43 protein-coding genes and 1 pseudogene (2 of these 44 running past the window's edge) are annotated in these 57671 nt (G+C 57.2%); 26 read left to right on the forward strand and 18 right to left on the reverse strand.

From position 1 onward, the window contains the following. Positions 1-1673 carry the 3' portion of a replication restart helicase PriA gene (gene priA, locus ACN19L_RS07280; RefSeq protein WP_426492854.1) on the forward strand. It extends 874 nt beyond the left edge of the window, so the window shows 1673 of its 2547 coding nt (coding positions 875-2547); the start codon falls outside the window, past its left edge; it ends in the stop codon at positions 1671-1673. A 26-nt stretch (positions 1674-1699) separates the two neighbouring features. On the opposite strand, the gene ACN19L_RS07285 is transcribed toward priA, so the two are convergent. Further along, positions 1700-2122, reverse strand: coding sequence for a hypothetical protein (locus ACN19L_RS07285; RefSeq protein WP_426492855.1), 423 nt, complete (start codon positions 2120-2122; stop codon positions 1700-1702). A 475-nt stretch (positions 2123-2597) separates the two neighbouring features. Further along, positions 2598-3167, reverse strand: coding sequence for a hypothetical protein (locus tag ACN19L_RS07290; RefSeq protein ID WP_426492856.1), 570 nt, complete (start codon positions 3165-3167; stop codon positions 2598-2600). A gap of 369 nt (positions 3168-3536) precedes the next feature. Here ACN19L_RS07290 and ACN19L_RS07295 point away from each other — a divergent pair, with 369 nt between their 5' ends. The 3 genes from ACN19L_RS07295 (at position 3537) to ACN19L_RS07305 (ending at position 5983) form a co-directional block, all read left to right on the forward strand. Next, a complete protein-coding gene (locus ACN19L_RS07295; RefSeq protein WP_426492857.1) occupies positions 3537-4313 on the forward strand; it encodes a class I SAM-dependent methyltransferase in 777 nt (258 codons plus the stop codon). 39 nt (positions 4314-4352) lie between these two features. Next, on the forward strand, positions 4353-5588 hold the full coding sequence (locus ACN19L_RS07300) for an S-adenosylmethionine:tRNA ribosyltransferase-isomerase (protein WP_426492858.1): 1236 nt from the start codon (positions 4353-4355) through the stop codon (positions 5586-5588). A gap of 74 nt (positions 5589-5662) precedes the next feature. Further along, positions 5663-5983 carry a hypothetical protein gene (locus ACN19L_RS07305; protein WP_426492859.1) on the forward strand — a complete coding sequence of 107 codons (321 nt, stop codon included), beginning with the start codon at positions 5663-5665 and terminating at the stop codon, positions 5981-5983. Positions 5984-6059: 76 nt separating this feature from the next. Here the strand turns inward: ACN19L_RS07305 and ACN19L_RS07310 are convergent, their stop codons facing one another. Then, the gene (locus ACN19L_RS07310) at positions 6060-8675 is read right to left on the reverse strand and encodes a M14 family metallopeptidase (protein ID WP_426492860.1); all 2616 of its coding nucleotides are present in this window, start codon (positions 8673-8675) and stop codon (positions 6060-6062) included. A 193-nt stretch (positions 8676-8868) separates the two neighbouring features. Between ACN19L_RS07310 and ACN19L_RS07315 the strand changes: the two genes are divergently transcribed. Next, positions 8869-10806, forward strand: a complete 1938-nt coding sequence (locus ACN19L_RS07315; protein WP_426492861.1) for a CocE/NonD family hydrolase — start codon at positions 8869-8871, stop codon at positions 10804-10806. Between the two features lie 96 nt (positions 10807-10902). Here the strand turns inward: ACN19L_RS07315 and ACN19L_RS07320 are convergent, their stop codons facing one another. Beyond that, positions 10903-11163: a hypothetical protein gene (locus tag ACN19L_RS07320; protein ID WP_426492862.1), complete on the reverse strand. Its 261-nt coding sequence runs from the start codon at positions 11161-11163 to the stop codon at positions 10903-10905. A 157-nt stretch (positions 11164-11320) separates the two neighbouring features. Here ACN19L_RS07320 and ACN19L_RS07325 point away from each other — a divergent pair, with 157 nt between their 5' ends. Next, positions 11321-11803, forward strand: coding sequence for a hypothetical protein (locus ACN19L_RS07325; protein WP_426492863.1), 483 nt, complete (start codon positions 11321-11323; stop codon positions 11801-11803). A 51-nt stretch (positions 11804-11854) separates the two neighbouring features. Here the strand turns inward: ACN19L_RS07325 and ACN19L_RS07330 are convergent, their stop codons facing one another. Beyond that, positions 11855-13216, reverse strand: a complete 1362-nt coding sequence (locus tag ACN19L_RS07330) for a RagB/SusD family nutrient uptake outer membrane protein (protein WP_426492864.1) — start codon at positions 13214-13216, stop codon at positions 11855-11857. A gap of 23 nt (positions 13217-13239) precedes the next feature. Continuing rightward, on the reverse strand, positions 13240-16290 hold the full coding sequence (locus ACN19L_RS07335; RefSeq protein WP_426492865.1) for a SusC/RagA family TonB-linked outer membrane protein: 3051 nt from the start codon (positions 16288-16290) through the stop codon (positions 13240-13242). A gap of 296 nt (positions 16291-16586) precedes the next feature. On the opposite strand from ACN19L_RS07335, the gene ACN19L_RS07340 reads away from it, so the two are divergent. Beyond that, positions 16587-17762, forward strand: coding sequence for a ribonuclease D (locus ACN19L_RS07340; RefSeq protein ID WP_426492866.1), 1176 nt, complete (start codon positions 16587-16589; stop codon positions 17760-17762). A gap of 166 nt (positions 17763-17928) precedes the next feature. Here the strand turns inward: ACN19L_RS07340 and ACN19L_RS07345 are convergent, their stop codons facing one another. Together ACN19L_RS07345 and dtd are read right to left on the reverse strand one after the other, a co-directional pair. Continuing rightward, positions 17929-18255: a nucleotide pyrophosphohydrolase gene (locus ACN19L_RS07345; RefSeq protein WP_426492867.1), complete on the reverse strand. Its 327-nt coding sequence runs from the start codon at positions 18253-18255 to the stop codon at positions 17929-17931. Positions 18256-18301: 46 nt separating this feature from the next. Beyond that, positions 18302-18748 (reverse strand): D-aminoacyl-tRNA deacylase, encoded by a 447-nt coding sequence (gene dtd, locus ACN19L_RS07350; RefSeq protein WP_426492868.1) that lies wholly within the window; start codon positions 18746-18748, stop codon positions 18302-18304. Positions 18749-18886: 138 nt separating this feature from the next. Between dtd and ACN19L_RS07355 the strand changes: the two genes are divergently transcribed. Further along, positions 18887-20374 carry a hypothetical protein gene (locus ACN19L_RS07355; protein ID WP_426492869.1) on the forward strand — a complete coding sequence of 496 codons (1488 nt, stop codon included), beginning with the start codon at positions 18887-18889 and terminating at the stop codon, positions 20372-20374. Positions 20375-20382: 8 nt separating this feature from the next. Here the strand turns inward: ACN19L_RS07355 and mltG are convergent, their stop codons facing one another. Continuing rightward, positions 20383-21417 (reverse strand): endolytic transglycosylase MltG, encoded by a 1035-nt coding sequence (gene mltG / locus ACN19L_RS07360; RefSeq protein WP_426492870.1) that lies wholly within the window; start codon positions 21415-21417, stop codon positions 20383-20385. 195 nt (positions 21418-21612) lie between these two features. Continuing rightward, the gene (locus tag ACN19L_RS07365) at positions 21613-23094 is read right to left on the reverse strand and encodes a helix-turn-helix domain-containing protein (protein ID WP_226269806.1); all 1482 of its coding nucleotides are present in this window, start codon (positions 23092-23094) and stop codon (positions 21613-21615) included. Positions 23095-23327: 233 nt separating this feature from the next. Between ACN19L_RS07365 and aceB the strand changes: the two genes are divergently transcribed. After that, a complete protein-coding gene (gene aceB / locus ACN19L_RS07370) occupies positions 23328-24959 on the forward strand; it encodes a malate synthase A (RefSeq protein ID WP_426492871.1) in 1632 nt (543 codons plus the stop codon). A 253-nt stretch (positions 24960-25212) separates the two neighbouring features. Next, positions 25213-26499, forward strand: a complete 1287-nt coding sequence (gene aceA / locus ACN19L_RS07375; RefSeq protein ID WP_426492872.1) for an isocitrate lyase — start codon at positions 25213-25215, stop codon at positions 26497-26499. A gap of 257 nt (positions 26500-26756) precedes the next feature. On the opposite strand, the gene ACN19L_RS07380 is transcribed toward aceA, so the two are convergent. Together ACN19L_RS07380 and gcvT are read right to left on the reverse strand one after the other, a co-directional pair. Beyond that, on the reverse strand, positions 26757-27479 hold the full coding sequence (locus ACN19L_RS07380) for a 2-phosphosulfolactate phosphatase (protein ID WP_426492873.1): 723 nt from the start codon (positions 27477-27479) through the stop codon (positions 26757-26759). A gap of 148 nt (positions 27480-27627) precedes the next feature. Next, complete coding sequence (gene gcvT, locus ACN19L_RS07385) at positions 27628-28734, reverse strand: glycine cleavage system aminomethyltransferase GcvT (protein WP_426492874.1); 1107 nt, start codon at positions 28732-28734, stop codon at positions 27628-27630. Positions 28735-28928: 194 nt separating this feature from the next. Between gcvT and ACN19L_RS07390 the strand changes: the two genes are divergently transcribed. From ACN19L_RS07390 to ACN19L_RS07400, 3 genes are read left to right on the forward strand one after another with little or no spacing between them, the layout of a single operon-like run. Beyond that, positions 28929-29297, forward strand: coding sequence for a CZB domain-containing protein (locus ACN19L_RS07390; protein WP_426492875.1), 369 nt, complete (start codon positions 28929-28931; stop codon positions 29295-29297). Between the two features lie 22 nt (positions 29298-29319). Further along, positions 29320-30861: a sensor histidine kinase gene (locus tag ACN19L_RS07395; RefSeq protein ID WP_426492876.1), complete on the forward strand. Its 1542-nt coding sequence runs from the start codon at positions 29320-29322 to the stop codon at positions 30859-30861. A 50-nt stretch (positions 30862-30911) separates the two neighbouring features. After that, positions 30912-31355 carry a response regulator gene (locus ACN19L_RS07400; protein ID WP_426492877.1) on the forward strand — a complete coding sequence of 148 codons (444 nt, stop codon included), beginning with the start codon at positions 30912-30914 and terminating at the stop codon, positions 31353-31355. A gap of 124 nt (positions 31356-31479) precedes the next feature. Here ACN19L_RS07400 and ACN19L_RS07405 read toward each other — a convergent pair whose 3' ends face one another. Continuing rightward, positions 31480-32055, reverse strand: a complete 576-nt coding sequence (locus ACN19L_RS07405; protein WP_426492878.1) for a ribonuclease HII — start codon at positions 32053-32055, stop codon at positions 31480-31482. 142 nt (positions 32056-32197) lie between these two features. Continuing rightward, positions 32198-32440, reverse strand: a complete 243-nt coding sequence (locus tag ACN19L_RS07410) for a hypothetical protein (protein WP_426492879.1) — start codon at positions 32438-32440, stop codon at positions 32198-32200. A 455-nt stretch (positions 32441-32895) separates the two neighbouring features. On the opposite strand from ACN19L_RS07410, the gene ACN19L_RS07415 reads away from it, so the two are divergent. The 8 genes from ACN19L_RS07415 to prfB all read left to right on the forward strand — a co-directional run bounded on the left by ACN19L_RS07415 (position 32896) and on the right by prfB (position 41602). Next, positions 32896-33468 carry an NUDIX domain-containing protein gene (locus tag ACN19L_RS07415; protein WP_426492880.1) on the forward strand — a complete coding sequence of 191 codons (573 nt, stop codon included), beginning with the start codon at positions 32896-32898 and terminating at the stop codon, positions 33466-33468. 102 nt (positions 33469-33570) lie between these two features. Next, positions 33571-34383: a lysophospholipid acyltransferase family protein gene (locus ACN19L_RS07420; protein ID WP_426492881.1), complete on the forward strand. Its 813-nt coding sequence runs from the start codon at positions 33571-33573 to the stop codon at positions 34381-34383. Between the two features lie 49 nt (positions 34384-34432). Beyond that, the gene (gene gatC, locus ACN19L_RS07425) at positions 34433-34720 is read left to right on the forward strand and encodes an Asp-tRNA(Asn)/Glu-tRNA(Gln) amidotransferase subunit GatC (protein WP_426492882.1); all 288 of its coding nucleotides are present in this window, start codon (positions 34433-34435) and stop codon (positions 34718-34720) included. Between the two features lie 6 nt (positions 34721-34726). After that, positions 34727-37780, forward strand: coding sequence for a hypothetical protein (locus ACN19L_RS07430; RefSeq protein WP_426492883.1), 3054 nt, complete (start codon positions 34727-34729; stop codon positions 37778-37780). Between the two features lie 17 nt (positions 37781-37797). Then, positions 37798-38517 carry an ABC transporter ATP-binding protein gene (locus ACN19L_RS07435; protein WP_426492884.1) on the forward strand — a complete coding sequence of 240 codons (720 nt, stop codon included), beginning with the start codon at positions 37798-37800 and terminating at the stop codon, positions 38515-38517. 69 nt (positions 38518-38586) lie between these two features. Next, complete coding sequence (locus ACN19L_RS07440; RefSeq protein WP_426492885.1) at positions 38587-39135, forward strand: cob(I)yrinic acid a,c-diamide adenosyltransferase; 549 nt, start codon at positions 38587-38589, stop codon at positions 39133-39135. A gap of 167 nt (positions 39136-39302) precedes the next feature. Then, the gene (locus tag ACN19L_RS07445; protein WP_426492886.1) at positions 39303-40367 is read left to right on the forward strand and encodes a branched-chain amino acid aminotransferase; all 1065 of its coding nucleotides are present in this window, start codon (positions 39303-39305) and stop codon (positions 40365-40367) included. 157 nt (positions 40368-40524) lie between these two features. Beyond that, positions 40525-41602, forward strand: a protein-coding gene (gene prfB, locus ACN19L_RS07450; protein WP_426492887.1) for a peptide chain release factor 2 whose coding sequence is annotated in 2 segments (ribosomal slippage) — positions 40525-40584 and positions 40586-41602 — 1077 coding nt in all. Because the reading frame shifts where the segments join, the coding sequence is not laid out codon by codon here. A gap of 71 nt (positions 41603-41673) precedes the next feature. On the opposite strand, the gene ACN19L_RS07455 is transcribed toward prfB, so the two are convergent. Next, a complete protein-coding gene (locus ACN19L_RS07455; protein WP_426492888.1) occupies positions 41674-43077 on the reverse strand; it encodes a RagB/SusD family nutrient uptake outer membrane protein in 1404 nt (467 codons plus the stop codon). 35 nt (positions 43078-43112) lie between these two features. After that, positions 43113-46157, reverse strand: coding sequence for a SusC/RagA family TonB-linked outer membrane protein (locus ACN19L_RS07460; protein WP_426492889.1), 3045 nt, complete (start codon positions 46155-46157; stop codon positions 43113-43115). Positions 46158-46570: 413 nt separating this feature from the next. On the opposite strand from ACN19L_RS07460, the gene ACN19L_RS07465 reads away from it, so the two are divergent. The 3 genes from ACN19L_RS07465 (at position 46571) to ACN19L_RS07475 (ending at position 52664) form a co-directional block, all read left to right on the forward strand. Then, complete coding sequence (locus tag ACN19L_RS07465) at positions 46571-49687, forward strand: SusC/RagA family TonB-linked outer membrane protein (RefSeq protein WP_426492890.1); 3117 nt, start codon at positions 46571-46573, stop codon at positions 49685-49687. 109 nt (positions 49688-49796) lie between these two features. After that, positions 49797-51203, forward strand: a complete 1407-nt coding sequence (locus tag ACN19L_RS07470; RefSeq protein WP_426492891.1) for a SusD/RagB family nutrient-binding outer membrane lipoprotein — start codon at positions 49797-49799, stop codon at positions 51201-51203. A gap of 90 nt (positions 51204-51293) precedes the next feature. Continuing rightward, the gene (locus ACN19L_RS07475; RefSeq protein ID WP_426492892.1) at positions 51294-52664 is read left to right on the forward strand and encodes a c-type cytochrome; all 1371 of its coding nucleotides are present in this window, start codon (positions 51294-51296) and stop codon (positions 52662-52664) included. On the opposite strand, the pseudogene ACN19L_RS07480 reads toward ACN19L_RS07475, so the two are convergent. Both ACN19L_RS07480 and ACN19L_RS07485 read right to left on the reverse strand, forming a co-directional pair. Then, a pseudogene (locus ACN19L_RS07480) lies at positions 52584-52850 on the reverse strand (IS3 family transposase); the annotation flags it as partial. The gene ACN19L_RS07475 and the pseudogene ACN19L_RS07480 sit on opposite strands and share 81 nt — an antisense overlap. A gap of 62 nt (positions 52851-52912) precedes the next feature. Then, positions 52913-53065, reverse strand: a complete 153-nt coding sequence (locus ACN19L_RS07485) for a hypothetical protein (RefSeq protein ID WP_426492893.1) — start codon at positions 53063-53065, stop codon at positions 52913-52915. Positions 53066-53856: 791 nt separating this feature from the next. Here ACN19L_RS07485 and ACN19L_RS07490 point away from each other — a divergent pair. Both ACN19L_RS07490 and ACN19L_RS07495 read left to right on the forward strand, forming a co-directional pair. Further along, positions 53857-57096: a SusC/RagA family TonB-linked outer membrane protein gene (locus ACN19L_RS07490; RefSeq protein WP_426492894.1), complete on the forward strand. Its 3240-nt coding sequence runs from the start codon at positions 53857-53859 to the stop codon at positions 57094-57096. Positions 57097-57118: 22 nt separating this feature from the next. Then, on the forward strand, positions 57119-57671 hold the beginning of the coding sequence (locus ACN19L_RS07495) for a RagB/SusD family nutrient uptake outer membrane protein (protein WP_426492895.1). Its footprint extends 836 nt past the window's final position; 553 of the gene's 1389 nt are visible here — the first part of the coding sequence; it begins with the start codon at positions 57119-57121; the stop codon falls past the right edge of the window.

Below are 57671 nucleotides of genomic sequence, written 5' to 3' on the forward strand. Positions count from 1 at the left end.
TTGTGTCGCGCTTTCCGCTGGATGAGGACGACGCCGAGGCCAAAATTCATTTCACCCTGAGCGAAGCTCAACGGGAAGCTCGGGAAGATATCATGCGCCAGTTTCAGGACAAGGACATTGTGTTGCTACATGGCGTAACGGGCGCGGGTAAAACGGAAATCTACATCGACCTGATCAAGCAAGCCCTGGACGGGGGCGGGCAGGTGCTGTACCTGTTGCCCGAAATTGCCCTCACTGCCCAGATTGTAACCCGATTAATGCGGGTATTCGGCTCCCGGCTCGGCGTATATCACTCCAAATTTTCCGATAATGAGCGGGTGGAAGTATGGAATGGGGTGCTGTCGGGACGGTTTCAGGTGGTGGTAGGCGTACGCTCCGCCGTATTTTTGCCCTTCGATAGCCTGGCCCTAACCATTGTGGACGAGGAGCACGAATCCAGCTACAAGCAGTACGACCCGGCTCCGCGCTACAATGCCCGCGAGGTGGCCCTGATGATGGCCAATTTTCAGGGAGCCAAAACCCTGCTGGGCTCGGCTACACCCGCCGTGGAAACCTATTACCAGACGCGCACCGGCCGCTACGGCTTGGTTTCGCTTACCAAGCGGTTTGGGGAAGCCGGCCTGCCGGAAGTGGAGCTGGTGGATACCCGCAAAAGCCGGGAGCAGAAAACTATGCTCAACCACTTCACGCCCGAGCTGATGCAGGCTATGGAGAGCAAGCTGGCCCAGCAGGAGCAGGTGATTCTATTTCAGAACCGGCGCGGGTACGCCCCCTTCATCAACTGCCTCGACTGCGGCTGGATACCCAAGTGCCAGAGCTGCGCCGTGAGCCTGAGCTACCACAAACACAGCCACGAGCTGCGCTGCCACTACTGTGGCTACCACGAGCGGATGTACACGCAGTGCCCGGCCTGCGGCTCCCGCAACGTGAAAACTGTGGGCTTCGGCACCGAAAAGCTGGAAGACGACCTGAAGGTGATGCTGCCTGAAGCCAATGTGCAGCGCATGGACCTGGATACCACCCGGGCCAAAAACGCCTATCAACAGATTATTTCCGATTTTGAGAAGCAGAATACCAACGTGCTGGTGGGCACCCAGATGGTGACCAAGGGCCTGGACTTCGCCAACGTGAGTCTGGTGGGCATTATCAACGCCGACAGCATCATTCACTACCCCGATTTCCGGGCGCACGAGCGGGCGTTCCAGATGTTTGTGCAGGTAAGCGGGCGGGCCGGCCGTAAAGGCAAGAAGGGCCGCGTGATTATCCAGACCGGTGACCCGGAACAGGTGATTTTCGACAAGGTAATTCGCAACGATTACCTGGAATTTTACGAGTATGAAATCCTGCAGCGGCGCGAGCATGGCTACCCGCCCTTCATGCGCATCATCCGGCTCACGGTAAAGCACATGGATGCGGTGGTGGGCGAGCGGGCCGCTATTCTGCTCACGCAGGAGCTGGTAGACCGGCTGGGCCGGGAGGCTGTACTGGGGCCGGAAGCCCCCTATATCTTCCGCATCCGCAATTTTTACCTGCAGGAAATCACCATCAAGCTCAGCCGAGAGCACACCGTGCTGCGCGCCGCCAAAGCCGATATTCTGGAAGCTATGAACCTAGTGCGCGACCAAAAGGAGTTCAAGCAGGTGCGCCTGGCCGCCGATGTGGACCCGATGTAGCAGTTATAATAGCTGAGTCTACCGCTCTACAAAGAAACAACCAAGGCAATAAGTCCTGATAGTGCAAGAATAAAGCCCGGGAGGCCTAAGAAGAATAGAGCAAACCCACTTAGCAAGTAGGCGACTGTTAATAATACGGCACCTACCAGTAGTAAAAAAGCTCCTATCCGGAAGAGACGCCCTTTCTTTTTCGAGCCAGACTCCGCTGCCATGGGCTCACTACTTTCCGGATGTTTAGCAGCTCGCCGCGCCTTTCTGCGCGCCTGCCGACGGAGGCGTAAGCGGCCATTCTCACCTTGGTAGAGCAGCAAGGCTATACCTACTGGGAACAGTGCCAGCGCAACCAGCAGCAAAGCAAGACTTCCCCATGATGAGGAAGATGATGAGTCGTTATTGAAAGCCACGAAGGTGCCGATGAGCGCTGATATGCTGAGGGCACCGCCAATCACATTAACAGTGGTTGTTTCCGGATCTGGCCCTGGTGCCGATGAAGCTATGCGTGCTATGGTAGTATCGGGGGCAGCAGCTAACGGCTGGAGCGGCGCACTCGCGGACCTAACCGGCTTTACACGTCTGGTGGATGGTAGCCAACGACTGCGCTCTGGTGCGGGAATAGTAGCCGAAGCATCAGCCAGCAGTTGTGTGGGGGCAGTTTTTTGAATAGCCACAGATTTAGGCAAGGAAACTGGTCGTTGGCCGTACTCCTGTACTGCCGGTAAATAGGCCGAAATCCGAGTGCTTTGGCAGGCGCTCATCCACAGGCTGCATAGTATCACAATTACTAGTCGGATTGTATTCATCTAAGCAAGCAGTGCTGTATAAAATCTAGTAGACAGTTCTAATGATTCAGCAATGTAGAGTTTCCGTCATAAAAAACGCCCTGATGTGTATCAGGGCGTTTTTTGTGTAAAGACTTAGAGCCGACTATACCTCGTCGAGCAGGCCCAATACAATGAATACAATACCGATGATGGCAATAACGGTACCCAGAATCGGGATAAGCAGGCCAACCAGAATACCAATCAACAGCAAGATGATACCCAGCTTAATGTTGCGGCTAATAGCGTTGGCATCTTCCTGTGAAGCAGCTTCTGACTTCTTGCTAACCTGAGCTTTGGCCGCCAGCTTATCGGCTTTCTTGGCCAATTTGGCTACCAGTGCCTTCTGCGCCAGGTTCAGCTTGGGGGCTTTGGCTACCGGAGCTTCTACTGTTGCAACAGCCGGGGCGGCGGCTGGCTTGGCTACCGGAGCCACCGCTACTGCCTTTTCGGCGGGCATCACAACGGGAGCCGCTTTAGGTGCGGGAGCAGGTGCAACGACCTCGGCAGTGGCTGGAGTTGTAGCGGGAGCCACCGTTACGGCGCGCTGGGTGCCGTGGTAGGCCGACGACGTTTTGGGCAGCATGGCGTACTCGGCGCGGTTGCAGCTGGTGAGGGCCACAGCAACGGCGGCAACGGCCGTGAGCTTGTGCAGGATTCCGGACAGGTGTTTCATAGGGTGAAATGGGTTAGGTGAACAGAATGAAACCGAGGCTTCTACGGACGAATGTAGAAGAAAGGCGGTAAAAAAATGTCTTTTCGCTATGTATAGCTGGCTTTCTGCTATTTACACTCGCGCTAGGAGCCTGATCTGAAATATCTTGGGGTAGCTACTGGTCAACCAGCCGCGTCTGCCGCCCGACCTGCTAGGCTTTACCAAAGTTCATTCAGTGAAGCACCGTATTCGTTAGGGACAGCGGCACTGGAACACTTTTCGCCTCCCTTGCACAGGCCGTAACGCAGACATTGATAGGGAACTTAACAGTCACCGAACGCTTCGACTGGATGAGATGTTAGCCTCGCATCGTTACTTTGTGCTGTGTCTATGCCCTTTTCACGTAAATCTGCGTTGTGGCTGAGTGCCGCCGGACTTTTAAGCGGAGCCTTTGCCTGCACCCAGCCGCTGACGGAAAGTACGGCGGCCCAACTCACCGAACAACGCCGCCTGGCTACTCCGGACAGCAGCGGCTACGAGCGGCGCGCCCCCCAGGACCTGAATGGTATCGGCAAGTATTACCTGGGCCGACAGATTGCCCACGTAATGGGCCATGAGGGCGCCAGCTGGCTGGAGCGCGCCGACCGTCAGCAGGAAGAAGGCACTGATATTCTGTTACGGGAACTGCGCCTGAAGCCGACCGATGTGGTAGCCGATATTGGAGCGGGTACTGGCTTCTTTACTTTCCGCATCAGTCCGCTGGTGCCCCAGGGCAAGGTGCTGGCCGTGGATATTCAGCCCGAAATGCTTACCGCCCTGCGCGACACCCGGGAGCGGCTGCGCGCTACCAACGTGGTGCCCGTGCGCGGCACCACCGATAACCCCAACCTACCTGCGCGGGGCGTAGATGTAGTCCTGATTGTGGATGCCTACCACGAGTTCGACCATCCCCGGGAAATGATGCGGGCTATCCGCAACTCCCTCACGCCTACCGGCCGGGTGGCGCTGGTAGAGTACCGGGCCGAGGACCCAAACGTACCAATCAAGCGCATCCACAAGATGAGCATAGCCCAGGCCCGCCGCGAAATGACCGCCATTGGGCTGCAGCTCACCGATTCCATTGAGTCGTTGCCCCAGCAGCACCTGCTGATTTTCCAGCGGCGGTAGGCCGGGCGGCACCGCGGGCAGGTTGTACCTTTGCGGCCTATGTCACTTTCAGCCACCCCCGATCCGCGCCAGCTTTCCATCCACGATTTTACTTATCAGTTGCCTCCGGAGCGCATTGCCCCGGAGCCGCTGGCCGAGCGGGACCAGTCGAAGCTGCTGCTGTACCGGCAGGGTACCGTGCAGGACCGGCAGTTCCGCGAGTTGCCCGCGCTGTTGCCGGCGCGTAGCCTGTTGGTGTTCAATGATACCAAAGTGGTGCGGGCCCGGCTGTTTGCCCGGCGACCTACAGGCGGTGTGGTGGAGCTGTTTTGCCTGGAGCCGGTGGCTCCGCACACGGCCATTGAGCCGGCCATGCAGCAAACCGGCAACTGCGTGTGGAAGTGCCTGGTCGGGAATGGCAAACGCTGGAAAGAAGGGCCGGTCACGCTGGAATTTGCGGCGGCGGGCCACCCCGCCGTGTTATCGGCCGAGCGGGTGGAACAGCGGGAAGGCTACGCCCTGATTCAGTTCAGCTGGGAGCCCGCGCACCTGCCGTTTGCCGAAGTGCTGCGCGGGGCCGGTCACCTGCCCCTGCCCCCCTACCTTAACCGCGCCGATACCGACGTGGACGCAGTGCGCTACCAAACCGTGTACGCCGCCCACGAAGGGGCCGTAGCGGCTCCCACGGCGGGGCTGCATTTCTCCGACGCGGTGCTGGCTGACTTGACTGCTCGCCGGATTTCTTCGGCCCGCGTGACCCTGCACGTGGGGGCCGGTACCTTTCAGCCGGTGAAAGCCGAGCACATGGACGGCCACGCTATGCACGGGGAGCCCATCAGCGTATCGTCCGATGTACTACAACAGCTACTGCAACACGCCCCCAATCCGATTATTCCGGTTGGTACCACCAGTCTGCGCACTCTGGAGAGCCTGTATTGGCTGGGGGCCCGCCTAGTACAGCAGCCCACGGCTGAACCCACGTGGCACGTAAGCCAATGGCAGCCGTATGAGCCGCAACAGGAGGTAGCCACCGCCGAGGCCTTGCAGGCGCTGCTCACCTATCTGACCCAATCCGGCTCCGATACGCTGCACGCCACCACCCAGCTGCTGATTGCGCCTAGCTACCGGTTCCGGGTAATCACGGGATTGATTACCAACTTCCATCAGCCGGAGAGCACACTGCTACTGCTCGTAGCCGCCCTTATCGGCCCGGAATGGCGGACGGTGTACGAGCACGCCCTCGCCCACGACTATCGGTTTCTGAGCTACGGTGACTCCTCATTGCTGCTACCGTAACCTGAACCACAACACAACCATTTTCCAGCAGCCCGTATAAGGACTCAGATTCTTGTTTCAATCAGACTCTCCTCATGAAAAAGATACTGCTCCTGGCTGCTGCCGCCGTTTTCACGGCCACGGCCTCTTTCGCTCAAGGCGACAAAACTACAGTGCGCGACAACGCTACCGGCGCTAAAACCACCGTTACCGAGCGTGATAACGGCACGGTAAAAGTAGAGTCCCGTACGGGCCGTACCGAAGCCGGCCAAAAGGCTTACAACACCAAAGAAGATGTGAAATACGCCGGCAAGAAGACCGGTAACGCCATTGAGCGCGGGGCCAAGAAAACCGGCCGTGCCGTGAAGAAAGGTGCCAAAACCGTAAAAAACAAAGCCGAGGACGTAGTAGATTAGTCTGCTTCGCGCTTCGCAACAGAAAGCCCCGTCAGCAGTGCTGACGGGGCTTTCTGTTATTGCCTGACTGGGTATCTTACTGTCCAACGATAAATACGGCATTCCCGAACAGCAGCTTACCGCCCTGCCAGAATGCCCGGAACAGTGGGTTATCCGCCAAGAATACTACCTGGCCGCGGCCCAGATCCTGGGTACCCAGCACGAAGCTGTCGGTAAGGGCCCGCTTGGCTCCCCGGCCCGCAAAGCCAGCGGCATAGCTATCCTTTTTGAGTACGCCCACATTCCAGCCGCCCTTGGGCAGGAAGCGGTAGTTGGGCACGTCGCGCAGCAGAGCATAGTAGGTATTGCCGTAGCCGAAAGCCAGCGGGTGAGTATTGTCGATCTGCACGCGGTACACGCTGCCCTGCACCCGCTCCCCGATTTCCTCCCGCTCGGCATCAGCATAGCGGCGCAGAGCGGCGTAAGGATTTACCTTTCTGCCAGCGGCAGCCGTATCGGCAGGTTTAGTTTTCAGCAGGAAATCCTTGTTACCGGCCAGAAAGCGCGAGGCACCTTCCAGGGCAATAAGGCGGCCCCCGCCGCGCACCCAGGCTTTCACGTTTTCCAGCCCCCGCTCCGTGAGCACGTCGTCGTAACGGCCATCCGGCAACACCAGCACATCAAATTTGCTGAGCGGTACGCCATTGAAATAGTCCGTACCAAGTACCGTAACGGGGTAGCCTACCTGCTGCTCGAAGAAGTGCCATACCTCGCCAAACGCCGTAGCATCCACGCCCGGACCGGCCAGAATGGCCACGTTGGGCATTTTCAGGGGCCGCACGGAGCGGGAGCCCAGGTCCCCGCCGGTGGTGGACAGGCCTGATTGCACGGCCTGCACCATCACACCAGCCGAGTCGGCTTGGGCGTGTACCAACTGGTCGAAGCGAGTACCCATTCGCTCATTGCCGGTGCGCGGAATGATGAGGGTGCCCCGCTGGTATTTCTGCCCCTCAGTTTCAAACGGCTCATCGGCCACCCGAATTTTGACGCCCTGCTGCAACAAGCGGCTCAGAAAGCGTACATCCTGCAAATTATTCCAGCGGGCCAGGTAGGCATAAGGAGAGTTGCCCGTTGCCGGTTGGGGGTTAGTTGCGGGCTGGGAGCTATTGGGAGCGGAAGCGGGTTTGCCACCTTTTTCCACCACCGTAGCTACTGGCAACTGAGAACTGGTAACGGGCAACTGATTTTTCAAGGCGTAGCCTTTGAGCCCGAAAGCATAGGGCAACGACCAGGCCGTCAGATCGTAGGTCAGGGAGTCTTCCAGCTGAGCCTGGGGCTCGAACAGCACCTTCACCAGCGTGGATTTGGGCTGGTACATACTGATAACTACGTCGCGGGGCTCTACCTGCACGCTTTCGGTTTTGCCGGTGGTGTAGTTGTAGCCCGTTTGCCGGGTGCGCTTGGTGGCAAAACCATAGCTGATTTGCTGGCGGTCGAGGTATTGCGTGAGGGCGCGCACCTGGCCGGGGTCGGAGGAGCCGGCCAGTACGTAGGATTTGTACTCGCCGCGGGGCTTGGTGCGGGCGTCGGTATAAAACTTCTGGAACTCGCGCACCAATTCTTCATGACGGTCAGAAGCCGCCTGCAGGGTAGCCAAACTGGTAGCGTGGTGGTGCTCGATGCGCTGGGCCAGCGTGAGCGTGTCGCCGTCGGCCTTCACGTAGCTGGTGCCGGCCGGGCCACCCCCGCCCTGCTCGTAGGTCATGCCAATAGCGCCGTTAAAGCTGGGCCAGGTGTCGCCGTAAAAGGGAGCAAACAGGTCGTAGGTTTCGCGAGTGAAATACAGCCAGTTGTTCTTGTCAAACACGCGGCGGTTATAGTCGCCGATGATGTCCTGAAACTTGCGCTGCCAGGCAGTGAGGTCGGCGTGGAACGGTTTGGCCGCCGGCGAGAAGTAGTACGGGTTATTGGGGCCCATTTCGTGAAAGTCGGCGTGCACCTGGGGTAGCCATTGGTTGTACACCACAATCCGTTGCCGGCTTTCCTGCTGGGTCTGCCAGGCCCAGTCACGGTTCAGGTCGAAGTAGTAATGGTTATAGCGGCCACCGGGCCAGGGCTCGTGGTGCTCCCAGCTCAAAGCCGAGGCGTTGGGCCGCTGGTTGGCCACGCGGTTATACCACTGCGCGTACCGGTCGCGCCCGTCGGGGTTCACGCAGGGGTCCACAATCACCACCAGGTTCTGCAGCCACTGCTGCATCTGCTGGTTCTGAGGGTTCGCCAGGTCGTACAGTACCTGCATTACCGCTTCCGACGACACGGCCTCATTGCCGTGCACATTGTAGCTCAGCCATACCACGGCCGGCTGCTTGGTGGCCGCCGAGCCACTTTCCAGGCCCGCCAGGCGCAGGTTGTTGCGGCGGATATCATCCAGATTCGTCAGGTTATCGGGCGTAGCCACGTACACCAGTTCCAGCGGGCGGTTTTCGTAGGTGCGGCCGTAGCGCTGCAGCTTCATGCGGCCGGGGCTGTGCTGTACTACGTGCTCCACGTAGCGCAGCAGCTCGGCGTGGGGTGTGAAGCGGGTGCCCAGCTCGTAGCCCAGGAACTGTCGGGGAGTCAGAAGCGGGCCGTCGGCAGTAGGTTGGGCCCAGCCGGGAGTAGCTAGCCCACAGCATAGTAGCAGGCCCGCAAACCAGGAAAGTAAGTGTCGCACAAGCGCGGGGGTTAAGCCGGCCGGAGCCGGAACGGAGAGAATAGGTTGGGTAGCCAAAGAAAGCAGAAAAATCCCCACCGAAGGATGCTTTTCCCCTACTTTGGCTGCATCTTTCTCAGTGGCTTGTTTCAGTCAGCCGTTTTGAAATGGCTGCCCGCCTTTGGTATTCCTTTCCTTCTTTATTCCATTCTCCATGCCCATTTCTCCCCTTCGCCGCACTGGCCTCGCAGCCCTGCTGGCGGCTGGCGCGCTGGCAGCTCATGCCCAAAAACCTGTATCGTACCCGCTACCTACTGAAGCCGAAAAGCAGCAGATGGCCGTAGTACTGGCCGACACGCTCTACATTCAGCAGCACTACACCAAAACGGAATATCAGATTCCGATGCGCGACGGGGTGAAGCTGTACACGGTGGTGTACGCTCCCAACGATGCCGACAAGGTGAAATACCCCATCATGCTCAACCGCACGCCCTACGCCGTGGGGCCGTACGGGAAGGGCAAATACAAGTATAGCCTGGGCCCCAGCAGCACCATGATGCACGAGGGCTACATCTTCGCGTACCAGGACGTGCGGGGCCGGTATATGTCGGAGGGTACGTTTGTGGATGTGCGGCCGGAAAAGGATACGCATAAGGGCAAAACCGACATCGACGAGGGCACCGATACCTACGATACTATTGAGTGGCTGCTGAAAAAGGGCCCGAAAAACAATGGCCGCGTGGGCCAGTGGGGCATCAGCTACCCGGGCTACTATACCGCTACCGGCCTGCTTAGCCGCCACCCGGCCCTGAAAGCGTCCTCGCCCCAAGCCCCTATTGCCGACTGGTTCTGGGACGATTTTCACCACAACGGAGCCTTCTTCCTGCCCCACGCCTTTAATTTTCTGGCTTCCTTTGGCCTGCCCCGGCCCCAGCCCACGCCCACCGGCAACCCCAGCTTCAAGCACGGCACCCCCGACGGCTACGACTTCTTTCTGAAGATGGGCCCGCTCAAAAACGCCGACGCGAAATACTACAAGGGCCAGGTGGCGTTCTGGAACGAAATGACCCAGCACCCCAATTACGACGAGTTCTGGCAGGCCCGCAACCTGCGCCCCCACCTCAAAAACCTCAACAAAGGCACGGCCGTGCTGACCGTGGGCGGCTTCAATGACGCCGAAGACCTGTTCGGGGCCCTGAAAATCTACGAAACCATTGAGCAGCAGAACCCGGGCATGCGCAATGGCCTGGTGATGGGCCCCTGGGTGCACGGGGGCTGGGCCCGGGGCACTGGTGAGCTGGTAGGCAACGTGGCCTACGGCGAGTCGCCTTCCCTGTATTATCAAAAGGAAATTGAAGCCCCGTTTTTCAAGTCCTACCTGAAAGATGGCAAGCCGGCCGCCGTGCCCGAGGCTACCGTGTTTGAAGGCGGCACCAACCGCTGGCGCACCTTTGATGCCTGGCCCCCGAAGGCTGCAAAAGAGCGCACGATGTTCTTCCTGCCCAATGGCACAATTGGGTTTGAACAGCCCGCCACCGGCGCGGAATTTGACCAATTTCTGAGCGACCCGGCTCACCCGGTACCATTCACCGAAGCGACGGCCGTGGGCATGACGCGCGAGTACATGACCGACGACCAGCGCTTTGCCGCCCGTCGCCCCGACGTGCTTACCTACCAAACGCCCGTGCTTACCGAAGACCTCACGCTGGCCGGCCCCATTGATGCGCTGCTACAGGTAGCCACCACCGGTACCGATGCTGATTGGGTGGTTAAAATCATTGACGTGTATCCCGACGATACGCCCAACAATCCGCTGCTGAACCCAGCCGTGAAGCTGGGCGGTTACCAGCAAATGGTGCGCTCGGAAGTGATGCGGGGCCGGTTCCGCAACAGCTTCAGCAAGCCAGAGGCCTTTGTACCGGGGCAGGTAACGGCCGTCCCGTTTGTGGTGCAGGACCTCTGCCACACCTTCCGTAAGGGCCATCGCCTGATGGTGCAGGTGCAAAGCACTTGGTTTCCGTTGGTAGATCGTAACCCCCAAACCTTCGTGCCCAACATCTTTGAGGCCGATGAAAAGGACTTTCAGGCCGCTACGCACCGTTTGTATCACTCGCCGCAGCATGCCTCCCATCTGAGAGTGCGCGTGCTGTAGGATAAACAGCATAGGAAAGAGGCTGGCAACTTGTTTCAGTTATCGGGTGTTGCCCGCAGTGAAACAAGTTGTCAGCCTCTTTTTGCTTTGTTACCTCTACAGCCTGGCTACGTTATTGTAGTCCAGTTCAGCGGGTTTCTCGTGGAGGTCGTACTTCACCTTTTCCACTACACCCCGGCCAAACAGGCTAATCCCAGCGTTAAATACCACCAAGGCAGCAGTACCGGCAGCCACCCATTCCTTGGTAGGATGACCGTTGCGTTTTTTGTCGGCAGCCCATTGCACCAGGCAGTTGCCCAGGCCAATCACCATCAGCCCGGCAGGGGCGAAAACCAACCATTTTTCCTTGTGCGTCATGAGGAATTTGGGAGAGAGAAGGACGTAAATCAAGCGGAAGCCCGCATCGGCAACTGCTGGCTTCACCTTGCACAATCGTACCTTTGCGCTGTGGGGTTACAACATCCCCCAACTATATTTTGTTAGCTGGCCCTGAGTCAGTGCTTTGGCGTTTCTTATGCTCGTCCCCCCTTACCAGCGGCTGCTGGAGCTGGCCTTCGCTCAGCCGGCTGATGCCGCCCGTTACCTCCATCCGACCACCACGGCCGCTTACCGCGCCTTTGAGCAGGCTAATCCGCAGGATATTGCCTACCGGTTCGAGCGGGTGCGCCTGGGTGTGGCCCTGGCCCTAATGAAGCTCCTCTCCGACCTCGGTGACCTGGAGGAAGGCCGGGCTGTGCTGGAGGTGCTGCTCCGGGCCCTGAAAGCGCCTTCTGTAGGAGCTATTGATGCCACTATCCAGAAAGACGCCGCCACGTTTGAGCGCCTCTACGCCGACCTGTACGTGAACGACGAAGGCGAGCAGTTGCTCCATTTGTTTGAGCGCACCCTCGACGCCGACTCTCAGCCCCTCATGGACGACGTTATCCGGGAAGCTCTGCGCCTAGCTCCTAAGCTCGATTTCAGCCACCTCACCGAGGAAGACGAGGACGAAGAATAATAAAAAGGCCGCTCTGAGAGCGGCCTTTTTAGTTATAAGAGGCATCACCAATTAATATCCTTCATTCTGGACTAATCGGGGATTTACATCAATCTCACGACGCGGAATCGGGAAAATCAGGCGAGGCGAGTTCCAAGCCAAATTCACGTTCACGTTGGGTGCCGAGTTGACAACGGCTTCCTGCGTCCGTTTGGCATCGTGCAGGCGGAAGCCCTCGAAAGCCAATTCCAGACGCCGCTCCCGCAGAATAGCATTCAGGGAAAGTTGAGCACTGGTAAGTGGAGCCAGACCGGAGCGTACCCGCACCAAGTTTAGGTCGCTCAACGCGCCGGTGACATTACCGCCACGGAAGCGGGCTTCCGCGCGCGTCAGATACATCTCCGCCAGCCGAATCAACACGACGTTGGCATACGGGTCATCGTACTTGAGCAGGTAGTTGGTGCCACCGGAACTACCGAATAGGTTCAGGCGCGTATCATCCGCCTCGTAGCGGTTCAGATGCTGCTCCTGAATTTCAATATCCGCCCGGCTCAACTCCGAAAAGTAGGTATTCAGCTCGTTGATGCCATCTTGGTTGGAAACCTGCAGCGAAAAGATGATTTCCGTGGAGGCTTTGGTGTTCGTAAATACGGCCTCTACCGATTCATCCAGTGAGTAGCGAGTGTTGGCAATTACCTCACTGGCCGCGGCGGCAGCTTCCGTGTAGCGGCCCTGCTGCAGATACACCCGGGAAAGGATAGCAGAGGCCGCACTCCTGTTTGCAAAAACGCCATTGGTAACTGGCAAGAGAGTTTTAGCACGCTCCAAGTCCTGCAATACCTGAGTATAGACCTCCGCAACCGTATTTCTGGCTACTTGGTTGTTACTGCCTAGGCTGGTGGTAGGAGTAAGTACCAAGGGAACCCCAGGGTTACTTTGCGGATTACCATCATTCCACGCTTTGGCGTAGTAGCGCACCAGATCAAAGTATACCAAGCCCCGTACTAGCAGAGCCTCACCCTCAATGCGGTTCCGACGAGCTGCCGTTACCTTGTCAATAGCGGCCAACACACTGTTTGCATTGTTGATGGTACGGTACCCGGCCAGCCAAGACTGAGCGACGAAGGTATTGTTAACTAGCAGGGCTTTACGGTAGGCTTCGTTTGGCTGATTGAAGGTACCCACGAAGGCCAAGTCTCCAGCGTCTCCCAGCAACTCTCCCATAAACTGCAGCTGCCCGCCATACAGGGCCTGAGCGCCCAGACGGTCATACACCCCTACCATGGCCGCCTCAACGTCGGCCGAAGTTTTCAGTGCGTCTTCGGCCAGTACGGTGTTGCTGGGCGTGATATCCAGCTCGTCATTACAGCTAGCCAACGGTAGCAGCCCCAGCGTGGTAGCTACCAGAAGAGAACGAACAACAGAATATTTCATGTCCAAAAAAGATCAGAGGATGATTAAAACCCGATGTTCAGCCCTACGGTGAACGTCTTGGCTTGTGGGGCAGAGTAAAAGTCGTTACCCTGCGAAATATTGCTGGCGATGTAGTCGGTGTTTACTTCCGGGTCCCAGCCTTTGTAATCGGTGAACGTGAGCAGGTTCACACCTGAGAAGAACAAGCGGGCGTTATTGATGCGGGCATACGAAGTCAACGATTTGGGAATGTTAACACCCAGCGTTACCGTCCGTAAGCGCACGTAGGAGCCATCGTACAGGAAGCGGGAAGATTCGCCGACACCATTGCCGGCAAACAGGCGTGCTTGGGGCACATCCGTTACATCGCCAGGATTTCGCCAGCGCCGCAGCTGGTCGCGGGTCTGGTTATCGAAGCCGTTATTGAAGCCTACCGACATAAACTTCCCGCCCCCATCGTACACTTCATTTCCGAACACTCCCTGGAAGGTGAACGAGAAATCAATGAGATTCCGGAAAGTGAATGTATTGGTAACCCCTCCAATCCACTTGGGATTCGGATTGCCCAGAATAACCCGCTGGGCAGCATTATAGTCGGACGTGGTGCTGCGGTCCAAAGAACCATCGGCATTGGTCGTATTCAGGTAATACAGCGCGTCGCCGTTAGCAGGATCTACTCCGGCATACTCAACCCCGAAAAATACACCCAGCGGCTGACCTTCCTGCGCCCGGTTGAGGAATCCACCCTCAATAATCTGACCCTGCAGATTTTTTACTTTGTTTCGGTTAGCAGCGGCATTAATGCTGGTCGTCCAAGTGAAGTTGTCCCCTTCCAGGTTACGGGTATTTAAAGCTACTTCCAAGCCTTCGTTCTCCAAATCACCCACGTTGCGGAACTGCTGCGCAAAGCCGCTGGTGCCAGGCACGTTTACGTTCAAGGCAAGATCAGAGGTGTTCTTACGATACAGGTCTATCTCACCCGTCAAGCGGCTGTTGAAGAACCCGAAGTCCAAACCCACGTCCAACTGACTGGTAGTTTCCCATTTCAGGTCCGGGTTAGCAATCTGCACCGGAGCCTGACCGGGTACTCCGCCGTAGCCGGCATCGGAGTACAGCGCCTGCCAAGGGAAATCCGGGAACGACTGGTTACCCGTGATACCGTAGCTCACGCGGGGCTTGATCAGGCTGATAACCGCGTTATCCTTCAGGAAAGCCTCTTCGGTGAGCACCCAGCCTACCGAAGCTGCCGGGAAGAAACCGAACTGGTTGTTGCTGCCAAAACGCGAAGAACCATCGGCCCGGAAGCTCGCATTAATCAGGTACCGGTTGCTGAAGATGTAGTTGGCCCGGCCAAACCACGATACCAGAGAGCTTTCCGTACGCGCCGATGAGCCGGCACTAATCAGGGCGGCACTGGCAATCTGTTTGTACGCGTCGCTGGGGAACTGCTGGCCGGATACGCTGTTGGATTTCACCCGCCGCTTCTCGAACGAGAATCCGCCTACCAGTTCTAAGCTGTGCTGCTCACCCAACACCGGCCGGAATGTGGCGAAGTTGTTGGTAATGAAGCGGCCGTTGGTCACGGTACGGTTGGTACCATTGCCATTGTCGGCGAAGGAGGTATTGCGGGCCGTAAGGCGACCATAATAGGAATCTTCCTCTTGGTTGAGCAGGTCAACGCCTAGCTCCGAGCGGAAGGATAGCTGCTTGGTAAAATTCAGCTGCCCATAAATGTTACCCAGGTTGCGGTAAACCGTGGCTAGATAAGAAGCACCAATGGTGTTCAATAGCGGGTTATAATACACCGGGAAGTTAGTGTTAGGCAGCCCAGTAGTATTATCCAGTGCCCCGCTGATCTGGTTGGTGCGTGGGTCTATCAGCGGTGTAGTAGGCGATAGAGCCACAATCTGCATGGGATTGGAAAACGCATTGTCGGCGGCTAAGCGCCGGTTTTCCGTACGGCTGAGCGAATAATTCAGGCCCAGGGAAAAGAAATCCGACGCTTTATGGTCGAGGTTGGTACGCGTGGTAATCCGTTTGAACTGGTTGCCTACCAGAATACCTTTCTGGTCGCTATACCCTCCGGAAACGTAGAATTTTGTTTTATCCGACCCTCCGTTGGCACTCAGATCAACCTGATGAAATGGTGCTGACTGAAACACTTCTTCCTGCCAGTCAGTACCGTAGGCCAGTACATTTGCATTGCCAGCAGCGTAGCGCTGTAGGCGAGTTTCGGCAAAAGCAGTCAGGCCCACATTTGCGGCCGATTCCCGCACCAAGTCTACATATTCAGTAGGGTTCAGAAAGTCCCGCTTGCGGGTAGGTGTGCTAGTGCCAGTCTGGTAGCTCAGATTGAAACGCGTAGCTCCTTCCCGGCCTCGCTTCGTGGTAATCAGCACTACCCCATTCGATGCCCGAGAACCATAGATAGCTGAAGCGGCGGCATCTTTAAGAATGCTGATAGACTCTATATCGTTGGCATTCAGGTCCGCAATAGGGTTGGTTTCGGCACTGATGCCCGACTGGCTCTCCGAAATAATCGGCACCCCATCTACTACGTACAGGGGCTGGTTACCACCACTCACTGAAGTAGCGCCGCGCACCCGCACTTTGATACCCTGTCCCAGCTTTCCGCTGCTATTCTCAATAAACACACCGGCTGCTTTACCCTGAATAGCCTGCTCAAAAGAAGGTACTGGGGTATTTTGCACATCCTTGCCTCCAAGCTGCACAATAGAGCCTGTAATGTCGGCTTTAGCCTGCGTCCCGTAGCCTACTACTACGGCTTCGCCCAGTTCGGTGGCGCTGCTTTTCAGGGTTACATTCACGCTGGTGCGGTCCCCAACAACAATGTTCTGCGTTTCAAATCCAATGGAACTCAGAACCAGGGTGGCCCCGGGCTGCACCGATAACGTGAATCCACCATCGGCGCCGGTGCTGGTGCCGTTGCTGGTGCCGCGCTCCAGTACGGTTACGCCCGGCAGACTGGAGCCCGTAGCATCCGTTACGCGCCCGCTCACTGTGCGCGTTTGGGCGGTAGCGGCAGTTGCCACCAGCACACCACACGCCAGTGGAATGAGGAAATGTTTTTTCATACGTGTCTGGCCCTCCTCAGGCCGTATTGAGTGAAAAATACCGGCTGCTACGCCGAAACAGGATAAGTACGTGGCAGGCTACTCATAGCGAAGCCAGAAAAAACGGCTGCAACCGCTATATCCTTATTAGCAAATGTAAATAGTTTGCAACAAGTCTGGATACGGAGGGTCTTTTCGAATTGCGCGCGCATCATTTCAGCTAGCTGGTTATAAACCCGGGCACTTGCTACCTTTACTTTGCCTTACCTTGGAAGCCGGTAAGTCTTCCTTTCACTCCCCCGATTCTTTTGCACTTAATGCCCGATATCCAGTATATCACCGATGCCGCTGCCGTTGCTCAGGTTGCGGAAACCGTCCGACAACAGCCTCGCATAGCCATTGACCTGGAGTTTGACGACATGCGCTACCGGTACGGACGTAACTTGGCCCTGATCCAGCTATTCGACGGCAACACGGTGTATCTCATTGACCCGCTGGCGCTTACCAACCCAGCCCAGGAGCTCGAGCCCCTCTGGGCCGTACTGCGTACCCCCCAGGTAGCGAAAGTATTTCACAGCTGCAAATCCGATATTCTGCTGCTGGATGAGTTATACGGCGTGCACGTGCGGCCCATTGTGGATACTAGCGTGCAGTACACGCTGCTGGCTGAGTCGGACAATAACATCTCGTTGGGCCGCCTGATTCAGCAAGAGCTGGGTATTGAAGTAGATAAGGGCGAGCAGAAATCCAACTGGCTGAAACGCCCGCTCACGGATGCCCAAATGCAGTATGCCGCCAACGACGTACTCTACCTATTTGAACTGGCAGACCGCCTGCAAGCCAAATTAGATGCCTTGGGCCGTACGGCTTGGGCTGTGCAGGAAAATGAGGCCTTGGAAGAAGTACGCTACTCCCGCGATGAGCGACCTTACCTGCGTCTGGCCGGAAAATACCGCATCCAGCCCCAGGAACTGCCCATGTTCCGGGATCTGTTTCTACTGCGCGACGAGGTAGCCCGCCACATTGATCGGCCCTCATACATGGTGGCCAGCAACGACCGGCTGGCCGAGCTTACCCGCCTGCCCGTAACCAGCACGGGCCATTTGCGCAATGCGCCCGGCTTACACCCGGAGTTGAAGCGCAGCCCTTTTGCCGAGCGGCTGGTCAACCTGTCGCAGGAAGATCGGCAGCCCGAGCCGCCCCAGCCCCTGGAGCAGCGGCGGTTCCCGTTTCGCCGCCGCCTCACCGGGGCGAAAGCCGCCCAGGCCGATGCCCGCGAAGCGTTATTGATGGCGTTAAAAACTCACCTGGCCGAAGACCAGAGCCCGATTATGGCCAACCTGGTACTCAGCAACCGCCTCATTGCTGATATCATTGAGCAGGGGGCCGATGCCTCATTGCGTCCCTGGCAACACGCACTGCTGCTGGAAACCGCCCAGCGCCATGGTTTAGATTTCGAACAGATTACCGCTCCCTTCGACTTCAAAGGCTAGGCAGTTGTCCTGAAAGATCGGCCTGAATCTGAAAAAGTCGTTTGCAACCCGTAAGCGCGTTACGCTTCGATACGGCTTAGCCTGATGCTCCGACAATAACTGCCCTGCATAGCTACCGAACTAAAAACTGCCCCTGCTACCCTTGGCAAGGGCAGTTTTTTTGCGGCTACCGTAGCTTCTCATTTTGCTGGTGGCGGGTGGCGTCGCGCTGGGTTTTCTTGGCCAGGTTGCGGTGCAGGGCTTCGGTTAGGTTGACGCCGGTTTGGTTAGCCAGGCAAATCACTACGAACAGCACATCGGCCAGCTCATCGGCCAGCACCTTGTCTTTGTCGGACTCCTTGAAGGACTGTTCCCCGTACTGCCGGGCAATGATGCGGGCCACTTCCCCTACCTCTTCCGTGAGCATGGCCATATTGGTCAGTTCATTGAAATACCGGATGCCGGTAGTCTGGATCCAGGTGTCAACGGTTTGTTGGGCTTCTTCGATGGTCATGTGAGTAGAATGTAGGAGGGGAAAAGCGGGGCCGTAACCCGCCGGCTTACTCCGGCGAATCCAGCACAATGGTAACCGGGCCGTCGTTGAGCAGTTCTACCTGCATATCGGCCCCAAACTCGCCGGTAGCCACCGGGCGCCCCAGCAGTTTGCTCACCAGCTGCACAAACTGTTCATATAGTGGAATGGCCACTGGCGGTGGGGCTGCTCCGATGTAGCTGGGCCGGTTGCCTTTGCGGGCATCGGCCAGCAAAGTAAACTGACTGACCACCAGTATCTCCCCTTGAATATCCTGGACGGATCGGTTCATTTTACCTTCGTCGTCGCTAAAAATCCGCATCTGCACCAACTTGCGGGCCATCCAATCGAGGTGGGAGGCAGTATCATCGGGGGCGAAACCAGCCAGTACCAGCAGTCCGGGGCCAATCTGACCAGTTACGCGGCCTTCTACCGTCACGCGGGCGTGCCGTACCCGTTGAATTACAATGCGCATTCTGACTGCTGCTGCAAACTGGTGAATAAGTCAAATGAGGCCGCAAATACGGCGGTATTGGTCGGAATCGGCAATATTCACCAACAAAATACGGGGCCGGGTCGCAGCACACGGCCAACTGGCCCCGCCCGCGCCCGCATGAACGCCCGCCTTTACCTGTCCGCTCCCGCCTCGTGGCCGCTGTGGTGGCTGGCCGCAATGGCCCTGCTACTCCCGGTGCGGCTCTACGGGCTGGCCCACGCCGCCCTGCCCGATTACGATTCGGTGCGTAACTGGCAGATTGTGCAGGAAGTCAGCCACGGCCAGCTACGGCACCTGTTTCACCATGGCAGTCCGGCTTTTGCGCTGGTGTATGCGCCCGTGGCCTGGCTCACCACTGATTACCGGGTTTTTCAGCACCTGAATGCGCTGGTAGCCATTGCTGCCCTGGCTATTCTCAGCCGCCTGATTGCCCGGCTCACCCTGCTCTCCGACTGGCAAACCGGGCTGCTGCTGCTGCTGATGGGTAGCAGCGTGTTCCTCACGTTTTCGGGCCGCGACTTCACCATGAGCTCCTGGAGTTTACTGTGCTTTGCCGGCCTACTGAGCACATACTACGCGCGCCTGGCCCGGCCCGGGGCAATTACCTTGTACCGGACGGCCGGTTGGCTGGTGCTGGGGCTTTGCTTCAACTATAAATTTCTGCTCACGCTTCCCATCCTGGCCGTGCTGGAGTGGTGGCGGGCTGATGGGCTGCTGCTGCGCCAGGGCCATTGGTGGCGGGTACTGTTGCTGCTGCTGCTGCCCTACGTGGTACTGGGCGGCCTTGGCGTAATGGCTGGCTTGCGGTGGTACATGTGGCCGGCCATCTATTACAAAGTAGCCTTTCCGGATGCGGCCAACGCGGCAGGCCGAGGTGCCACGCTGCGGCCCGATTTTCTGTACTACTTACGCTACCTGTGGGATTTTGAATCGGGGTTGATATGGCTGGGGCTGCTAGGGCCACTAGGGCAGCTACGGAAGCTGCGGCGGGGCCAGCTGCTCTCCCCCGAGCTATACTTAGCCGGGTGGGGCTGGTGCTTGCTGGCAGGTATGTCGTTGCTGGTGAAGGCGCCGCGGGGGCTGCTGTGGGCGTACGGGCTATGGTATGCGTTGGCATTGCTGCAGTTGCGCCGGTTGCCAGCCTGGGTGCTGGTCAGTATCGTTACCGTTGCTATTGGGCTCAATCTGCACCGGATTCAGCAGCAGATCTACGCCTACTCTCCCAGCAGCTATCCGGCCGTGGCCGCCTGGCTGCGCACGCACGGCAACGGCCCCGTGGCCAGCACCGTGGGGCTGGGGCTGGCCCCATTCCGGCCCGCCACCGATACCGTGCGCGTGGTGATGCACGCGGCGGAGCTGGCGGCCCTGCGACAACGCGGCTACCGCTATGTGCTGCTGGATGCGTACTGGCGCGTGACCAACGTGGCGCACTTTGGGCCGCTCCGGCAACAGCCCGTACTGGCTGCCTGGCCCGAGCCGTTGCTCACCTCACCTCTGCTGTTTCTGGAGCATTCCGAATTTACCGGTCTCAGCTACCAGGAAACGCTCCGCCATCAGCAAGCGGCCCGGCAAGACTCCATACAGCTGCGGCTGTTGGCGCTGTAAAGTGGCTCTTACCGCTTAATGCCCAGGCTATCCAGCCGCTGCTGGTAGCGGCGGGCGTTCTGCTTGTGCTCGGCATACGTGGCCGCAAAATCGGAAAAGCCACTGCCATCGGGGCGGGCGCAGAAGAACACGTACTTGTGCTGAGCAGGCTTGAGCACGGCATCCAGGCTCTGGCGGTTGGCCGAGGTGATAGGGCCGGGCGGCAGGCCTTTGTGCTTGTACGTGTTGTAGGGCGAGTCCACCAGCTTGTCCTTGTTGAGCACGCGCTTTACCCCAAAGTTGCCGATGGCCCAGAGCAACGTAGGGTCGGCCTGCAGGCGCATGCCCCGGCGCAAGCGGTTAAGGTAGGCTCCGGCAATAAGGGGCTTATCGGTTTTCTGGGCGGTTTCGCGCTGCACGATGCTGGCCAGCACGTGCACTTCGGTGGGGCTGAGCTGCAATGAATCGGCGCGGCGGCGGCGCTCGGGCGTCCAGAAGCGGCGGTGAGTAGCAGCGGCCGAATCGAGGAACTGCCGGGCCGAGGTGTTCCAGAGGAGGCGGTAAGGCCCGGGCAGAAACAGGGTGAGAATGGTGGTGGTATCGAGCTGGTAGCGCCGCTGCAAATAGGCGTTGTCGCGCAGCAGCCGGCGCAGGCTCACGGAGTCGGTTTCGAGCTGACGGGCTACCTGCCGGGCCAGCTGGGGCTTATACTTGAAGGCATCGAGGGTGAAAGCCACCGTATCCTGCTCGCCCCGGCGCAGCATTTCTACCAGCGCCCGGTTGCCCATGCCCGGCCGCAGCAGATACCGGCCCGGCCGCACCTGGCTGGGGTACTCCTGCCAGCGCGCCACCCGGTCGAACATAGCCGTATCGTGCAACAGCTCGTACTTGCGCAGGGAGTCCAGCACCGCCCCATAGCCGGTGCCCGTGCGGATATACAGGTAGGCCGGCCCAAACGCCGAGTAACGCACGTTGGGCTTCCAGAGCACGTACCACGCCCCGCCCAGCCCCGCCAGCACGGCCACGCTCAGGGTCAGCAGGAAAATCAACCAGAATTTACGCAAGCGTCGAAGTTTAAAGAGTTGTCATTGCGAGCCGGAGGCGAAGCAATCCGTCCTGTACAGCGCGCAAACTGTCCGGGAACAACCAGCCATTCTTCGTAGTGGTGCCATTAGGCTTCCGAATAGGTCAGAATTGGGAGCCTGGGAAAGGACAGATTGCTTCGCCTCCGGCTCGCAATGACGCTGATACATTCTGCCCTACTGATTCACCAGCGCGGCTACGGCGGCTTCCAGCTCCTGCTGGCGCTGGCGGCGCTCAATTTCCACGGGGGCGGCGGCGCGTACTTCGCAGTTGGGTATGGTGCACCGCTCGCAGGTTTCGTTTACTTCCTTCTGCACAATGGCCGCATCGTCGAGGAAGCGCACCTTCTGGCGCAGGGTATCGTCGCAGAGCAGGCCTACGGTGACGCTCACGGCGGGCTCGGTGGCCGAGCCGGCGCGGGCCAGCGTGAGGCACAGGTACTCGTCGCCGTTAGGGTATAAGGAGCGTTGGGCGCCCAGCGTGTAGTTGGGCGCGTTGCTGGCGGGCTGCTGGCGCAGCTCGGCAATCAGGCGCAAAGAAATCCAGCGGCGGCAGTAGTGCTCGTGCAGCTCGTTGCCGTGGGGGTTGTGCAGGCGCGAGAGGTGCAGCTCCTTGGTGAGCTTGTAGGCCGCCGAGGAGTTGGCCTGGTCGAAGCGCAGGAAAAACAGGCTCTGGATGCCGAAGTGCCGGGGCAGCAGGTTGGTGATGCGCTGCATGAACATCTCCGGCGACACGGCATACTTCGTGAGCAAATCCAGCAGCAAGGCCGGCTCCCACTTTTTGGCGTTGAAAAACCGGGTGATGTCGCGCACCAGTGCTTCCTCCTCCATCAGCAGCGCGCCAGCAAAGTAGCTGGCCTTGAAGTTGTTGAGCACTTCCTCGAAGGAACGCACCGGGAACGAGGCATTCACGTAGGGCCGCTCCTTGAGGCCCACATAATTAAAGGCCACCTCCCGGCCCAGCACGAAGCCCTCCTGGGCCCCGCTCAGGCCCTGGCGCAGCAGCAGGCGGCGCTGCTTGGGCTGAAACACGGAGCGCAAACGGCCCAGGTGCACGTACTCGTCCAGCCCGGTGCGGTCGATGGTGTAGCCGTATTTCTGCACCAGCACCCGCTCCAGCTGGGTGCGGTCGAAGGGCGCGGCGGCCTGCAGCTTGTGTTCCACCAGAAAGGTGCGCACGTCCTGCTCCAGCTCCTCGAAATAGTTGTCATGCATCTCTTGGAAGGAGCGCAGCGCGGCTAGGAAGAAGTTTTCCTGGCGCATCTCGTAGTTGCGGGCAATTTCGAAGAGCGTGCTGATGAAGGCGTTCATCTTGGCCGGGGCGTCGGCAATCAGCTCCACAATGCGCAGCGGGTCCAGCCCGAACATATCCAGCGGAAACTCCTTCAGCAAATCCGACTGCAGCAGCTCGGAAATGGGCTCCAAGCGGCGGCTCAGCGTGAGAGAGGTGAGCTGGTCGTAGGTCACGCCCAGCACCTTGCTCAGGCTCAGAATCTTGTCGGCCTTGGGGTACTTCTTGCCTTTCTCAATCTCGTTGAGGTACGACACCGATACGTCGCAGGCGCGGGCCAGCTCGGCGGGCGTGAAGCCGCGCTCCTGGCGCAGCTCGCGCAGCTTCAGGCCAAAAATTAACCGGACAACCTGGCCGTGACTCAGCATGGAAAACGGGTGGTAAAGTACAAAGAGGGCAAAAGGGAGCAGCCGGGCTGGCCGAAGCGTGCTGTATTTGCACACGTGCCGCTGTTCCCCGCAATACTTCGCAAATCTACGCCTTTGGGGCCGTTCTTAAAAATTAGCGAATTTTCGCTTGTTATATAAAATTCGCTTTCGTACGTTTGAAGTGTTCACTCGGAACGCCTTTCCTATCTGCCACTTACCTAACCGCCTTGCTTATGTCGCCCTTTGCCGAACCGCAGACGCTGGTACCCTCGCCCACTTTTCTCACTCCCGAGCGGGTAAAGGTGCTGGGCAGCTTCTCGCCCGAGTACGCCGAAATCCTGACGCCCTCGGCCCTGGCCTTCGTGGCCGAGCTGCACCGCCGCTTCGACGCCACCCGCCGGGCGCTGCTGCAGCGGCGCGTGGAGCGGCAGCGGCAGTTCGAGGCTGGTCAGCTGCCCGACTTTCTGCCCGAGACCCGCCTCATCCGCGAAAAGCCCTGGACGGTGGCTCCCCTGCCCACCGATTTGCTGGACCGCCGGGTGGAAATTACCGGGCCGGTGGAGCGCAAAATGATTATCAATGCCCTGAACTCGGGGGCCAAGGTGTTCATGGCCGACCTGGAGGATTCCAACTCGCCCACCTGGGCCAACGTGGTGGAGGGCCAGCGCAACCTGCGCGACGCCGTGCGCCGCACCATCTCGCTGAGCACACCCACTAAGGAGTACCGCTTGAACGAGCAAACCGCCGTGCTGATGGTGCGGCCCCGGGGCTGGCACCTGCTGGAAAAGCACGTGCTGGTAGATGGGGAGCCCATCAGCGCCTCGCTGTTCGACTTCGGGCTGTACTACTTCCACAATGCCCATGAGCTATGCGCCCGGGGCACGGCCCCCTACTTCTACCTCCCCAAGATTGAAAGCCACCTCGAAGCCCGCCTCTGGAACGACGTGTTTGGGTTTGCACAATGGTCGTTGAAGCAGCCCAAATGCACCATCAAAGCCACCGTGCTGATTGAGACGCTGCCGGCCGCCTTTGAGCTGAACGAGATTTTGTGGGAGCTGCGCGAGCACTCGGCCGGCCTGAACTGCGGGCGGTGGGACTACATCTTCAGCTACATCAAGCGGCTGGGGCTGAACCCCGAATTCCGCCTGCCCAACCGCGCTGAGGTAACCATGACGGTGCCGTTTATGGCCGCCTACTCGCAGCTGGTTATCCAGACCTGCCACCGCCGGGGCGTGCACGCCATGGGCGGCATGGCCGCCCAGATTCCCATTAAAAACGACCCCAAAGCCAACGAAACGGCCCTGGAGAAAGTGCGCCAGGACAAAATCCGGGAGGCCCGCAACGGCCACGATGGTACCTGGGTGGCCCACCCCGGCCTGGTGCCAGTGGCCCTGGATGTGTTCAACGAGCTGATGCCTCAGCCCAACCAGCTGGACAATAAGCGCGACGACGTGCACGTCACGGCCCAAGACTTGGTGCGCGCCCCCGCGGGCCACATCACTGAAGCCGGCCTGCGCCTGAATATCGACGTGGCGGTGCAGTACCTGGAATCGTGGCTGCGGGGCAACGGCTGCGTGCCGATTTATAATCTGATGGAAGACGCCGCCACCGCCGAAATCAGCCGGGCCCAGGTGTGGCAGTGGCTGCACACGCCCGGCACCACCCTCGATGACGGCCGCCCCGTGACGGTGGAGCTGTACCGCAGCCTGGTGCCGCCCGTGCTGGAGCATATCCGCCAGCAGGTAGGCCCCGCCCAGTACGACGCCGGCCGCTACCTGGAAGCCGCCCGCCTGTTCGACCGGCTGGTGATGAGCGAGAAGTTCATCGAATTCCTGACCGTGCCAGCCTACGAGCAGTTGGCCTAGAACAACCAACTCCCCTCCTTGCAAAGGAGGGGACGCCGTGCCGAAGGCGCGGCTGGGGTGGTTGCTCCGCGTGCTGATGTTGTTTGGTTGAACGACCCCAACAACACGATTCAACGAGTCAACCACCCCTGACCCCTCCTTTACAAGGAGGAGAACAAAAACCTATTTCCAGCTTAAACAAGCCGCTTTGCCAGCCGGCCGGGCTGCGCTTTGCCTCCACTTTCCCTACCTCTTCCTTAAACCCCTTACCGCCATGAACAAGCAGGAACAGATTGCCGCATTGCAACAGGATTGGGCCACGAATCCGCGCTGGCGGGGTATTGAGCGGCCGTATTCGGCCGAGGACGTGCTGAAGCTGCGCGGCTCGGTGCAGATTGAGTACACGCTGGCCCGCCGCGGGGCCGAGCGGCTGTGGCAGCAGCTGCACACGGAGGAATACGTGGCCGGGCTGGGGGCCCTCACCGGCAATCAGGCCATTCAGGAAGTACAGGCCGGGCTAAAGGCCATTTACCTGAGCGGCTGGCAGGTGGCCGCCGACGCCAACGGGGCCGGCCACATGTACCCTGACCAAAGCCTCTACCCCGCCGACTCGGTACCCAGCGTGGTACGCCGCATCAACAACGCCCTGCTCCGCGCCGACCAGATTCAGAGCGTATCGGGTGAGGGCTCGGTGCACTGGCTGGTGCCCATCGTGGCCGATGCCGAGGCTGGTTTCGGGGGCAATCTGAATGCTTTCGAACTGATGAAGATGATGATTGAGGCCGGGGCCGCCGGGGTGCATTTCGAGGACCAGCTGTCATCAGCCAAGAAGTGCGGCCATTTGGGCGGCAAGGTGCTGGTGCCCACCCAGGAGGCCATCAACAAGCTGGTAGCCGCCCGCCTCGCCGCCGACGTGCTGGGCGTGCCCACGCTGGTAGTAGCCCGCACCGATGCCGACGCCGCCGACCTGCTCACCTCCGACGTGGACCCGCGTGACCAGCCCTTCGTGCTGCAGGAAGCCGAGCGGACCTCCGAGGGCTTTTTCCGGGTGCGCTGCGGCGTGGAGGCCGGCATTGCCCGCGGCCTGGCCTACGCCCCCTACGCCGACCTTATCTGGATGGAAACCTCCCACCCTGATCTGGAGCAGGCCCGCCAGTTTGCCGAGGGCATCCACGCGCAATTCCCCGGCAAGCTGCTGGCCTACAACTGCTCGCCCTCGTTCAACTGGGCCGCCAAGCTGAGCCCGCAGGAAATGAGCACCTTCCGCGAAGAGCTGGCCGCCATGGGCTACAAGTTCCAGTTTATCACCCTGGCCGGCTTCCACGCCCTCAACACCAGCATGTTCGAGCTAGCTACGGCCTACCGGGAGCGGGGCATGGCCGGCTACTCCGAGCTGCAGCAGCGCGAGTTTGCCCTCCAGCAGCACGGTTTCCGGGCCGTGAAGCACCAGGCCTTCGTAGGCACCGGCTACTTCGATGCCGTGCAGAACGTGGTAACCAGCGGCCAGGCCAGCACCGCCGCCTTGGTCGGCAGCACTGAGGAAGCCCAGTTTAATCACTGATTGAAACGGATTAGACGGATCAGACGGATTTTGTGGACGATTGTAGCACACGCTTTAGCTTGTGCCGGGCCCGGGCTTCGTGCACGATTGTAGCACACGCTTTAGCTTGTGTCGGGGCGCCGAATCCTGCTCAGAAATTGGGCTATCAACAAAACAGGCTTGCCGTGTGGCAAGCCTGTTTTGTTGTCTTCAAGAGGTAGAAGACGGTTCACGGCACAAGCTAAAGCGTGTGCCACATTACCTACTGATTGCAATGATTAGGCCGTGATGCGGCCGTTTTTGAACACGGGCGCTAGGTCGTACTCGTCTTGGCGGATGCAGAACTCCATGTCTTTGTGGGCTTCGAGGCTGTTGAGGCGGCGCACGTGGGCCGATTGGAGCAGGTAGCCGGCCAGGTCGGACTCGGCGGCGCGCCACAGGTCGAGGGCGGCCAGGGTGGCGTCGGAGCCGGTGGTGTCGAAATCGGCCTGCAGGCGGGCGGCCAGGGCCCCGCCGAACAGGGTGTCTTCGAGGCAGAACTTGCCTTTCCAGCCGGCACATACCACTACTACGTCCTTCTGCAGGCGGCGCAGGTGGTCGGCCACGGCCCCGAGGTTCAGGAACGCACCCACCACGATTTCATCGGCGGCGGCGGAGAGGTGCAGCGCGCGGGTACCGTTGGTGGTGGTAATGGCCACAGCCCGACCCCGTACGGGCACCACGCCATCGAGGTAGCCGAAGGGCGAGTTGCCCAGGTCCACGCCCTCGGCCTGGCGGCCGTCCCGCTCGGCGGCGGTGAGGTAGCCGGCTGCGGCCTGGGCCCGGCACGCCTCCAGCTCACTGAACGGCACCAGATGCGTAACGCCCTGGGCCAGCGCCGTGACGATGCTACTGGTGGCCCGCAGCACGTCCACCACCACCGCCACCTTACCGCGCAGGTCGTACAGCGGCAGCAGTTCGGGCGAGAAGCACACGTCGAGGGTGGGTAGTTGATTGGTCATTGGAGAAAGATTAAAAAACGTCATGCTGAGCGAAGGCGCAGCCGTAGCCAAAGCATCTCTACTGAGGGTAATCCAAGGAATTAGCCAGAGGTAGAGATACTTCGACTGCGGCTGCGCCTTCGCTCAGCATGACGAGTAATAGATTCGTTTACGCCTCCTCGGTGCCAGGCACGAAGGGGAGCTTGGTGACGGTGGCGGGCAGGTTTTTGCCGCGTACCTGCACAAAAATCTGGCTGCCGGGCTTGCTCAGCTCGGTTTTCACGTAGCCCAGGCCCACGCCCTTGCTCAGGCTCGGCGACTGGGTGCCGCTGGTTACTTCGCCAATTACCTCACCGGCCTCGTTCACCAGCGGGTAGTGGCTACGCGGGATGCCGGGGCCGTCCATCAGGAAGCCCACCAGCTTGCGCTCCACGCCGGCTTCCTTCTGGGCCTTCAGGCTTTCGGAGTTGGTGAAGTCCTTGGTGAATTTGGTAATCCAGCCCAGGCCGGCTTCCAGGGGCGAGGTCGTGTCGGTGATGTCGTTGCCGTAGAGGCAGTAGCCCATTTCCAGCCGCAGCGTGTCGCGGGCGCCCAAGCCGATGGGCTTGAGGCCGTAGGGCTGGCCGGCCGTCATGACGGCTTCCCATACCTGCTGGGCGTACTGGTTGGGCACGTACAGCTCGAAGCCGCCCGCGCCGGTGTAGCCCGTGGCCGAGATAATCACGTCGGGCGCGCCGGCGAAAGTGCCCTGCACGAAGGAGTAGTAGGGAATGGCCGAGAGGTCGGCGTCGGTGAGGCTCTGCAGAGCCGCCGTGGCTTTGGGGCCCTGCACGGCGAACAGGCTCATCTCATCCGACAGGTTCTGCATATCGGCGCCCTCGGTGTTGAACTGCTGAATCCAGGCCCAGTCCTTCTCGATGTTGGAGGCGTTGACCACCAGCAGGTAGTCTTCCTCGGCCAGCATGTACACCAGCAGGTCGTCCACGATACCGCCCTGCTGGTTGGGCAGGCAGCTGTACTGGGCTTTGCCGGGGCTGAGCTTGCTGGCGTCGTTGCTGGTTACGCGCTGAATCAGGTTCAGGGCGTGGGGGCCGCGCACCCGGAACTCGCCCATGTGCGACACGTCGAAGATGCCCACGGCCCGGCGCACGGTGTGGTGCTCTTCCAAATCGGAGGAGTAGCGCACGGGCATGTTGTAGCCCGCGAAGGGCACCATTTTGGCACCGAGCTGCTGGTGCACATCATTGAGCGGAACGGTTTTGAGCGACTCAGACATGGGGTGGAGTGAGGTTGGGAAGTGAATGGCCGGCCGCGCCGAAACGCCCGGAATTGGCCGGGCGAAAGTAGCCAATAATGCCCGGCCGGCCGCCCTGAATTCCGGTTATCTTTGTGGCCACCGTTCAGCTTGAGCCCTCATTTGCTCAGCAACCACTTCACCGGTTCGGTCCCCGTCACCGTATATTCCGTCGTATGACTGATGAACTGAAACAGGAGTTTGATGCTGCCCGCATCAAGCATCTGCTCTTTAAATCCAAGCTCCGTTCTTTTCTTTACGGTAGCAATACCGCCGAAGCACCCATCCGCGACCCGCAACAATGCTCCTTAGGGCACTGGATCAGCCAGTATCTACTGTCGCGCTACGGTTTCCTGCCCGAGAGTCAGCAGTTGGATGAGGTTCACAACCGGATTCATTTGGAGGCTAACCGCCTGATGGATGTAGCCCAGCGGGGCCAGCGCGACGAAGCCATTGACGGACTGGCCGAAATCAACCGCTTGGCCGACCAGATTACGCAGCTACTCCGTACGTTGGAGGAAAAAATCCGTACTGAACGTTTCTAGTTCGTACCGCTGCCGTCTCTGCATGAAGTTCAAGCTCTCCACCAAACTATTTGCGGGCTTTCTAATCATATCCGTGCTGTTTGCGGCGGTGGTAGCCATCAACTACCAGCTCTCCCGGGCTGTGCTGCGCAACTCCCAGCGTGTGGAACGGTCCCAGCGCATTACCGGGGAAGCCACTACCCTGCTGCGCAACATCATTGATATGGAAACCGGCTTTCGGGGTTACCTGCTCATCGGCAACGAGGTAGTGCTGGATTCCTACTACGAAGGCGAACGAAACCTGCTGGGCCGTTTTGCCCAGCTTCGCAACGAGCTGACCCTTGGCACGCCGCAGTATGAGCGCATGGTGCGGGCTCAGTATTTATTCCAGCAGTGGGCCGCTTATTCCCACTTGCTTATTGGAGAGAAGCGGGAAGCCATGCGCCGCAACCCTGACCAGATGGGCATCAACGGGCTGGAGCACAGCAACCTGACCACTGATCTGACCGGCAAAGTGCTCATGGATCAGATTCGGGTGCTGTTTACTGTGTTTGATCAGGAGGAAGCCGACATTCGGGTAAAACAGCGGGTAAAGCTCCAGAACAGCATCCGCGAAACCCGCATTCTATCGGTGAGCATCACGCTGGCCACTATTTTTCTGGGGCTGCTGTACGCCAGCTACATGGTGCGCCTGTTTTCCCGCCGTATTCGGGGCATGGTGCAGCAGGCCCAGCGCATTGCTAACGGCGACTATGGCACGCAGGTGCAGGATACCGCCGATGATGAGTTGAGCAAGCTGTCGGAGTCGCTCAACGTAATGACCGATACCATCAACATTAATATTCGGCAGTTGGAGCGCCGCAACCAGGAACTGGATCAGTTTGCCTACGTGGTATCCCACGATTTAAAAGCTCCCCTGCGGGGCATCGAAACGGCCTCGCGCTGGATTGAGGAGGACATGGGCCAGGGGCTGCCCGAGCACATTCGGGAGTTTCTGCTGCTGATGCGTACCCGCGTACGGCGCATGGAAAACCTCATCACCGGCATTCTGGACCTAGCCCGGGTGGGCCGCACGCCCCAGGCCGACGAGGCCGTATTCGTGCGCCAGCTTCTGCGCGAAATAATCGACTCCCTGGAGCTACCCGAAGGCTTTGAGGTGGAACTGCCCTTTTACCTGCCCACCATCCATACCAACCGGGTACAGCTGCAGCAGGTATTTACCAACCTCATCAGCAACGCCGCCAAGTATCATCATCAGCCCCGGCAGGGTGTAGTGCGCATTGGCTGCGTGGAGGGCCCTAAGTTCTATACGTTTTCGGTAGCGGATAACGGCCCGGGCATTGCGCCAGAGTACCATGAGCGGATATTCGTAATTTTCCAGACCCTGACGGAGCGCGACACCCTGGAAAGTACGGGCGTAGGCCTGGCCATTGTCAAGAAAATAGTGGAGCGACAAGGTGGATCTATTCATCTTGAATCAACTGAGGGCCAGGGGGCTACTTTTGTGTTCACCTGGCCTAAAGAGCCTGCCCGCCGGACCGAGGAAAATCAGAAAACCCGGTCCAAAGCCACCTTAGGGCGGTAATTACCGTATAGAATCCCGGCCGCAGATGGCCCCACCCGCGTTATCGTCTTATGAACCCTGAAGCCGAACAACCCAGCATCCTTCTGGTTGAAGATGACCAGATGGATATTATGAATGTGCAGCGGGAGCTGCGCAAGCACAATGTTGCCGTTCCGCTGTACATTGCACGCAACGGCCGCGAAGCCCTGAATATGCTGCGCGGTGAAGGCGGCCAGGAGCAGATTTCCAAACCCAGCGTAGTGATGCTTGACCTGAACATGCCCCGCATGAACGGCTTGGAACTGCTGGAGATTCTGCGCTCCGACCCCGATTTTGTGGGTCTCAATGTATTTATCACCACCACCTCCGACCTGGAAACCGACCGGCTGAAAGCCCAGGATTTGGCCGTTAGCGGCTATATCATCAAACCCCTGAGCTTCGAGAGTTTTGGGGAAGGCGGCACTTCCGTAGATGGATTCAGCCTGTTCCTGGACTTACTGCGCCTGAAGGAATAACGCCCCTCGCGCCCCTGCCGGCAACAGCAAAGGGCCTTTTTCCGGCGGCTCCGGTTACCACAACCGGAGCCGCTGGAAAAAGGCCCTTTGCCGTTGCTGGAAACAATGCCGGGCCTGCCTTCTCTTACAGCAGCCGAAAACCCATGCGGTGGTGCTCCGTGGGGCCTAACTCCCGGATGGCCGCCCGGTGCAGGGCTGTGGGGTAACCGGCATTCTGCTCCCAGCCATAGTGCGGGTGCTGCGCCGCCAATTCAGCCATCCGCTCGTCGCGGAAGGTTTTCGCCAGCACCGAGGCCGCCGCAATGGACCGGTATAGCCCGTCGCCCCCGATAATGCAGGTGTGAGGCAGTGTAGCATGAGCCCGAAACCGGTTGCCATCCACAAGTAGATGCGTGGGCATAACGCTGAGCTGAGCCACGGCGCGGTGCATGGCCAGGTAGCTGGCCTGGGCAATGTTTATGCTGGCTATTTCCGCGGGTGAGGCTTCGGCTACTGCCCAGGCTACCGCCTCCCGGCAGATTTCGGCGCGTACCAACTCCCGCCGCCGGGCCGTCATTTTCTTGGAGTCATTGAGGTAATGCGGCGCAAAATCCGGGGGCAGAATGACGGCCGCCGCGAAAACCGGTCCGGCCAGGCAGCCTCGCCCGGCTTCATCCAGCCCGGCTTCCAGCGGCTGGCCGGTGTACGAAACATGTAGCATTTCGCAAAAGTACGAGACGACGCAGCTCCGACCCTGCACTCAGTAGCAGCGAAACGGCAGAACGCCTCCGCGGTGGCCGTAGCACCCGCGGAGGCGTTCCAGTAGATACACGTTCCTGTGCCGCTAGCGGCCGGAACTTGCGTTAGTGGCGGCCAGCAGTAGATCCAGTATCTGTTGAGGGCGACTCGCCCCGCCGAAAACCCTGCTTGTCGCGCGGACCTTCGTCCAGGCTTTCATCCTCGTCGGTGGTGATGTACTCGTTGGTAGTGGGACCCAGGCCACCGGTATTTTGCTCCAGCGCGGCTTCGGCTTCGGCGTGTTTCAGGTTGAACAGAGGGTCGCCGGGTTGGGGTTGCGCAGATTGGTTTTTGGGTTGATTGGCCATACACAAAAAGGCAGCAGCCGGGAAGTAAACGACTGCCTTATGCTTGGTACGCGCCACTTTTATCCAGGGTTTGATGGCAGAGCTTACAGGATTTTGGGCCTTGGCCGTTGGCCGCCGCTGATTATCTGCTGGCGGGAAATAAAAAAGCCGCTACCCAGGGCAGCGGCCTTTTTCAACGCATTGGTCGGCAAAATATCATTCATCCACCCTACTCCTTTTTGCCGAAAGCCAACACTACGCGGTAGAAGCCTTCCTTTCCATAAACCCTACACGCGCTGCATTTATGTAATGAATCAAAGGTAATACGCCTTGTAGCCCCGCGCTGGCATACTTGCTCAATGGCGGCAGATTCCCGGCCAACGCTACCATCTACCGGATCAGTAGGCTGCCCAATTCGCACAGCCGCCGTTGTGCGCTACCTTTGCTGGTCCGTTACTTTACTTACACCGTACGCTATGAGCACCTTTGCGGCCCCGGAAATCGACGAAACCCACAACCCCTGGCAGGTTCATCACTCGGAAGTGAAATACCAGAACCCCTGGATTCGGGTACGGGAAGACCAGATAACCAACCCTGCCGGTAATCCCGGCATTTACGGGGTGGTATCCATGAAAAACAAAGCCCTGGGTATTATTCCGGTGGATGCCGAGGGCAATACCTGGCTGGTGGGCCAGTACCGCTACACTCTCAGTGAGTACAGCTGGGAAATTCCGATGGGCGGCGGGCCTGTGGAGCTGGATATTCTGGCCTCGGCGCAGCGGGAGCTGAAGGAGGAAACCGGTCTGCTGGCCCGTCGCTGGACCAACCTGATGCGCCTGCACACCTCCAACTCGGTGACGGACGAAGAGGGGTTCGTGTTTCTGGCCGAGGAGTTGGAGCAGGGTGAGGTAGAGCCGGAGGAAACTGAGGACCTGCGTTTGTGGAAACTTCCACTGCGCCAGGCAGTAGAGCTGGTTATGAGTGGCCGCATTACGGATGCCATCAGCGTGGCGGGTTTGTTGAAAGCTGCCCGCGTGCTGGGCGTGTAGGGCCTGCCCACCCGCCGCTGGAGTTCATGCAGTCCTCATGCACGCGGGGGGTACTTGGCCGGTTTCGTCGTATTCCGCTCCTTCAGCCGTATTTTTGTGCCTATGCCGCGCCTGCTTCGCTATATCGGTCATCGGTTATACACTACCTGGGCCACCTTTTGGTTTGTCATGCCCTTCGTGCTCACGTACCCGCTGCAGTGGTATCTGAGCCGCCAGCCGCAGCGCCACCGCTACCTGCACGCCCTCAACCGGCACTGGGCCCGGCTGTTCATCCGGATGTGGGGCGTACCGGTAGAAACCATTCGCGAGCAGCCACTGCCTGCCGGGCAGCCCTGCGTGTACGTGGCCAACCACAGCTCGTACATTGATATTCCGTTGCTGTTCCGCACCATTCCGGGCTGGCTGAACATTATGGGCAAAAGCTCCTTGGCCAACGTGCCGCTGTGGGGGCCCATTTTTGGCCGCACTTACATAACCGTGGACCGCAACAATGCCGTGAGCCGGGGCCGGGCCATGGTGCAGGCCCGCCGGACGCTGGAGGCCGGCCGCTCGGTGGTTATCTTTCCGGAGGGGCGCATCGGCCAGAACCCGGGCCAGCAGCTCGATGAGTTCAAGGACGGGGCTTTTCAGCTGGCCATTGCGGCCGGCGTGCCGGTGGTGCCCATCACCATGCCCCTGAACCACCGCTTCATGCCCGATGTTGATGGTCTGCGGGTCCGGTATTCGCCCTTGGCTATTATTGTGCACGCGCCCATTCCCACGGCTGGTCTTACCCCGGCAGATGCGCCCCGACTCAAACAGCAGGCTTTTTCCGTTATTGCCAGTGCGCTCCGCCCGGAGGCCGGTGGCATTCCGGAAGCCAGCACGTGGCGTCCGGAGCCGGCCCCGGCTCCGCGCAAAACCACGCGGGTGTAAGTCCGCGTTACTTTCCGTACTACGTTTTGACTTTTAGTTTTTCTTTTCTGTGAGCACCGACCTAACCACCCTGCGGGGCCTGGCCCATCTGGCCCGCCTCGAATTCGACGATACCAAGGAGCAGCAGATGCTCGGCGACCTGAACAAGATTCTGGATTGGGTTGACCAGCTCCGGCAGCTGAACACCGACGACGTGGAGCCGCTGGTGCACCTCTCGCAGGAAATCAACGTGCTGCGTTCCGATAACCCGCTGAACTCGGTCAGCCACCAAGCCGGTCTAAGCAACGCCCCGCGCAAGGACTCCGATTATTTCCGTGTACCCAAAGTGCTGGACTAACTCCTGGTGCCCATTTCCTTTGCTCCCCCCGCTTCGGCCCGCCCCGTCTGGTGGCGCGGGCCGTTGGCATTGCTGACCCTTTGTGCTGCGCTGGCCATACTGCTGGCTGGCTGGCACTACGCCACCGCTGAAGATGTAATACTGCCGGTTCGGCCGGTAGCGCAGCTTACACCCGTGCCCACTACCGTGGACTACGTTCCCATTGGGGTGGCCCGTATGCCGGTGCAGGCCAATGGCTACCTGGTTACGCACACCTGGGATGTGGCCGGGCCTTTTCTACGGCCGGAAGCAGCCTTTGCCCTCGTGGCCTTCCTGGGCGTGGCACTGGTTTACTTTCTGGCGGCCATCAGCCGGGCCGCCCGGCCGGTATTCGTTGCGGGCATGGCGTTGGTCATCTTCCTGTTGATGTCGCTCAACATTGATTTGCTGGGTCTGCTGGACAGTCAGGAACGGTATTTTCTGCTGCTGGCGCTGGCGGTGCTGGGCGGGCCCGCCTATTACTTTCACGCCTTCCGGCCCGCGGTTTCTTTCCCGGTGCGCTTGGGCAGTTTTACGGCACTGGTGGGGGGCTTGGGGCTTCTGCTGTTTCTGGGCAGCCCCAGTCCCGCCAGCGTTACGGCCTTGCACATCAGCGCCTTTTTCACGGCGGGCGGGGCCATTGCGTTTGCGCTGCTGGTGCTGTGGGTGGCCTTTGAGAATGTGCACGGACTATTGTGGCTAAATACCCAGGCCGATACACCGACCGGCCGGTTCGGGCTCTGGCCCTTTTTGCTGGCCAGCTTTCTATACCTGGGTACGCTACTGCTGTACTACCTCAACCAAAACGAGACGGTGCTGCTGCCGGGCCTGCACCTCGACCCCTATGTGCTGCTGCTGCCGGCAGTACTGGTAGCGGCCCTCAGCTTCGGACGGCGGGCCCGTACGTTTCAGGAGTGGCTGCCCGCTTCTGAAGCAACCATGCTGTATGGGGCGCTGGTACTGCTGGCCGCCGCCACGCTGGGCTACGCCTTGGCTACCGCCAACGACCCGCTGCTGCAAGCCGGCCGCGACTTCACGGTGCTGGCTTTTCTGGGGGTAGGCGCGGCCTTCCTGCTGTATGTATTGCTCAATTTTGCGCCGTTGCTCCGCCAGAAGCTGCCGGTGTACCGGGTAGTGTTTGAGCCCCGCCGGTTTCCGTTCTACGCCATGTACGTGCTGGGTATTGCGGTGGTCGTGGTGGTAGCCCAGCGCAACGGCTTCTTCGTGCTCGACCAGGTACAGGCAGCTTCCTTCAACAATCTGGGCGACCTGGCCCGGCTGGAAAGCGAGACCAACCCCGAGGATATGGCGCAGGCATTGCTGGCGGAACGGTACTACGCCGAGAGCGACGTACTGGATCAGCATAACCACAAAGCCAGTCTGGGCCGGGCCGCGCTGTACCGGTTTCGCCTGCAGCGGCAAAACGAAATTAACATCCTGCGTCGCGCCCTGGCCCGGCGGCCCTCCGAGCGGATTTCCTTGCGGCTGGCGGCTTTATACAACGAGCCATCGGACTTTTTTGACCGGCTGAGCGTACTGCGGGAAGCTCTGAAAGCCACCCCAGGCAGTGCGGCTCTAAACGGCGACCTGGCCCAGTTGTACACTCGCTCCACCCTCTCCGATTCCGTTGACTTCTACCAGGCCCGGGCCGAGGCGGCCGCTCCCGGAAACCCCGTATTGCAGGCCAACCGACTAGCCGCCCTTATCCGCCAGCAGCAATGGTCCCAGGCCCGGAAGTTGGCCCAAGCCGCTGCCACCTCTCCCGATGCGGCCCTACGCAGCAACGCCTTGCTACTGGCGCAGCTGACCGGGCAGCCCGCTCCAAGCCCATCTGCCCCCGATACTGCCCGTGTGCTGTCCGTAGCCGGCTTCGCACGGCTGTACCACGAGGCCCTGGCCCGGGCAATGCGCCAGGACACTTCCTTACTACCCGTTTTCCCCCGCCTGCTGGCCCAGCCGGCCAATGAAGCCTATCAGGACCAGTTGCTGTTTCTGCGGGCATTTACGCAGCATCTGGGCGGGCAGCCGGTAGCCGCCCAAATCACCCTGGCTCCGCTAGCCACTGGCTCCAGCCCCGCCGCCGCCTATTATCAGCAGTTACAAGGTCTGTGGCTGCTGCAGCAAGGACTACCCGCCCCGGCAGCCGCACGCTTGCAGGAAGCCCGCCAATCCGGAGCTGTTACCGCCGCGCTTCCGCAGGCCTTTGCCCTGGCCCTCAACAGCCAGCCCGATTCGGCCCGGCAAGTAGCTGGCCGGGTACTGGCTTCGGCAGAAACGGACAGTCAAAAAATGGCCCGTCAACTCCTGACGGTACTGGAGCCCGATTTCCGTACCCGCTACGAGCAGGCGTCCGATTCGCTCCGTGCTCAGTTTTTGGTGCTTCGGGGAGATGAGCTGCCGGCAGCCGAGCTACTCCCCGCGGCCGCCCAAATTACCACGCCAGCGTTGCGGTCAGCGGCTTTACTGGCGCAGCTACCAAGAGCATTGCAGCAGGGCCAGCTACCGGCAGTGCAGCGCTTCCTGGAGCGGTATGCCCCGGCCGTAACGGCCGCTGCAGCCTCTCCCTGGAACGTTCTGCGCGGCGAGACCTATGTGCGTGCCCGGCAGTGGCCGGCCCTCCGGCAGTTGGTGCAGCGCGGCCGTTTTACCGGCTTCGACCGGTTCCAGGCCCTGTACTTCCGGGCGGCGCTGGCCCAGGCTACGCAGCAGCCCCGGCAGGCAGCCCGCCTCTACGCGCAGCTAGCCCACCAGGCCCCGTTCGTGGAAAACGGCTTAGTAGCTGCTGCTGCTTTCTACGCGGCCCGGCACGATGTTAATCTGGCGTACAACACCTTATTGCGTGGTATCGACTATAACCCCACCTCCGTTCCGCTGCTGAAAGCCTACGTACTGGCATCCATTCCGGTGGGCCTCACCGAATATGCCCAGTCCCCGCTCTACCGCTTGGGCACGTTGCTTTCCCCCGCAGATTACGCTACCTTTCGTACACAGTACGAGACCCGGCGTGCGGCTCGTGCAGCCGCCACCGCCCCCTGGAACTAACCCCTGGCCTTTCGGATATGCTGCCTCCCGTTATCCAAACCACTGATATTTCCAAGGTCTACCGGATGGGGACAGAGGAAATTCACGCGCTTCAGTCGGTATCCATCACCATCCAGCGCGGCGAGTACGTTGCCTTCATGGGCCCTTCGGGTTCGGGTAAATCCACCCTCATGAATATTGTGGGCTGCCTGGATACCCCATCGGGCGGAGAATACATCCTCAATGGCAAAAACGTCAGCAACATGACGGATAACCAGCTGGCGGATGTGCGCAACAAGGAAATCGGCTTCGTATTTCAGTCCTTCAATCTGCTGCCCCGCGCTACGGCCCTCGATAACGTGGCCCTGCCCCTGATTTACGCCGGTTACGGCAAAAGTGAGCGGCAGGAAATGGCCCGCGAAGCTCTGCGCAGCGTAGGCCTGGCTGAGCGTGCCCTGCACAAGCCCAATGAGCTGTCTGGCGGGCAGCGCCAGCGCGTAGCCATTGCCCGGGCCTTGGTCAACAACCCCAGCATTATCCTGGCCGACGAACCCACCGGGGCCCTGGATACCCGTACCAGCCACGAGATTATGGAGCTGTTTGAGGCTTTGTACGTACGTGGCAACACTATCATTATGGTAACTCACGAGGAGGACATTGCCCGCCACGCCCACCGTATTGTGCGCCTGCGCGACGGACTGGTGGAAACTGACGTTGTCAACCACGAAGTGGCCACCCAGCAACTGGCCGGGCAGTAAGGCCTCGAAAACCAACATTTCCGGCCGTTGCAGGTAGTATAGCTTTCCATTCCAGTTTCTACTCCTCGCTTGAAGATATACACCAAAACCGGCGACAAAGGCCTGACCTCCCTTATTGGCGGGACCCGCGTGCCCAAATCCAGCCTGCGCATTGAGTGCTACGGCACCGTGGATGAACTCAACTCCTACATCGGGCTGGTGCGCGACCAGGAGGTAAATGCTGCCCGCCGCCCGATGCTCAAGGAAATTCAGGACCGGCTGTTCACCGTTGGGGCTTCCCTGGCCTCTGACCCCGACAAGTCGAAGATGAAGATTCCGGACCTGCACGCCGAGGATATTACCCTGCTGGAACAGGAAATGGACCGCATGAACGCCGGGCTGCCTGAGTTGCGCGTGTTTGTGCTGCCGGGCGGGCACCAGTCGGTTTCCTTTGCCCACGTGGCCCGCTGCGTGTGCCGCCGCGCTGAACGGCTGGTCATCCATCTGCAGGAAGACTCCTTCGTGGCCGAGCTGGTGGTGATGTACCTCAACCGCCTCTCCGATTACCTGTTCGTACTGAGCCGGCAAATGGCTCACGAGCTGCAGGCCGAAGAAGTAAAGTGGGAACCCCGCCTCTGATACTGGGCACCATCCCAGACTAACAAGTGTTCGGAAGAAAATCCGCACCTTTACCTACCGTTCCGCTACCACCTCCCCCACCCGCTTCGGCACTTCGCTTTCCGCTTCCTTTCTGGCAGTGAGTAGTGCGGCAGTGCCTTCACCTCCTTCTCCCACCCCCACCTTTTATGATTGACGCCTTGACCATTTCTACGAAGCGCACTGCCGCCTCCCGCCTACCCGAAGTGGATTTCAACCATCTGGATTTCGGTAAAACCTTCGCCGACCATATGCTGGTAGTGGACTATCAGGATGGAGAGTGGCAGGAGCCCCAGATTGTGCCTTACGGCGACATGCTGGTGAGCCCCGCCAACTCGGCCCTGCACTATGGGCAGGCCATTTTCGAGGGCATGAAAGCGTATAAAAACACGGAAGACGAAATTTTCATCTTCCGCCCGCTCGATAATCTGCAGCGCCTGAATGCCTCCGCCGAGCGGATGTGCATGCCGGCCGTACCGGAGGAAATCTTCATGCAGGGCCTGCGGCAGTTGATTCAACTGGATGCCGAGTGGGTACCTAGCTTCGCGGGCAGCGCCCTGTACATTCGCCCTTTCATGTTCGCTACCGATGGTATGCTGGGCGTGCGCCCCTCCGATTCGTACCGCTTCATGATTATTACCTGCCCCGTTGGCCTGTACTACAACAAGCCGCTGCGGGTGCGTTTTGAAGAAAAATACGTACGCTCGGCCGAGGGCGGTGCGGGCTTCGCTAAAAACGCGGGCAACTACGGCGCGGCCATGTACCCCACCAAGCTGGCCCAGCAGGAAGGCTACAACCAGCTCATCTGGACGGATGCCTCCGAGCACAAGTACGTGGAGGAATCCGGCACGATGAACGCCATGTTCGTTATTGATGGCCGCCTGATTACCCCGGCCCTGAGCACTTCTATTCTGGATGGCATTACCCGCCGCAGCGTGCTGCAGCTGGCCCACGACTGGGGCATGCCGGTGGAAGAGCGCAAGGTTTCAGCCCTGGAGATTCTGGAAGCGCAGGCCAACGGCACGCTGCAGGAAGCTTTTGGCGTAGGCACCGCCGCCACCATTGCTCCCATGGCCGTCATCGGCTACCAGGGCCAGGATTACGAACTGCCCGCCGTACCCGCCGATGCCTTCTCCCAGCGCGTATCGGCCGCCCTGGCTGCTATTCGGAGCGGGGAAGCCACCGATACCCACGGCTGGATGGTGCGCGTGTAGCCCCGTTTCAGCAGCCCGCAAAAACGGAGCGTACCCGGCGGGCACGCTCCGTTTTTGCGTTCCGGCCCATTCCTCCCCGATTTCTTCCCACCTTTACACCGCTGTTCCGGCCGCCTCGGCCAGGAAAGCAGTTCTCATTCATTCACGCATTTTTTCCATGACCCACGATCAGGTGAAGGAGTTGAAGGGCCGCGCTGAGGCCCTGAGGAGGTATCTTTGACTACGATGCCCGCAAAGCGCAGGTAATTGCCACCGAACAGCAAACTACGGCCCCCGGTTTCTGGGACGACTCCAAGAAAGCCGAAGCCACCATGAAGGAAATCAAGGCCATCAAGGTCTGGACTGACGACTACGAGGTCGTAGAAAAGCTGCTTGGCGACGTGGAAGTTCTCTATGACTTCTACCGGGAAGGCGACGTTTCGGAAGACGAGATGCAGCGCGAGTTCACTACCGCCGAGCAGGCGGTAGAGCGCCTGGAGTTCAAGCGTATGCTATCTGACGAAGAAGACCAGTTGTCGGCTATTCTGGAAATCAACCCTGGAGCCGGCGGCACCGAAAGCCAGGACTGGGCCGAAATGCTCATGCGCATGTACATCATGTGGGGCGAGAAGCAGGGCTTCACTGTGCGGCAGGTCAGCTACCAGCCGGGCGAAGGAGCCGGCATCAAATCGGCCGCGCTGGAAATAGACGGGCAGTTCGCTTACGGCTACCTTAAGAGCGAAATCGGGGTACACCGATTAGTTCGAATTTCCCCCTTCGACAGCAGCGGCCGGCGCCACACGTCGTTTGCTTCCGTATTCGCCTACCCGGTCGTCGATGATACCATCGACATCCAGATCAACCCCGGCGACATTACCTGGGATACTTACCGCGCCGGTGGGGCTGGTGGACAGAACGTAAACAAGGTGGAAACGGCCGTGCGCCTCAAACACGCTCCTTCCGGCATCGTCATCGAGTGCCAGATTGAGCGGAGCCAGCTCATGAACAAGGAGCACGCCCTACGCATGCTCAAGTCCCGCCTCTACCAGCTGGAGCTGGACAAGCGCAACGAAGCCCGGGCCGTGGTGGAAGCCGGTAAAAAGCGCATCGACTTCGGCTCCCAGATCCGCAACTACGTGCTGCACCCCTACAAGCTCGTCAAAGACCTGCGCACCAGCATCGAGCGCACCGACGTGCAGAACGTGCTGGACGGGGATTTGGAGGAGTATATCAAGGGGTACCTGATGCAGAATTAGCTTCAAAGCCCAGACGTAAAAAAAGCCCCGGACATATGTCCGGGGCTTTTTTTACGTCTGGGCTTTGAAGCTTATGGGTTAGTAACATCCCAGGCCTTCTCGGCAGCAGGCTTGGGCATGTTTGCAATCAGGTTATAGGGGCTGGCACTAAAGGCCAGCGTCTGGCGCGGCGTGGAAGCAGGGTCCACCGTTACAACCGGCTTCAGGCGGTTTGTACGCCGCAAGTCCACGAAATAGTGTCCTTCGAAGAACAACGAATACCGGCGCTGCTTAATAATCTCGTCCATGGCTTTAGCCACCGATGTGAACGTTCCGGCTGGCAAAGCCGGCAAATTACCAGCCCGGGTACGAATGATGTTCACATCAGTCAATGCACCGGGCAGGTTTCCGCTATTGGCTTTAGCCTCAGCTGAAATCAGCAGCAGCTCTTCATTGCGAATGATATCCAGCGGTGTCGTATTCGTAGGAAACAAACGGGACTCGTAGGCAAGCGAGATGCCGCCTGTCACACGCGGAGTAGTGCGCAGTGCCACCTTAGACAAGCGGGCATCCCCGGCCTCTGCTTCCGTTACGAAATTATCCGGCACCCCGATTACGTTGGAACCCGTGTTATTTGAAACCTGGAAGTATGCATTACCGGCGTCGCCTGCAATGGCGGGATTGTAGGTAATTTTTGGTCCCGTTTTCAGGTCGCCGGTAGGGCTGATAAATGAGGTGCCAAGCGCCGTAAGCGCGCCGCTATAATCGCCTTGGTACAAGGCCACGCGGGCCGCTAATCCTCGGTTAAACTGCTTGAACGTAGCGGGTGTGTTAAAGCCAGTATACCCGGAAGATAGCGAGAATCCAAAGCTGCTGCCTGCTTGATCCAATTCAGTTGCTCCTTGATCGAGCAGTTGCCGGATATTGGTCAAAGCCTCGGCAGGTGTTACAAATTTGCCGGGTCTCAGCGGATTGTCTACGTCAATACGAATGCCGTTGGCTCCTTGCATGTTTAGTAACAGCAGCTTGGATAAAGCTTCGTACGTATGGGTGAACCCAGCTATTCCCTGCCTCTGTTCGGCGTTAACAGCTTGGCTGTTGGCCGCTGACTCTCGGTAAATCTGCGCGGCCCGACGCGTTTGGGACAGCGGGGTGTAGTAACCATTATAGTAAGCCGCATCATCCAAGGTTGTACGTGTACCCTGTAGTTCGCCGTACCATCTGGATTCAGTAGAGGCCAGGATTGTAACCTCCCGGCCCAGTGTGCCAGCCAACCAGTTGTACGGGGCATTGCCCGTATGCGCGTTACGCAATGAGGCCTCAACGCCCACAGCCAACGCATCAAGCTGTGCCTTGCTGGCATTGTTCAGCACCGAGCCTAGGCTGGGATTGTTAGGATCTTCAACGGGGTCCACCTCAAAGAAACCACAGGAGGTAGTGCTCAATAGCGCCGCTGCACACGCAGCAGCCACTAGCTTATGACGGAAATATTGCATGATGGAGAAACTCAGGAGTGAGGAGAAGGAAAGACTTAGAAGTCAATGTTGATGTGGAAGAATACCCTTCTAGTACTTGGGTAGCTGGCCACATCCACTTGGGCAAAGTTGGCCGTCGAGCCAAAGTTGGATACTTCAGGGTCATAGCCCACGTAATTAGTCCAGGTAATCAAGTTGTTTCCCGAAACCCCAACGCGAATATTTTGCACGTACTCCTTAAACAGACTGGTGCGGATACTGGTCGGAAGCGAATAATACACGGATGCCTCTCGTAAGCGCACGTATCCTGAGTTCTGGATAAACTCACGGGCTGTCAGGCCTTGGCGATACAGCCCTTTTGGTACGCCCGCCTCTTGGCTCGGCTCGCTCCAGTCTTCGGTAGTACCACCTTCATCTTTCAGCAGGCGGCTCAGGTTGCTGTTGTAGCCATCCTTCTTCCAGTGCAACAGAAACGATACCTCAAAACTGCGCGCGATTGTCAGCGAGTTCAGGAAAGACATCTGGAATGTCGGCTGCGCGTCTTCGTAACGGGTCAGGCCGCTGAAGTTCGGACTGTTAGGGTCGGCAGGTGTGCCATACCAGCGAGAGGGAGACTCTCCCACTACAAATACGTTGCGGCCAAATGTGGCCCCGAAGCCGGAACCAGTATTAAAGGGCGGCACCACTAGCGGATCTGTATAGAGTTTTGTTACCTCGGACCGATTGAGCCAGAACTGCGTGGTTGAATTCCAGTTGACAAAATTGCTCCGCACCGGGTTTATGTTCAAAGCCAGTTCCAGGCCCCGGTTACGTAAGTCCCCCACATTATATGCCCGAATCGAGGTAAGTCCCGTTGCCGGAGCTAGGGCATATGTGTTGACTAGGTCAAAAACCTTTTTGTTGTAAACGGTTGCCTCCAAGCCAATTCGGTTTTCAAGAAAACCTAGGTCAACCCCTAATTCCAGTTCCGAAGCAGTTTCTGGCTTGATATCGGGGTTGCCTAGCAAGGTTGAGGTCAGCAAACCCGGTCGGCCACCAGTGGAGGTTGCAACCAATGGGGAATATAAGCCGCCGAAGAAAGCTGGCCCGCCGGTTTCTCCATAAGCGGCCCGTAGCTTCAGCAGGTTCACTGCATCAAACGACCAGAACCCAAACTTAGCAATGTTGACAGCCAGCGAGGCTTTGGGGAAGGCATAGTACTTCTCCGGGTCACCATTCCGATTCGATTTATCAAATCGAATACCGGCAGTGGCAATAATCTGGTCCTGGAAATTAACTTCTTGCTGCCCCACAAAGCCCAGGTCCGCTTCCTCCGTAATGGTGGTTTCCTGAGTAGTTACAGTACCCCGGTTGGGAGTGTATGGGGGACCAGGGGAGAGATTTTGGCCTTGGTTAAAGGTTAAGTTCTGCTTTTGTGAAAGACGCACTGTACCTACCTGAGAAGTCAGGCTAACCGCGTCGCCCAATTTCCAGTCGTAGATCAGGAAGCCCTGCAGGTTAGAGTTGAAAAACTGGTTTTTAGCTACGCGGGCTGCTCCAGGCAATGCCAGGCTCCGTTGTGACTGCATATCTGAGGGCAGTGCCAGTAAGGCCGTGCTGCTGGAAAAGTCAACCCCACCCTGCGCCGCAAAACGCAGCGACGACACCCCATTATCAATCAGCCGCACACCTAAATTTGCCGTCTGAACGTAGCGGTTGGTTGTTTCCTCATTGATAGCCCGTTCCACTACTGCGAGCGGGTTATCACCCGTGTAGTCCGAGTCAGGAAACAGCCCAAGCTCATTTTTATGCAACTGGGCGTAGCTGGGAATGTAGGCCAACGTGTACCCCAACGCTACCCCACGGTTGTCGTTACCAGTAAAGCCACGCCGGTTTACAGAGTTGATGTAGTTGGAGCTAACTCCCAAATCAATTCTCTCCCCAATCTTGTGGTCTACATTCGCTCTGATGGAGTGCCGCTCAAAGCCAGTACGCTTCACAATACCTTCCTCATTCGTGGCGGAGCCCGACACGAAAAACTTCGTGCGCTCATTTCCGCCCGATACACTCAGTCCTGTGTTCCGCAGGAAAGCAGTATTTCCATATACTTCCTTCTCATAGTCGTAGATATTACCGGAAGCCTGTGCCGCAGCCAACTTTGCTTTTTCGCTTGCGCGGGTAGCATTCACGCTTGCTATCTGAGCGGGGGTAGCATTGTTGGGGTAGGCATAATACGTATCAATCTTGCTATCCGTCCAATCCTCTTTCCCTAACAGGCGCCACGCTTCCGCAAAGCCCAAATCTTGGTTAAAGCTTACCCGGGTTTTACCAGCCGCCCCGCGCTTGGTCTTAATAATGATAACCCCCGCATTGGCCCGCGTTCCATAAATAGCCGCGGCGCTCGGCCCCTTCAGAATTTCGATGCTCTCAATATCATTGGGGTTAAGATCAGCCAAACGGTTGATACCATTATCCTGCGAGGTGCGTCCTGTTCCGGCCGCAGCCCCGCTAAAGGCAGCAGAACCAGCACCATTGCCCACCTCGGCATTTACGGCGTACACGCCATCAATAATATAGAGTGGCTGCGAACTACCATTGATAGTAGAAATACCCCGCAACTGAACCGATAACCCCCCACCAGGCGCGCCACTCGTTTGCGCTATGTTGGCACCCACCACTTTCCCGCTCAATGCCGCGTCTACTGTAACGGGCCGCGTACTGCCTGTGAGTTCTTTCGACGATATAGTGGTGATGGCATTGGCCAGATTGGAGCGCTTCACCGAGGTAGCCAACCCGGTTACCACCACTTCATCCAGCGCTCGAGAATTCGCGGCTAGTGCTACTGTAAATGTAGTGCTAGTCCCGATTGCCCGCTCTACGCTATTGTACCCAATAGAGCTGAAGACGAGGGTGGAGGCAGTGGGAGGGGCACTGAGACTAAAAGCGCCGTCGCTGTCGGTGGAAGCTCCAATAGTGGTGCCTTTCACCAGCACCGTTACCCCCGGCAGCCCCTGCCCACTTGTGGCATCGGTAACCCGACCAGAAATCTCGCGGTTCTGGGCCGCCACCTGCTGCAACAGAATGGGGGAAGCCAGAAGCGCAGAAAGTAATGTTTTCCGCATGTGAGTAAGTTTAGAAATGAAAGAAACTTATGTAATACCTAAATTATCAAGATTATTTTCAACAAAACCCCCTGATAATTTAAGCATTATCAATCATACCTTAAACATAGCAAAAATAACATGTATAATGGTGTTAGCAGTGATGCTTTATCACTAGGACCACTGAAGTTTCGGCAGGTTAAAATTTCTATAATTCACGTGATGTATTCTTGCTCATTTTGATAACTATCAGAGCAAATTGTTCTATAATTGCTAATAAGGACCCACGGTACATGATTAAGTTGTGAAAAAATATTGCTTTTCGCATCTCAATCACACGACACCTTACGGCGCTGCATGGTTGCTCACAAGCGGGAGAACCGTTTCACTCACCCTTATCACTCACCTTTCTCACATTTCACACTCACACTATTATGCGTAAAGCACTATTTAGTGCGGTTTTGATCTCGCCTATCCTGTTGCAGCAGGCGGCCGCTCAGAACCGCGAGATTTCCGGTCGGGTTACTGACCGCAGTAATGGTCAGGGCTTACCTGGCGTTACCGTGCTGGTGAAAGGCACCACCATCGGGGCCTCCACTAATAGCGACGGCTCCTTCACCATCAGCGCCCCTGCTACCGCCTCTACCCTCGTCTTCAGCTCGGTAGGGTTCGTAACCGTGGAGCGCGCTATTGGCACCGAAACCAACATTTCGGTTGGTTTGGCAGCTGATACCAAAGTTCTGGGCGAAGTAGTAGTAACGGCTCTGGGCCGGGAGCAAGAGAAGAAAACGCTGGGCTACTCCGTGCAGGACGTACAAGGCGCTGCTCTGACGCAAGCCCGCGAATCCAACGTTGTGAACTCTCTGCAAGGCAAACTTGCCGGTGTGCAGATTTCGAACAGCCAAGGTGCTGTTGGTAGCTCGTCGCGTATCGTTATTCGCGGTGCCAAAACTATTGGTAGCAACCAACCTCTGTTCGTGGTAGATGGCCAGCCCATTGATAATTCCTCCTACGCCAACAGCGGCCCGAACGGCGGTGTTGACTACGGTAACGCTGCTTCGGATATCAACCCAGATGATATAGAAAGCATTTCGGTGTTGAAAGGCGCTAACGCTGCAGCCCTTTATGGTTCGCGTGGCGCTAACGGCGTAGTAGTAATTACAACTAAATCGGGGCGTAAATCCCGTGGCCTCGGTATTGCGGTGAACAGCACTACCACTTTCGAGAGTGTGCTGAAACTGCCGGATTACCAAAATGAATATGGCCAGGGCAATGGGGGACAATTCTCCTTCGTGGACGGTGCCGGTGGTGGTACCAACGATGGTGTAGATGAGAGTTGGGGACCTCGCCTCGACGGTCGCCTTATCCCCCAGTTTAACTCGCCAGTAGTAGGTGGCGTGCGTCAGGCTACTCCTTGGGTAGCCAACCCTAATAACGTACGTAACTTCTTCGAAACGGGTCGTACGTTCACCAACAACATTGCCCTCTCTGGTGGTAATGACAAGGCAGGTGTTCGTCTCTCGTATACTAACCTGACGCAGAATGGTATTCTACCAAATACCTTCATCCGCCGCAACACGGTAAACCTGAACGGTGGCGCTGATTTGACGGATAAGCTCAAGTTCAGCACTAACGTGAACTACGTGCAGAACCGGGGCCGTCGTCCGCAGTTGGGCTACAATGCTCAAAACGTAATGCAGCAATTCGTGTGGTTTGGCCGTCAGGTTAACATCGAAGAGCTGAAAGATTACAACAAAGGGGGCGAGAAGTATAACTGGAACTACAACTACCACAACAACCCCTACTTTACGCTCTACGAAAACCTCAACGATGACCGTCGTGACCGTGTAATCGGTAACATCACGTTGAGCTATTCGCCGACTTCGTGGCTGACCCTGACCGGCCGGACCACCAATGACTTCTACAATGAGTTTCACTCTCGCCGGATTGCCCTCGACGATATCGAGCAATCTATTGTAGACGATTACACAGAGGAAAAAATCTACTCTCTGGAGCGTAACACGGAATTCCTAGCAACTGTCACCCGCAATATCTCGGAGGACCTGACGCTGGATTTCCTGTTCGGTGCTAACCGCCGAGATGCTCGTTCCGAAACCAGTGCTACCGCCGCCAGCAACCTAGCCATTCCTGGCTTATACACGCTGGACAACTTCTCGACTCCGCTGACGGCCAACAGCCGTACGTATCGTCGTCGGGTGAACAGCTTGTATTCATCGGTTAAATTTGGCTACAAGGACTTCCTGTTCGTGGGCGGTACCGCCCGTAATGACTGGTCCTCAACCCTACCCAATGGCAAGAACTCGTACTTCTATCCCTCAGTTGACGCTAGCTTGGTGCTGACGGAAGCTTTCAAAGTAGAAGATTCATTCCTGTCGTTTGCCAAGCTGCGCGGTGGTTACGCCGAAGTGGGCTCCGATACGGAACCCTACCGTTTGAACGATGTGTATCTGAGCGGTGGTCTGCCCTTCGGCTCGCAACCAGCCATTACTACTTCCAATGCTCGGTTGAACCCCAACCTCAAACCCCAGCGGAGCCGCTCAACTGAGGCTGGTGCCGAAGTTCGGTTCTTCCAGAATCGCCTTGGCTTGGAACTGACCGCCTATAAAAACACCACGGTCGACCAAATCATTAACCTGCCGGTAACTGCAGCCACGGGCTACACTACCACACTGGTAAATGCTGGTGAAATCTCCAACAAAGGTCTGGAAGGCATCCTGACCATCTCTCCACTGAAACCCGAGAGTGCATTCCAGTGGACGCTGACGGCTAACGCCGCTGCTAACCGGAACCGCGTGGAAAGCCTGCTGCCAGGTATCAACACACTGGTGCTGGGCGGAACATGGGGTCTGAACGTGGAAGCTCGCGTAGGTCAACCTTATGGTGCGCTGTTTGGTAATGGCTACCTGCGTGTACCAGATGGACAGTACAAAGGTGAAATCATCTTCGAAGATGGTATTCCACTCACTGACCCTACCCGCCGCGTATTAGGTAACTACACGCCTAACTGGTTTGGTGGTCTGAACAACGAATTCAGCTTTAAAGGAGTAAACTTCAGCTTCCTAGTCGATACCCGTCAGGGCGGCGAAGTATATTCCGTAACCAACACTTGGGGTAACTACGCAGGGGTCCTGAAAAACACTCTGAATGGCCGTGAAACCGGAGTGGTTGGTAAAGGTGTAGTACGAAATGCCGATGGCAGCTATAGCCCCAACACGGTTTCCGCTGACGCAGAAACGTATTACAAAGAAAATTACATCAACTCTCTGCACGAGCCGAGTGTGTACGATGCCTCTTTCGTAAAGCTGCGCGAAGTAAAGCTGGGTTATCAGTTGCCCAAAGGCATTATCGGCAAGACTCCTTTCAAAACTATTGGAGTTTCCTTCGTGGGTCGTAACCTATGGCTGATTTCGTCTAAAGCCCCCAACATTGACCCTGAGACTTCCTTCAACAGCGGTGATGTTCAAGGTCTGGAATTTGGTCAGATTCCCTCGACGCGGAGCTATGGTTTCAACTTGAATCTGACTCTGTAAGATTCTGAACTCTTTTATTCGGCACCGCTGTTTTTGCAGCGGTGCCACTAAAAAATCAGCTTTGCTGCACATGAAATCGTCATACAAAAAACTAGCTCTGTTATTTCCGTTGGCACTGACTCTGGGTGCCTGCGAAAGTGACTTCGATAAGATCAACACCAACCCCAACAACTCGGAGGTTGCGCAACCCAATCTGCTGCTCACGCAGATTATCCGCTCAAATGTTTCCCGTTCTTGGGACGTAGCGGCCAACATGGATGGTGGTTTGCTCGTTGTTCAGCACTGGGCTAAAATCCAGTACACCAACGAGGACCGTTATGCCTTCCGTACCACCTCCTACCAATCCCTGTGGGATGGATATTATGCTGGTGGTTTGCAGGATGCTAATGTTCTGATCAGTTTGGGTAGAACCTCTAATAACGCTTCTTACCAGGGTGTAGGCTTGGTGATGCGCTCTTGGATGTTCTCTCTCCTAACGGACATCTACGGTGACATCCCGTACTCGCAGGCGCTGCAGGCCGACAAGTTTACCTCGCCTGTTTACGACGCCCAGCAAGATGTGTACAAAGGTCTGCTGGCTGACCTGAAAACGGCTTCGGATCTGCTCGCCAAGAAGGAAGGCAGCATTCAGGGCGATATTCTCTACAACGGTGACGTAGAGAAGTGGCGTCGTTTTGCTAATTCGCTGCGTCTGCGCCTAGCTATGCGCATTGCGGATGCAGACGCGGCTACTGCTCGTGCCACTGTGTCAGACGTATTCTCTGGCGACAACGTATTCCGGGCCAATAGCGACAATGCCCGTTTGGTATACTTGGATGCTACTTTCCCGAATGACAACCCCATTTTCGAGAACTTCAAAACGCGTGATGACCACCGCGTAAGCGAAACGCTGGTGACGCGTCTGAAAGCAGTTAACGACCCACGTTTGGCTGTGTATGCTGATCTGCCAGCTGACGGCGGTGATTACAAAGGTGTTCCGAACGGCTTGTTGAATGCTCAAGCCTCTGCTCTGGGTCTGAGCAAAACGTCGAAGCCAGGTATTGCTTTCCGTCGGGAGACTTCGCCAGCTGTTTTGATGACTTATGCCGAGGTGCTGTTCTTCAAAGCGGAGGCTATTCAGCGCGGTTTCATCACTGGTGTAGCTGCAACTGAATACAACCGTGCCATTACGGCATCTATGAACCAGTATGGTATTACGGACGCGGCTGCTATTACGGCTTACTTGGCTCAAGCCGATGTAGCCTACAATCCGGCCTCCTACAAAACCAGTATTGGCAACCAGAAATGGATTGCCTTGTATGGCCAAGGTTTGGAAGCATGGTCTGAGTGGCGTCGCCTGGATGCTCCTGCTTTGTTGGTGGCTCGCAATCCCGTGGCCGCAGCAGCAGGTAAAATTCCGGTACGCTTCCTCTATCCTGCTCAAGAGCAGTCGCTCAACCAAGCTAACTACGCAGCGGCCGTTAGTCGTCAGGGTGCTGATGCACTCACCACTAAATTGTGGTGGGATAAATTCTAAGCAATTCATCCTTACTTAAAAAAAGGTCCCCACATCATGTGGGGACCTTTTTTCGTGTCTGAACTAAATGTTTTTTTCAGTCCTTGTAGCTTGCAGATTGTATTAGGGCACCTTCTACCCTACCACCTTATTACCCAAAGATTCATCGTGCGGTTTTCGCTTTCTTTCCAGCTTCTGCTTGCGGCCTTATCTACAGCAATTTTGTTTACAGCAGCCCCGGCTCGGGCGCAAACAAAGGAGGTCACGTACGCCAGAGACATTGCCCCGATCATCAGTCGTAACTGCGTTTCATGCCATAAGGTAGGCGGAGCTGGTCCATTTTCTTTGATGACTTACGCAGAAGTGTTCCGTCATCGTAAGACCATCCAAGCCGTCACAAAGAACCGGTATATGCCTCCATGGAAGGCGGACCCACACTACGTATCGTTTGCCAATGAGCGCCGCCTCACCACTGCTGAAATTCAGCTGATTAGCCGATGGGTTGAGAGCAATGGTCGAGAGGGTAGTAAGAGTACGCCCATTTCACCGTCACCAACGGCAAGTAATCTACCGCCCAAGCCGGACTTGGTATTACGCCCTAAACAGGCACTGCAGATTAAAGGAGATGGAAATGAGACATTCGTTATTTTCAAAATTCCTTTCGAGCTGCCTCAGGGCAAAGCCGTTAAAGCGCTGGAATTCATTCCGGGCAACCGTCAGCTGGTACACCACGCCAACTTTGCAGTGCAGGCTGTTAGTCAAGATGTTGATATATATCGGGGCAGCGAGGTAGCACTGTCCGATCAATTTCAGACCAACTTAGGCGAATTTCAACCCTTCATGCAAGATGTAGTATATTATGGAGGATGGATACCAGGAGCTAGTCCACAAAGCTTCCCTAATGGTATCGGCTTTACGATGCCTACCCGCGGCGTGATTTTATTGACTATGCACTATGGTCCTTCCAGTGTGCCCACCCAAGATTTATCAACCCTCAATATCTATTTCTCTCCCACCCCAATCAAGCGAATAGTCCAAGCCACCAGTATTGGATCTGGTGGAATTGGCAAAATTGAACCTCCGTTGGTCATTCCGGCGGATAGTGTCAAAACTTTCCGGGTAGACTTAGTGACATCTATGGACCTGTCGGTGCTGTACGTCTGGCCGCACATGCACCTGCTAGGCAAAAACTTTGAAGCTTGGGCCACTACCCCTGACAACAAAGTACTGCCCATGGTCAAAATTCCTGAGTGGGATTTCCGCTGGCAGGAAGCTTACCAGTTTAAAAACCTGTTGCACGTTCCCAAAGGGTCGATTATTCACGTGCGAGGCACCTACGATAATACTGCTCAAAACCCAAATAATCCGTTCAATCCTCCGCAAATGATTATTTCTCAGGATCTAATGGAGTCCCGAAGTGAAATGCTCAATTTGATTATGCTGTTTCTCGAATATCAACCAGGCGATGAGCGCATCCATTAAGCGCTGCTGATGTATAGATAGGCCGTACACTTTTCGTACATAGATTAATGTTGGTGTTTTGAAGTAATTGGATGAGCGGTAGGCAAGAGCAGAGTGGCGCCGCTCATCGTTGTAATAAACAATGCAGTGGCTGAGTTCGAGGCGAGCCTCTTCCAGGCCAGAAAAGCTGCCGCCGTCAAGCAGTTCAGTTTTGAGCCGGCTTCAAAAAGATTCGGCTAAGGCATTATTATAGAAGTTTCTGCATCGAATCATGTTCTGCGCCGCGCCGTGGCCAGCAGCAGATTGCGGAAGCGCGTGGCCGTGTATTGGCGGGCTTGGTCGGGGTATACTATTAAGCCCATCGACGGCTGGTGTACCACCAGGGTCCGGCTCAAGGCTTCGCTTACAATATTTTTGGGCATGGTTTCGCACACAGCCTTGCCCACGAATTAGCGCGAGCAGGCGTACTAGTTGGTTAGGTACACCCAACCGCCGCCGTGTTTGGGCAAGCACGTGATGTCACTGGCCCACACCTGATTCGGGGCCGTGGGGCGCGGCTGGCCCAGCAAGCGGGTAGGTGCTACGCGCCGCCCTGGCACAACTTCCGCACCGGCACCCTGCGGCAGTGCCCGTCAATGAAGCGGTAGCGGCTCACGGCGTCTCGCGGCTGAGCCTGCGCTTATAGCAGGCAACTGGCCAAGGCTTTTTTTTAAGATGTCCCGCTCGCGTTGCACCCGCTCCCGCTCGGTGCGCAGGGCCCGCACTTCCGGGTCGCGACCCAACTCAGCGGCGGCTTGTTGCTGCTGCCAGCGGTAGAGCCGCTTCGGGCTGATGCCCAACTACCGGGCCGCGGCTCGCGTGCTGCGGCTCTCATTGGCCAGACGCAGGGACTCGGCCTTGAACGCGTCGTCGTATTTGCGCCGCTTATCCGGTACTTACTTGTAGAGTCGTTGCCATGACCGGAGGAAAATATGCCCCAATTTCTTCCGGCCCCGCTAGATCACCTCAAACCAACGCTACGCTTTGTGTCAGTACTATACCATAAGAATACATTTCATTGGCATAAACTATCCGTTCGCCAGTGAAATGAGCATTTTCACCTTTTTTTTATCGTATCTCGCTGCAAGTAGAAGAAGTTATAAGAATTGATGCTTATTTTTAACATTCTTATCAATAGAGGTAAGGGCTACTGCACCATTTTTCAACCTTCTACATGAAAAAACACCTACTGCTGACAGCCCCAGTTATATTGGCTGCGCTAACTCAAGTAACAGCACAAACACGGGCTGTTTCAGGCCAAGTTAAGGACCGTACCACTGGTGAAGGTTTACCCGGTGTTACAGTACTGGTTAAGGGCACAAGCATCGGCGTATCAACAAACTCCAATGGCGATTTTACGCTGAATGCTCCCGCCGAAGCAACCACTTTGGTATTCAGTTCTGTTGGCTTCGTTACTACTGAACAAGCCATCACGAGCGGCCCTGTCAATGTAAACATGGCCGCTGATACCAAGGCCCTCAACGAAGTTGTAATTACTGGTTTCGGTGCCTCTCAGGAACGTCGGGAAATAACGGGGGCTATTGCTTCTGTGAAGGCACAGGAAATTGAGGACTTACCGGTTGCCAGTGTAGATCAAGCATTGCAAGGCCGAGCATCTGGTGTACAAATCAGCCAGAACTCTGGAACACCTGGTTCCGGTATTGCTGTACGGGTACGAGGCTCTGGTTCCATTACGGCCGGTAGCGAGCCTTTATATGTTATTGACGGCATCCCGATTAATACGGGCAGCTACTCAAATGTTGGCGTAGGTGGACAGCAGACGAATGCTCTATCTGACTTGAACCCAAATGATATAGAGTCATTTGAAATTCTTAAGGACGCAGCGGCTTCTGCTATTTATGGTTCACGTGGTGCTAACGGGGTTGTAATTATTACTACCAAGCGGGGCCGAGCTCAAAAGACTAAAGTTAATGTTGGCTACTATACAGGCTTTGCCGAGCCCTGGCGCCAAGTACGAAAGCTTAATGGGCAGCAACAAACGGAGTTACTACTTGAGATGATTCAGAACCGGTATCCGGTAGATGGTCAGGGTAGAATTATTGCTTCTAACATCAGCGCGACTCCATGGCGTAGCTACGCAGATCTGGCTGCGTATAATTTTAGCGAGGCTGGAGCTAGTGTAGTGAATGGCCAGCTTGTAACTAATGATAATGGAGATGGTGTGCGGGATGTGTCAGTGTTCCAAAATCCCTCGACAGCACCTAACACCGACTGGCAGGATGAGGTTTTTCGGAAAGCGGCCATTAGTAACTACGATATCTCCTTCCGGGGCGGTAACGATAAGACCCGCTTCTTAATTTCCGGAGCGTACTTCGACCAGAAAGGTATCATTATTGAATCAGGCTTCAAGCGCTTGAGCGGTCGTTTCAACCTCGACCACAGCATCAGCGACAAAGTCCGCACTGGTTTCAGCCTAGGTCTTAACCGTTCTTTCAATAACCGCATCCAGAACGATAATAACATCAATGGAGTATTGAGCGCGGCAGTGCTGGTAGGCTCAGATATTCCAATATTTCGGGCCGATGGATCATATGCTAAAGACCCTGGAGCTTCTACAGAAAATCCATTGGCTGCTGCCCGCGAACCTCTCATCCGGGCTGTCAGTTCCCGTATCATTGGTACGCAATACACCGAATTTGAACTCATCAAAAATCTGACGTACCGAGCCACCTTCGGTTTGGATTACTTGAATTTTAACGATCAAACCTTTTTCCCAACTACCACTAACACTGGTATTGGAGTAAACGGCTCGGGTTACGTATCGAATAACCAAGATGTAAACTTCAACCATATCAGCTCCATTAATTACTCGAAGCTGATTGGTGAGAAGCATAGTATTTCGGCTCAGTTGGTAGCAGACTATCAGCAAAGCCGCTTCCGCAGTGTTTCGGCTTCTGCAACCAATTTTCCGGGCAACAGTCTCCCTGAGTTGAATGCAGGTGCACAAAAGACTGGAGCCAGTAGCAGCGCAACTCTCTACAATATCTTCGGTTCCCTGTTGCGGGTGAACTATACTTTTGCTGACCGCTACTTATTTGGTGCGACTTTACGGCGAGACGTTTCTTCGCGCTTTGGCCGCAACAACCGTGTTGGTTATTTCCCAGCTGCGTCTATTGGCTGGCGAGTACTGGATGAGCCTTTCCTGAAAGGCAAAACTCCTATGAGCGAGTTGAAGATTCGTGGTAGCTACGGTATCACTGGCAACCAAGAAATTGGCAACTTCGATGCGCTGAGCTTGCTCAGCCCAGGCACTAACTTCGCGGGCGTCGCAGGTTTAGCTCCAACCCAGTTAGGTAATCCTAACTTAAGCTGGGAACGAACCGCACAACTCAACGTCGGTATCGACATTGGATTCTTCGACAACCGCTTACTATTCGTCGGTGATGTGTACCGGAAAAACACTACTGACCTGCTGCTCCCGCAAACGCTACCCAGCAACTCTGGTTTCGCTTCCTACCTCACTAACATTGGTAGAATGCGCAATGAGGGTATTGAACTAGGCTTGACGACCATAAACGTGCGCAATGCTGGTGCGGGCGGATTTGAATGGAATACCAACTTCAACTTCTCGCTTAACCGCAACGAAGTGCTTAAGCTGGCTGGGCCTCCTCAAGCAGCCGGTTTCGCTAGCTGGCTACAAGAAGGTCAGCCACTGGGTGCATTCCGAGGCTACCGAGTGGAAAGAATCTTCCAATCACAGGAAGAAATCAACACGCTCGATGCCGCCGCGCAGGCTTTGTATGGCACGTCCGCCCGTTACCAGGCAGCTACTACTCGTCCTGGCGACATCATGTTCCGGGACATCAATGGTCGGGATGCCGCAGGCAATCTGACGGGTAAGCCGGATGGCCGAATCACAGGCGATGACCAAGAAATCTTGGGAAGCGGTCAGCCTAACTTCTTTGGTGGTATCAATAATACTCTGCGTTATAAAGGCTTCGACCTGACTGCCTTTGTGCAGTATCAAGTAGGCAACGAAATCTATAACAACACCCGTTCCTTTGCGGAGGGTATGAACGGTGTGTTCGGGCAGAGTGCGGAAGTTCTGAATCGCTGGACACCAATCAATACGAATACGGACATTCCACGGGCAGTTTTTGGTGACCCCAACAACAACCGTCGCGTTTCTGACCGCTTTATTGAGGATGGCTCATACGTACGTTTGCGCAATGTGCGCCTGGGTTATTCTCTCCCCACTGTTCTTGCCAGCCGGGCTCGCTTGAGCAACGTGAGTATTTATGTGCAAGCCCAGAACTTGGTGACTTTCACCAAGTACTCTGGCTTCGACCCGGAAGTAAATACATTCAGCGGCAGCAACACAGCCCTGGGCACCGACTTCCTGACTTTCCCACAGGCGCGCTCCTTCACGGTTGGTGTCAATCTGGGTCTGTAATCATCGTTTTTCTCTCCTGATCATGAATACATCTTTAGTGAAACGCACGCTTACCACGGCGGCCTTTCTGCTCACCCTAGGTTTTACCACCACTTCCTGCGAAGAATTTGTAGAAGCTAAGCCTATCAACAGCCTTGATGCAGAAGCTGGCTATCAAACGCCTCAAGACGTACAAGCTGGTCTGACGGGGGCCTATGATGCATTGCAAAGCGTTAACTATTGGGGGTTACGCTACCAAGTATTTGCAGAAATGGGGGCAGATAACGTGCGTCATCGAGGCACATTCCCATCGTTTGCTGCCATTTTTAATAATCAGATATTGTTCGACAACGTAGAGTTGAGCAATATGTACAGCGTAATTTATTCTGGTATCAACCGGGCAAATTATGTTATTCAGCAGGCCGAGCGGTTTGAAAATACGCTGACCTTTAACAAAAACCAGGTAATCGCGGAAGCTCGCTTACTCCGAGCTTTCCACTACATGAACCTGATTGGTTACTGGGGCGGTAAGCCTGAAGGTTACGGATACGCCGATGGTTTAGGTGTACCATTGCGCCTGACGCCGACCAATTCGC

The organism is Hymenobacter sp. 102, assembly GCF_049949205.1.
GTDB lineage: Bacteria > Bacteroidota > Bacteroidia > Cytophagales > Hymenobacteraceae > Hymenobacter.

Coding starts and splice junctions, on each gene's coding strand:
- ACN19L_RS07290 (WP_426492856.1), bottom strand. CDS start 3,167: ATGAAACACCTGTCCGGAATCCTGCACAAGCTCACGGCCGTTGCCGCC.
- ACN19L_RS07295 (WP_426492857.1), top strand. CDS start 3,537: ATGCCCTTTTCACGTAAATCTGCGTTGTGGCTGAGTGCCGCCGGACTT.
- ACN19L_RS07300 (WP_426492858.1), top strand. CDS start 4,353: ATGTCACTTTCAGCCACCCCCGATCCGCGCCAGCTTTCCATCCACGAT.
- ACN19L_RS07305 (WP_426492859.1), top strand. CDS start 5,663: ATGAAAAAGATACTGCTCCTGGCTGCTGCCGCCGTTTTCACGGCCACG.
- ACN19L_RS07315 (WP_426492861.1), top strand. CDS start 8,869: ATGCCCATTTCTCCCCTTCGCCGCACTGGCCTCGCAGCCCTGCTGGCG.
- ACN19L_RS07320 (WP_426492862.1), bottom strand. CDS start 11,163: ATGACGCACAAGGAAAAATGGTTGGTTTTCGCCCCTGCCGGGCTGATG.
- ACN19L_RS07325 (WP_426492863.1), top strand. CDS start 11,321: ATGCTCGTCCCCCCTTACCAGCGGCTGCTGGAGCTGGCCTTCGCTCAG.
- ACN19L_RS07330 (WP_426492864.1), bottom strand. CDS start 13,216: ATGAAATATTCTGTTGTTCGTTCTCTTCTGGTAGCTACCACGCTGGGG.
- ACN19L_RS07335 (WP_426492865.1), bottom strand. CDS start 16,290: ATGAAAAAACATTTCCTCATTCCACTGGCGTGTGGTGTGCTGGTGGCA.
- ACN19L_RS07340 (WP_426492866.1), top strand. CDS start 16,587: ATGCCCGATATCCAGTATATCACCGATGCCGCTGCCGTTGCTCAGGTT.
- ACN19L_RS07345 (WP_426492867.1), bottom strand. CDS start 18,255: ATGACCATCGAAGAAGCCCAACAAACCGTTGACACCTGGATCCAGACT.
- dtd (WP_426492868.1), bottom strand. CDS start 18,748: ATGCGCATTGTAATTCAACGGGTACGGCACGCCCGCGTGACGGTAGAA.
- ACN19L_RS07355 (WP_426492869.1), top strand. CDS start 18,887: ATGAACGCCCGCCTTTACCTGTCCGCTCCCGCCTCGTGGCCGCTGTGG.
- ACN19L_RS07365 (WP_226269806.1), bottom strand. CDS start 23,094: ATGCTGAGTCACGGCCAGGTTGTCCGGTTAATTTTTGGCCTGAAGCTG.
- aceB (WP_426492871.1), top strand. CDS start 23,328: ATGTCGCCCTTTGCCGAACCGCAGACGCTGGTACCCTCGCCCACTTTT.
- aceA (WP_426492872.1), top strand. CDS start 25,213: ATGAACAAGCAGGAACAGATTGCCGCATTGCAACAGGATTGGGCCACG.
- ACN19L_RS07380 (WP_426492873.1), bottom strand. CDS start 27,479: ATGACCAATCAACTACCCACCCTCGACGTGTGCTTCTCGCCCGAACTG.
- gcvT (WP_426492874.1), bottom strand. CDS start 28,734: ATGTCTGAGTCGCTCAAAACCGTTCCGCTCAATGATGTGCACCAGCAG.
- ACN19L_RS07390 (WP_426492875.1), top strand. CDS start 28,929: ATGACTGATGAACTGAAACAGGAGTTTGATGCTGCCCGCATCAAGCAT.
- ACN19L_RS07395 (WP_426492876.1), top strand. CDS start 29,320: ATGAAGTTCAAGCTCTCCACCAAACTATTTGCGGGCTTTCTAATCATA.
- ACN19L_RS07400 (WP_426492877.1), top strand. CDS start 30,912: ATGAACCCTGAAGCCGAACAACCCAGCATCCTTCTGGTTGAAGATGAC.
- ACN19L_RS07405 (WP_426492878.1), bottom strand. CDS start 32,055: ATGCTACATGTTTCGTACACCGGCCAGCCGCTGGAAGCCGGGCTGGAT.
- ACN19L_RS07410 (WP_426492879.1), bottom strand. CDS start 32,440: ATGGCCAATCAACCCAAAAACCAATCTGCGCAACCCCAACCCGGCGAC.
- ACN19L_RS07415 (WP_426492880.1), top strand. CDS start 32,896: ATGAGCACCTTTGCGGCCCCGGAAATCGACGAAACCCACAACCCCTGG.
- ACN19L_RS07420 (WP_426492881.1), top strand. CDS start 33,571: ATGCCGCGCCTGCTTCGCTATATCGGTCATCGGTTATACACTACCTGG.
- ACN19L_RS07435 (WP_426492884.1), top strand. CDS start 37,798: ATGCTGCCTCCCGTTATCCAAACCACTGATATTTCCAAGGTCTACCGG.
- ACN19L_RS07445 (WP_426492886.1), top strand. CDS start 39,303: ATGATTGACGCCTTGACCATTTCTACGAAGCGCACTGCCGCCTCCCGC.
- ACN19L_RS07455 (WP_426492888.1), bottom strand. CDS start 43,077: ATGCAATATTTCCGTCATAAGCTAGTGGCTGCTGCGTGTGCAGCGGCG.
- ACN19L_RS07460 (WP_426492889.1), bottom strand. CDS start 46,157: ATGCGGAAAACATTACTTTCTGCGCTTCTGGCTTCCCCCATTCTGTTG.
- ACN19L_RS07465 (WP_426492890.1), top strand. CDS start 46,571: ATGCGTAAAGCACTATTTAGTGCGGTTTTGATCTCGCCTATCCTGTTG.
- ACN19L_RS07485 (WP_426492893.1), bottom strand. CDS start 53,065: ATGCCCAAAAATATTGTAAGCGAAGCCTTGAGCCGGACCCTGGTGGTA.
- ACN19L_RS07490 (WP_426492894.1), top strand. CDS start 53,857: ATGAAAAAACACCTACTGCTGACAGCCCCAGTTATATTGGCTGCGCTA.